The organism is Actinoplanes couchii, assembly GCF_016862075.1.
Taxonomy (GTDB): Bacteria; Actinomycetota; Actinomycetes; order Mycobacteriales; family Micromonosporaceae; genus Actinoplanes; species Actinoplanes couchii.
Map to the genome: position 1 here is coordinate 1 of NZ_BOMG01000115.1, position 53597 is coordinate 53597.

The 53597-nt window shown below is 69.2% G+C and carries 63 protein-coding genes; 37 read left to right on the forward strand and 26 right to left on the reverse strand.

The window, feature by feature from the left end; genetic code table 11:
• Positions 1–140: 140 nt before the first annotated feature.
• Positions 141–746, reverse strand: a complete 606-nt coding sequence (locus tag Aco03nite_RS45745) for a LysE family translocator (RefSeq protein WP_203808178.1) — start codon at positions 744–746, stop codon at positions 141–143.
• A 128-nt stretch (positions 747–874) separates the two neighbouring features.
• On the opposite strand from Aco03nite_RS45745, the gene Aco03nite_RS45750 reads away from it, so the two are divergent.
• Positions 875–1327 carry an Lrp/AsnC family transcriptional regulator gene (locus Aco03nite_RS45750; protein WP_203808180.1) on the forward strand — a complete coding sequence of 151 codons (453 nt, stop codon included), beginning with the start codon at positions 875–877 and terminating at the stop codon, positions 1325–1327.
• A 379-nt stretch (positions 1328–1706) separates the two neighbouring features.
• On the opposite strand, the gene Aco03nite_RS45755 is transcribed toward Aco03nite_RS45750, so the two are convergent.
• A complete protein-coding gene (locus Aco03nite_RS45755) occupies positions 1707–2918 on the reverse strand; it encodes an FAD-dependent monooxygenase (RefSeq protein ID WP_203808182.1) in 1212 nt (403 codons plus the stop codon).
• A gap of 61 nt (positions 2919–2979) precedes the next feature.
• On the opposite strand from Aco03nite_RS45755, the gene Aco03nite_RS45760 reads away from it, so the two are divergent.
• The 6 genes from Aco03nite_RS45760 to Aco03nite_RS45785 all read left to right on the forward strand — a co-directional run bounded on the left by Aco03nite_RS45760 (position 2980) and on the right by Aco03nite_RS45785 (position 8388).
• Positions 2980–3477, forward strand: a complete 498-nt coding sequence (locus Aco03nite_RS45760; protein ID WP_203808184.1) for a MarR family winged helix-turn-helix transcriptional regulator — start codon at positions 2980–2982, stop codon at positions 3475–3477.
• 373 nt (positions 3478–3850) lie between these two features.
• On the forward strand, positions 3851–4543 hold the full coding sequence (locus Aco03nite_RS45765) for a type 1 glutamine amidotransferase domain-containing protein (RefSeq protein WP_203808186.1): 693 nt from the start codon (positions 3851–3853) through the stop codon (positions 4541–4543).
• 158 nt (positions 4544–4701) lie between these two features.
• Positions 4702–5295 carry a TetR/AcrR family transcriptional regulator gene (locus tag Aco03nite_RS45770; protein ID WP_203808188.1) on the forward strand — a complete coding sequence of 198 codons (594 nt, stop codon included), beginning with the start codon at positions 4702–4704 and terminating at the stop codon, positions 5293–5295.
• Between the two features lie 331 nt (positions 5296–5626).
• A complete protein-coding gene (locus Aco03nite_RS45775) occupies positions 5627–6379 on the forward strand; it encodes an SDR family oxidoreductase (RefSeq protein ID WP_203808190.1) in 753 nt (250 codons plus the stop codon).
• Positions 6380–6438: 59 nt separating this feature from the next.
• The gene (locus Aco03nite_RS45780; RefSeq protein WP_203808192.1) at positions 6439–7257 is read left to right on the forward strand and encodes an aldo/keto reductase; all 819 of its coding nucleotides are present in this window, start codon (positions 6439–6441) and stop codon (positions 7255–7257) included.
• Between the two features lie 15 nt (positions 7258–7272).
• Positions 7273–8388: a PQQ-dependent sugar dehydrogenase gene (locus Aco03nite_RS45785; protein ID WP_203808194.1), complete on the forward strand. Its 1116-nt coding sequence runs from the start codon at positions 7273–7275 to the stop codon at positions 8386–8388.
• 41 nt (positions 8389–8429) lie between these two features.
• Here the strand turns inward: Aco03nite_RS45785 and Aco03nite_RS45790 are convergent, their stop codons facing one another.
• Complete coding sequence (locus Aco03nite_RS45790) at positions 8430–9383, reverse strand: hypothetical protein (protein ID WP_203808197.1); 954 nt, start codon at positions 9381–9383, stop codon at positions 8430–8432.
• 132 nt (positions 9384–9515) lie between these two features.
• Here Aco03nite_RS45790 and Aco03nite_RS45795 point away from each other — a divergent pair, with 132 nt between their 5' ends.
• Positions 9516–11975, forward strand: a complete 2460-nt coding sequence (locus tag Aco03nite_RS45795; protein ID WP_203808199.1) for a sensor domain-containing protein — start codon at positions 9516–9518, stop codon at positions 11973–11975.
• Between the two features lie 6 nt (positions 11976–11981).
• Here Aco03nite_RS45795 and Aco03nite_RS45800 read toward each other — a convergent pair whose 3' ends face one another.
• Positions 11982–12743, reverse strand: coding sequence for a Rossmann-fold NAD(P)-binding domain-containing protein (locus Aco03nite_RS45800; RefSeq protein ID WP_203808201.1), 762 nt, complete (start codon positions 12741–12743; stop codon positions 11982–11984).
• Here Aco03nite_RS45800 and Aco03nite_RS45810 point away from each other — a divergent pair.
• Positions 12724–14055, forward strand: coding sequence for an FAD-dependent oxidoreductase (locus Aco03nite_RS45810; RefSeq protein ID WP_239145977.1), 1332 nt, complete (start codon positions 12724–12726; stop codon positions 14053–14055). The two genes, Aco03nite_RS45800 and Aco03nite_RS45810, sit on opposite strands and share 20 nt — an antisense overlap.
• Positions 14056–14197: 142 nt before the next feature.
• Positions 14198–14623, forward strand: coding sequence for a nitroreductase/quinone reductase family protein (locus Aco03nite_RS45815; protein WP_203808203.1), 426 nt, complete (start codon positions 14198–14200; stop codon positions 14621–14623).
• Positions 14624–14629: 6 nt separating this feature from the next.
• Here the strand turns inward: Aco03nite_RS45815 and Aco03nite_RS45820 are convergent, their stop codons facing one another.
• Positions 14630–15832, reverse strand: a complete 1203-nt coding sequence (locus Aco03nite_RS45820; RefSeq protein ID WP_203808205.1) for an MFS transporter — start codon at positions 15830–15832, stop codon at positions 14630–14632.
• Positions 15833–15884: 52 nt separating this feature from the next.
• Between Aco03nite_RS45820 and Aco03nite_RS45825 the strand changes: the two genes are divergently transcribed.
• From Aco03nite_RS45825 to Aco03nite_RS45835, 3 genes are read left to right on the forward strand one after another with little or no spacing between them, the layout of a single operon-like run.
• A complete protein-coding gene (locus Aco03nite_RS45825) occupies positions 15885–16274 on the forward strand; it encodes a MerR family transcriptional regulator (protein WP_203808208.1) in 390 nt (129 codons plus the stop codon).
• A 9-nt stretch (positions 16275–16283) separates the two neighbouring features.
• Entirely contained in the window at positions 16284–16877 is a 594-nt protein-coding gene (locus Aco03nite_RS45830) for a TetR/AcrR family transcriptional regulator (RefSeq protein ID WP_203808210.1), read from the forward strand.
• A gap of 33 nt (positions 16878–16910) precedes the next feature.
• Complete coding sequence (locus Aco03nite_RS45835) at positions 16911–17672, forward strand: SDR family NAD(P)-dependent oxidoreductase (RefSeq protein ID WP_203808212.1); 762 nt, start codon at positions 16911–16913, stop codon at positions 17670–17672.
• Between the two features lie 20 nt (positions 17673–17692).
• On the opposite strand, the gene Aco03nite_RS45840 is transcribed toward Aco03nite_RS45835, so the two are convergent.
• The gene (locus Aco03nite_RS45840; RefSeq protein WP_203808214.1) at positions 17693–18316 is read right to left on the reverse strand and encodes an NAD(P)H-binding protein; all 624 of its coding nucleotides are present in this window, start codon (positions 18314–18316) and stop codon (positions 17693–17695) included.
• A 103-nt stretch (positions 18317–18419) separates the two neighbouring features.
• On the opposite strand from Aco03nite_RS45840, the gene Aco03nite_RS45845 reads away from it, so the two are divergent.
• The 3 genes from Aco03nite_RS45845 to Aco03nite_RS45855 all read left to right on the forward strand — a co-directional run bounded on the left by Aco03nite_RS45845 (position 18420) and on the right by Aco03nite_RS45855 (position 23772).
• Complete coding sequence (locus Aco03nite_RS45845) at positions 18420–19316, forward strand: LysR family transcriptional regulator (RefSeq protein WP_203808215.1); 897 nt, start codon at positions 18420–18422, stop codon at positions 19314–19316.
• An 84-nt stretch (positions 19317–19400) separates the two neighbouring features.
• Positions 19401–20144, forward strand: a complete 744-nt coding sequence (locus tag Aco03nite_RS45850; protein WP_203808217.1) for a hypothetical protein — start codon at positions 19401–19403, stop codon at positions 20142–20144.
• Positions 20145–20175: 31 nt separating this feature from the next.
• Entirely contained in the window at positions 20176–23772 is a 3597-nt protein-coding gene (locus Aco03nite_RS45855) for an AAA family ATPase (RefSeq protein ID WP_203808219.1), read from the forward strand.
• On the opposite strand, the gene Aco03nite_RS45860 is transcribed toward Aco03nite_RS45855, so the two are convergent.
• A complete protein-coding gene (locus Aco03nite_RS45860; RefSeq protein WP_203808221.1) occupies positions 23678–24331 on the reverse strand; it encodes a helix-turn-helix domain-containing protein in 654 nt (217 codons plus the stop codon). The two genes, Aco03nite_RS45855 and Aco03nite_RS45860, sit on opposite strands and share 95 nt — an antisense overlap.
• Before the next feature lie 189 nt (positions 24332–24520).
• Between Aco03nite_RS45860 and Aco03nite_RS45865 the strand changes: the two genes are divergently transcribed.
• A complete protein-coding gene (locus Aco03nite_RS45865) occupies positions 24521–24784 on the forward strand; it encodes a hypothetical protein (RefSeq protein ID WP_203808222.1) in 264 nt (87 codons plus the stop codon).
• Positions 24785–25538: 754 nt separating this feature from the next.
• Positions 25539–25736: a hypothetical protein gene (locus Aco03nite_RS45870; RefSeq protein ID WP_203808224.1), complete on the forward strand. Its 198-nt coding sequence runs from the start codon at positions 25539–25541 to the stop codon at positions 25734–25736.
• Positions 25737–25806: 70 nt separating this feature from the next.
• Here Aco03nite_RS45870 and Aco03nite_RS45875 read toward each other — a convergent pair whose 3' ends face one another.
• Both Aco03nite_RS45875 and Aco03nite_RS45880 read right to left on the reverse strand, forming a co-directional pair.
• Positions 25807–26826, reverse strand: a complete 1020-nt coding sequence (locus Aco03nite_RS45875) for a hypothetical protein (protein ID WP_203808226.1) — start codon at positions 26824–26826, stop codon at positions 25807–25809.
• 59 nt (positions 26827–26885) lie between these two features.
• Positions 26886–28598 carry an endo-1,4-beta-xylanase gene (locus tag Aco03nite_RS45880; RefSeq protein WP_239145978.1) on the reverse strand — a complete coding sequence of 571 codons (1713 nt, stop codon included), beginning with the start codon at positions 28596–28598 and terminating at the stop codon, positions 26886–26888.
• A 210-nt stretch (positions 28599–28808) separates the two neighbouring features.
• Between Aco03nite_RS45880 and Aco03nite_RS45885 the strand changes: the two genes are divergently transcribed.
• Complete coding sequence (locus Aco03nite_RS45885) at positions 28809–29879, forward strand: NAD(P)/FAD-dependent oxidoreductase (RefSeq protein ID WP_203808230.1); 1071 nt, start codon at positions 28809–28811, stop codon at positions 29877–29879.
• Positions 29880–29998: 119 nt separating this feature from the next.
• Here the strand turns inward: Aco03nite_RS45885 and Aco03nite_RS45890 are convergent, their stop codons facing one another.
• The gene (locus tag Aco03nite_RS45890; RefSeq protein WP_203808232.1) at positions 29999–30529 is read right to left on the reverse strand and encodes a MarR family winged helix-turn-helix transcriptional regulator; all 531 of its coding nucleotides are present in this window, start codon (positions 30527–30529) and stop codon (positions 29999–30001) included.
• Positions 30530–30725: 196 nt separating this feature from the next.
• Here Aco03nite_RS45890 and Aco03nite_RS45895 point away from each other — a divergent pair, with 196 nt between their 5' ends.
• The 3 genes from Aco03nite_RS45895 (at position 30726) to Aco03nite_RS45905 (ending at position 32452) form a co-directional block, all read left to right on the forward strand.
• Entirely contained in the window at positions 30726–31049 is a 324-nt protein-coding gene (locus Aco03nite_RS45895; RefSeq protein ID WP_203808234.1) for a nuclear transport factor 2 family protein, read from the forward strand.
• 161 nt (positions 31050–31210) lie between these two features.
• Positions 31211–32041: an SDR family NAD(P)-dependent oxidoreductase gene (locus Aco03nite_RS45900; RefSeq protein ID WP_203808236.1), complete on the forward strand. Its 831-nt coding sequence runs from the start codon at positions 31211–31213 to the stop codon at positions 32039–32041.
• A 66-nt stretch (positions 32042–32107) separates the two neighbouring features.
• Positions 32108–32452, forward strand: a complete 345-nt coding sequence (locus tag Aco03nite_RS45905; protein ID WP_203808238.1) for a hypothetical protein — start codon at positions 32108–32110, stop codon at positions 32450–32452.
• 187 nt (positions 32453–32639) lie between these two features.
• On the opposite strand, the gene Aco03nite_RS45910 is transcribed toward Aco03nite_RS45905, so the two are convergent.
• Genes Aco03nite_RS45910 through Aco03nite_RS45925 form a run of 4 tightly spaced genes read right to left on the reverse strand, consistent with a single transcriptional unit; the run spans position 32640 to position 36090 of the window.
• Positions 32640–33290, reverse strand: a complete 651-nt coding sequence (locus Aco03nite_RS45910; RefSeq protein WP_203808240.1) for a response regulator — start codon at positions 33288–33290, stop codon at positions 32640–32642.
• On the reverse strand, positions 33287–34471 hold the full coding sequence (locus Aco03nite_RS45915) for a sensor histidine kinase (protein ID WP_203808242.1): 1185 nt from the start codon (positions 34469–34471) through the stop codon (positions 33287–33289). The genes Aco03nite_RS45910 and Aco03nite_RS45915 overlap by 4 nt, the downstream gene beginning before the upstream one ends.
• Before the next feature lie 9 nt (positions 34472–34480).
• Positions 34481–35188: a hypothetical protein gene (locus tag Aco03nite_RS45920; protein WP_203808244.1), complete on the reverse strand. Its 708-nt coding sequence runs from the start codon at positions 35186–35188 to the stop codon at positions 34481–34483.
• On the reverse strand, positions 35185–36090 hold the full coding sequence (locus tag Aco03nite_RS45925) for an ATP-binding cassette domain-containing protein (protein WP_203808246.1): 906 nt from the start codon (positions 36088–36090) through the stop codon (positions 35185–35187). Before Aco03nite_RS45925 ends, Aco03nite_RS45920 begins: the two co-directional genes overlap by 4 nt.
• A gap of 316 nt (positions 36091–36406) precedes the next feature.
• Here Aco03nite_RS45925 and Aco03nite_RS45930 point away from each other — a divergent pair, with 316 nt between their 5' ends.
• From Aco03nite_RS45930 to Aco03nite_RS53735, 3 genes are all read left to right on the forward strand, one after another.
• Complete coding sequence (locus Aco03nite_RS45930) at positions 36407–36994, forward strand: DUF6461 domain-containing protein (protein ID WP_203808249.1); 588 nt, start codon at positions 36407–36409, stop codon at positions 36992–36994.
• 105 nt (positions 36995–37099) lie between these two features.
• Positions 37100–38602: a NucA/NucB deoxyribonuclease domain-containing protein gene (locus tag Aco03nite_RS45935; RefSeq protein ID WP_203808251.1), complete on the forward strand. Its 1503-nt coding sequence runs from the start codon at positions 37100–37102 to the stop codon at positions 38600–38602.
• Between the two features lie 235 nt (positions 38603–38837).
• Positions 38838–40184 carry a ricin-type beta-trefoil lectin domain protein gene (locus Aco03nite_RS53735; protein WP_239145979.1) on the forward strand — a complete coding sequence of 449 codons (1347 nt, stop codon included), beginning with the start codon at positions 38838–38840 and terminating at the stop codon, positions 40182–40184.
• A gap of 37 nt (positions 40185–40221) precedes the next feature.
• Here Aco03nite_RS53735 and Aco03nite_RS45945 read toward each other — a convergent pair whose 3' ends face one another.
• The gene (locus Aco03nite_RS45945) at positions 40222–40665 is read right to left on the reverse strand and encodes a DUF6346 domain-containing protein (RefSeq protein ID WP_203808253.1); all 444 of its coding nucleotides are present in this window, start codon (positions 40663–40665) and stop codon (positions 40222–40224) included.
• Positions 40662–41126, reverse strand: coding sequence for a hypothetical protein (locus Aco03nite_RS45950; protein WP_203808255.1), 465 nt, complete (start codon positions 41124–41126; stop codon positions 40662–40664). The genes Aco03nite_RS45945 and Aco03nite_RS45950 overlap by 4 nt, the downstream gene beginning before the upstream one ends.
• Here Aco03nite_RS45950 and Aco03nite_RS45955 point away from each other — a divergent pair.
• Complete coding sequence (locus tag Aco03nite_RS45955) at positions 41103–41240, forward strand: hypothetical protein (RefSeq protein WP_203808257.1); 138 nt, start codon at positions 41103–41105, stop codon at positions 41238–41240. The genes Aco03nite_RS45950 and Aco03nite_RS45955 overlap by 24 nt on opposite strands.
• A gap of 121 nt (positions 41241–41361) precedes the next feature.
• On the opposite strand, the gene Aco03nite_RS45960 is transcribed toward Aco03nite_RS45955, so the two are convergent.
• On the reverse strand, positions 41362–41964 hold the full coding sequence (locus Aco03nite_RS45960; protein WP_203808259.1) for a TetR/AcrR family transcriptional regulator: 603 nt from the start codon (positions 41962–41964) through the stop codon (positions 41362–41364).
• A gap of 95 nt (positions 41965–42059) precedes the next feature.
• On the opposite strand from Aco03nite_RS45960, the gene Aco03nite_RS45965 reads away from it, so the two are divergent.
• Positions 42060–42764, forward strand: coding sequence for an alpha/beta fold hydrolase (locus tag Aco03nite_RS45965; protein ID WP_203808261.1), 705 nt, complete (start codon positions 42060–42062; stop codon positions 42762–42764).
• Positions 42765–42816: 52 nt separating this feature from the next.
• Here Aco03nite_RS45965 and Aco03nite_RS45970 read toward each other — a convergent pair whose 3' ends face one another.
• From Aco03nite_RS45970 to Aco03nite_RS45985, 4 genes are all read right to left on the reverse strand, one after another.
• On the reverse strand, positions 42817–43146 hold the full coding sequence (locus tag Aco03nite_RS45970; RefSeq protein WP_203808263.1) for an acyl-CoA-like ligand-binding transcription factor: 330 nt from the start codon (positions 43144–43146) through the stop codon (positions 42817–42819).
• 13 nt (positions 43147–43159) lie between these two features.
• Positions 43160–43588, reverse strand: coding sequence for an RDD family protein (locus Aco03nite_RS45975; protein WP_203808265.1), 429 nt, complete (start codon positions 43586–43588; stop codon positions 43160–43162).
• A gap of 88 nt (positions 43589–43676) precedes the next feature.
• The gene (locus tag Aco03nite_RS45980) at positions 43677–44639 is read right to left on the reverse strand and encodes a TIGR03564 family F420-dependent LLM class oxidoreductase (protein ID WP_239145985.1); all 963 of its coding nucleotides are present in this window, start codon (positions 44637–44639) and stop codon (positions 43677–43679) included.
• 2 nt (positions 44640–44641) lie between these two features.
• On the reverse strand, positions 44642–45025 hold the full coding sequence (locus Aco03nite_RS45985; RefSeq protein ID WP_239145980.1) for a winged helix-turn-helix transcriptional regulator: 384 nt from the start codon (positions 45023–45025) through the stop codon (positions 44642–44644).
• A gap of 149 nt (positions 45026–45174) precedes the next feature.
• Between Aco03nite_RS45985 and Aco03nite_RS45990 the strand changes: the two genes are divergently transcribed.
• Positions 45175–45756, forward strand: coding sequence for an NADPH-dependent FMN reductase (locus tag Aco03nite_RS45990; protein WP_203808269.1), 582 nt, complete (start codon positions 45175–45177; stop codon positions 45754–45756).
• A gap of 113 nt (positions 45757–45869) precedes the next feature.
• Positions 45870–46178 carry a hypothetical protein gene (locus Aco03nite_RS45995; protein ID WP_203808271.1) on the forward strand — a complete coding sequence of 103 codons (309 nt, stop codon included), beginning with the start codon at positions 45870–45872 and terminating at the stop codon, positions 46176–46178.
• Positions 46179–46194: 16 nt separating this feature from the next.
• Here the strand turns inward: Aco03nite_RS45995 and Aco03nite_RS46000 are convergent, their stop codons facing one another.
• Positions 46195–46710, reverse strand: a complete 516-nt coding sequence (locus tag Aco03nite_RS46000) for a nuclear transport factor 2 family protein (protein ID WP_203808273.1) — start codon at positions 46708–46710, stop codon at positions 46195–46197.
• A gap of 144 nt (positions 46711–46854) precedes the next feature.
• Between Aco03nite_RS46000 and Aco03nite_RS46005 the strand changes: the two genes are divergently transcribed.
• Positions 46855–47643 (forward strand): helix-turn-helix domain-containing protein, encoded by a 789-nt coding sequence (locus tag Aco03nite_RS46005; protein WP_203808275.1) that lies wholly within the window; start codon positions 46855–46857, stop codon positions 47641–47643.
• 234 nt (positions 47644–47877) lie between these two features.
• Entirely contained in the window at positions 47878–48090 is a 213-nt protein-coding gene (locus Aco03nite_RS46010; RefSeq protein WP_307837682.1) for a DUF397 domain-containing protein, read from the forward strand.
• Here the strand turns inward: Aco03nite_RS46010 and Aco03nite_RS46015 are convergent.
• The 3 genes from Aco03nite_RS46015 to Aco03nite_RS46025 all read right to left on the reverse strand — a co-directional run bounded on the left by Aco03nite_RS46015 (position 48067) and on the right by Aco03nite_RS46025 (position 51160).
• Positions 48067–48795 carry a DUF6082 family protein gene (locus tag Aco03nite_RS46015; protein WP_203808277.1) on the reverse strand — a complete coding sequence of 243 codons (729 nt, stop codon included), beginning with the start codon at positions 48793–48795 and terminating at the stop codon, positions 48067–48069. The two genes, Aco03nite_RS46010 and Aco03nite_RS46015, sit on opposite strands and share 24 nt — an antisense overlap.
• 479 nt (positions 48796–49274) lie before the next feature.
• Positions 49275–49757 (reverse strand): Imm21 family immunity protein, encoded by a 483-nt coding sequence (locus tag Aco03nite_RS46020; RefSeq protein ID WP_239145981.1) that lies wholly within the window; start codon positions 49755–49757, stop codon positions 49275–49277.
• 2 nt (positions 49758–49759) lie between these two features.
• Entirely contained in the window at positions 49760–51160 is a 1401-nt protein-coding gene (locus Aco03nite_RS46025) for an AAA family ATPase (RefSeq protein WP_203808280.1), read from the reverse strand.
• 102 nt (positions 51161–51262) lie between these two features.
• Here Aco03nite_RS46025 and Aco03nite_RS54445 point away from each other — a divergent pair, with 102 nt between their 5' ends.
• Together Aco03nite_RS54445 and Aco03nite_RS46030 are read left to right on the forward strand one after the other, a co-directional pair.
• Entirely contained in the window at positions 51263–51385 is a 123-nt protein-coding gene (locus tag Aco03nite_RS54445) for a hypothetical protein (protein ID WP_275415978.1), read from the forward strand.
• The gene (locus Aco03nite_RS46030) at positions 51382–51600 is read left to right on the forward strand and encodes a hypothetical protein (RefSeq protein WP_203808282.1); all 219 of its coding nucleotides are present in this window, start codon (positions 51382–51384) and stop codon (positions 51598–51600) included. The genes Aco03nite_RS54445 and Aco03nite_RS46030 overlap by 4 nt, the downstream gene beginning before the upstream one ends.
• On the opposite strand, the gene Aco03nite_RS54450 is transcribed toward Aco03nite_RS46030, so the two are convergent.
• On the reverse strand, positions 51584–51715 hold the full coding sequence (locus tag Aco03nite_RS54450) for a hypothetical protein (RefSeq protein ID WP_275415979.1): 132 nt from the start codon (positions 51713–51715) through the stop codon (positions 51584–51586). The two genes, Aco03nite_RS46030 and Aco03nite_RS54450, sit on opposite strands and share 17 nt — an antisense overlap.
• Positions 51716–51819: 104 nt before the next feature.
• Between Aco03nite_RS54450 and Aco03nite_RS46035 the strand changes: the two genes are divergently transcribed.
• The 4 genes from Aco03nite_RS46035 (at position 51820) to Aco03nite_RS46050 (ending at position 53417) form a co-directional block, all read left to right on the forward strand.
• The gene (locus Aco03nite_RS46035) at positions 51820–51987 is read left to right on the forward strand and encodes a hypothetical protein (protein WP_203808284.1); all 168 of its coding nucleotides are present in this window, start codon (positions 51820–51822) and stop codon (positions 51985–51987) included.
• Positions 51988–52118: 131 nt separating this feature from the next.
• Positions 52119–52463, forward strand: a complete 345-nt coding sequence (locus tag Aco03nite_RS46040) for an ankyrin repeat domain-containing protein (protein ID WP_203808333.1) — start codon at positions 52119–52121, stop codon at positions 52461–52463.
• Positions 52464–52668: 205 nt separating this feature from the next.
• Entirely contained in the window at positions 52669–52896 is a 228-nt protein-coding gene (locus Aco03nite_RS46045; protein WP_203808286.1) for a GNAT family N-acetyltransferase, read from the forward strand.
• Positions 52851–53417: a DinB family protein gene (locus Aco03nite_RS46050; RefSeq protein ID WP_203808288.1), complete on the forward strand. Its 567-nt coding sequence runs from the start codon at positions 52851–52853 to the stop codon at positions 53415–53417. The genes Aco03nite_RS46045 and Aco03nite_RS46050 overlap by 46 nt, the downstream gene beginning before the upstream one ends.
• Positions 53418–53597 lie beyond the last annotated feature (180 nt).

Genomic DNA, 53597 nt, shown 5'->3' on the forward strand with positions numbered 1-53597 from the left:
AATCAGGCCCTGCCGGACGAAACTGGCCTCGACCCGTTCTCGGACCTGCGGGCTCGCCAGGTTCTGGTCTTGGTGCCGGTCCACTGATCTCCTGCTCACGTCGTGGTGCGGTGACGGCGGCTGTCGGCGCGGGCCGGACGCTATCCGATCAGCAGCACGACACCGATCACCATCATCGCCGCCCCGGAGAAACGGGTCACGGCCCGCGCGGCCGCCGGCCGGGCCCGCAGCACTTTGCGGGCGCCGGTGCCGACCGCGGTGTAGATCACCGCGCAGCTGGCCATGTGCACCAGGCCGAGCAGTCCGATCTGAGCGGCCAGCGGCCAGCCGGCCGTCGGGCGGGTGAACTGCGGCAACAACGCGAGGAACAGCAGCAGCGCCTTCGGGTTCAGGCCGCTGATCCCGAGCCCTTTGACCGCCTGACGCAGCCGGGACTCGGCGGCCTCGGCCGTGCCGCTCTGCGGCGTCGACGGCCGCATCAACGTGCTGATCCCGAGCCAGACCAGATAGGCGGCACCCGCCATTGTCAGCACCGTCAACACCAGCGGAGAACGGGCGACCAGCGCCGCCACGCCTGCTGCCACGACTGCCGTCACCAGCAGGTAGCCGGCCAGCATCCCGCCGACCGCGGGCAGCACCGTGCGGTAGCGCAGCCCGGCCGCGATCGCATAGGCCCAGTCGGCTCCAGGGGTGATCACGAGCAGGAACGACACCGCCCAGAACGCGGCGATGGTGCTGACGGCCATGAAAAGTTCCTTCCTCCGCAGCCCACCTCAAGAGGGGTGATGCTCTAGTAGAAAGGCTAGGCGCGGAGAGCCGGAAGGTGTTCTCAACGATCTCGCCGACTGGCAGTAGTTGAGGCAGAATCTTCTCCATGGACGCCGTTGACCGCAAAATCCTTGCCGAGCTGCAACAGGACGGCCGGTTGACCGTCACCGAGCTCGCCGAACGCGTCGGGCTGAGCGTCTCGCCCTGCCACCGGCGGCTGCGCGCGCTCGAACAAGCCGGCGCGATCGACAGCTACCGCGCTCACCTCAACGCCGCCGCGCTCGGGCTGACCTTCGAGGCCCTGGTCTTCGTCACCATGCACGGCGCCGACCGCGCCACCGTCGACGCCTTCGAGCGGGCCGTCGAGGCTGTCCCGCACATCCAGCAGGCCCAACGACTGTTCGGCGACCCCGACTACCTCCTGCGTGTAGTCACCCGCGACCTGCCGGCCTTCCAGGCGATCTACGACGACCAACTCGCCACCCTGCCCGGCGTCCAACGCCTGCGATCAACCCTGGTCATGAAGACCGTCGTCGAGAACCGGCCGCTGCACCTCTGACCAACCCGGCGCCCTGGTGTCGAAACTCGCGGACACGAGATCCGCCGATGATCACGCGGTGTCGAAAGAGGCGTTCAAACGGTGTCGAGATCCGCGGAGATAGCCAGACGGCCGCGCTGGCAGCCGGATCTCACCCGATACTTCCGCCTCCGCAGAGGCCACTCACGCCGCAAATCAGCAGATCAGAGCCTTGCCGCCGGACTACACAGTAGCCCTGGGTGCACGCCTTCGGTGCCGTTTCAAGACCGCGTACTCCGATGGGCTGCGCCGCGACGAGACCCGGATGCTGGACGCGACCGACCACGCCGGCAACCTGATCCTGCTGGTGGACGACGTGAGGACTGGCTCCGCCGTCCGGACGCCGTCCACCCGGGACCGATCAGTGCGGGTGCGGCAGTGGATAGTCGGGGAGGGTGAGCCCGGCCGCCGCCGAGGACGGCAGTGCGCGGTCCGCGAGGCCGCTCAGCGCGCGGGTCGCGGCGAGGCGGTGGGCGCCCTGCAGCACCGCCAGGCCCCAGCGGGACTTCGGCAGGGCCGCCGCGGGTACGCCCGGCGGAACCCTCTGCGTCTTCTCGATGTGCGGCCGCAGCCGTTGCTCGTAGGCGCGGAACGCGCGGGCCGGGTCGAACGCGCCGCCGCGGTCCCGCTCGACGGTGATCTCGCCCGCCAGCACGTACGCCCCGAGCAGCGCCAGCGAGGTGCCCATCCCGGTCGGGGCGCCCCACGCGGTGTCGCCGACGATCGCGACGCGGCCCTCGGACCAGTGGGGCGTGCGCACCTGCTCGACCCGTTCGAAGTAGAACTCGGCCGGCCGCGCGGCGAAGCCGTCCAGGATTCGCTCGGTCTCCCAGCCCACTCCGGCGAAGCGCGTGCGCAGCACCGCGATCTGCGCCTCGACGTCGAGCCGGTTCAGCCCCAGCGGCGGCGCCAGGAACGCCAGCGCCGCCCGCATCGTCCCGATGTTGTCCGGCCGGAGCGAGGCGACGCGGCTGCCGGTGGTGGTCAGCCAGCGCCACCACCGGTCGTCGGTGCCGGCCCGGTCGATCGTGCCGTACGCCACGTACTGACCGAGGTCCCGATAGTCGGCCTGCGAGGTGAAGGCCAGATCGCGGGTCCGGGACCGGCGGCCCTCGGCGATCACCAGCAGGTCGTAGCGCTCCCGGCGGCCGGCCGCGCTGACCACGTCGACCCCGTGCTCGTCCTGGTCCACCAGGACCAGGTGGTCGCCGTAGCGGTGCTCGGCCTCGGCGGCCGTGGCGCGCAGCAGCAGGTGGGAGAGCTGACCGCGCAGGATCTCCAGCTCCGCGGTAGGCCCGTCCCGTCCTGGCCGCACCGGTACCGAGGCGTAGACGGTGCCGTCCGGGCGCAGGAACCGGGTTCCGAGCTCTCCGGTGCTCGCACCGGCCACCGAGTCGCGTAGTCCCATACGTCGCAGGGCTTCGTGGCCGGCGCCACGGACGTCGACGTTCTGCCCGGCGCTGCGGGCTTGCGCGGCACGCTCCAGCAGGGTCACCGAGAAACCCGCCCGCTGCAGCCCGAGTGCTACCGCGGGTCCGGCGATGCTGCCGCCGGTGATCAACACCTTCATCATTTACCTTTTCTGAAAAGCTACTTTCGGGTGAAGCTACTACACGCCCGAGTAAAGTGCACACATGGCCGACTCGCTCTTCAGGCCCGGCCGACGGGCCAGGGTCCTGCTCCTGCTGCGCTCCTACACGGACGCCCACGTCGAGCTGACCCGGCACCTGGCACGGGAGCTGGGGGTGCACCACAACGACGCGGTAGCGCTCGCGGAGATCCTGTGGGCCGAGAGCACGCAGAGCCCGCTCTCGCCCGCCCGCCTGGCCGACCGCATCGGATTCACCTCCGGCGCCACGGCGAACCTGCTGAATCGGCTGGAGGTCGCCGGTCTCGTCGTCCGCAGCCGGGAGGACTCGGACCGGCGAGTGATCCGGCTGCGCCTCACGCCGCAGGCCCGCACGCGGACCGAGGAGTTCTTCGTCCCGACCGGCGAGCGTGTCGACCGGGTGCTGGACGGCTATGACGACGACACCCTGGGCCAGATCGAACAGCTGCTCACCGACGTGGTCGAAGCCACGGCGGCGCGAAACGCGGGACTGCGGTCGGCCCAGAGGCCCAGCGCCGACTGACTCGCGGTCTTTTCAGACCACCGCCGCGGTACGCCGGACGCGCCACAACCGTCGAACCCGGGACGCGGAGACGGCTGTCGAGCGACAGGTTGATGTCACCGCCCGGATGCCGGCGGTCCATCGGAAGTCCGGGGCGTTGCAGCCGCCGAGCGGCCACGGTCAGCAACGGTTTGAGAATCGCGAGCCGGGAAAATGCCTCGACCGTGCGGCGGGCAGGCCTCGCATACCGAACGGCTGTGCTTCCCGGGCGATCGTGGGTCTACCCGACATTCCGGCCCGTCGGGCGTGATGCGGGTCATCGTTGAAACTAGTAGACCAGTCGTCTAGGGTTCGGATGTGGCCGACACGGGTCGCCGTGACGAAAGGTTCCACCATGAACGTGCTGGTCGTTCTGACCTCCCACGAGGAATTGGGCACCACGGGCCGCAAGACCGGCTTCTGGCTGGAGGAGCTCGCGGCGCCGTACTACCGGCTCAAGCAGGCCGGTGCGACGATCACCCTGGCCTCGCCGAAGGGCGGCCGCCCGCCGCTGGATCCCAAGAGCAACGAGCCCGACTCCCAGACCGACGACACCCGCCGGTTCGAGGCGGACGCCGAGGCGTCGGCCGCACTGGACTCGACCGTGGTCCTGAGCACGGTCGACCCGGCCGACTACGACGCCGTGTTCTACCCGGGCGGGCACGGCCCCCTGTGGGACCTGGCCGAGGACGGCGACTCGCGGAACATCATCGAGACCACCCTGCGCTCGGGCAAGCCGGTCGCGCTCGTCTGCCACGCGCCGGGCGTGCTCCGGCACGTCACCGCCGAGGACGGCTCGCCGCTGGTGCAGGGCCGTCCGGTGACCGGCTTCACCAACAGCGAGGAGGAGGGTGTCGGCCTGACCGAGGTCGTGCCGTTCCTCGTCGAGGACATGCTCAAGGCCAACGGTGGCGTCTACTCCAAGGGTGCCGACTGGGGCTCCTATGTGGTGCGCGACGGTCTGCTGATCACCGGTCAGAACCCCGCCTCGTCAGCCGAGGCCGCCGACGTCCTGCTGGCGGTGCTCGACGAGCTCGCCACCGCCTGACCGCTGTTCGTCCGTCCTCGCCGCCCGGTTCAACCAGGCCCTGGACGACTGAATCACCACCTGACGAGGGCTGCCGGTAACGCCGGCGGCCCTCGTTACGTTCCCGGACTCCTCCGCCCTTCTAGACGACCGGTCTAATCGCTGGGTAGTCTTGCCCCATGGCGACCAGGAATCTCAACCGCGACACGCGCATGGAACTGCTGCTCGCCGCCGAGCGAGCCTTCGCGCACAAGGGTTATGCCGCGGTCGGGATCAACGAGGTGCTGTCCAGCGTGGGCGTGCCGAAAGGCTCCTTCTACCACTACTTCAGCTCCAAGGACGCCTTCGGCGAAGCGGTGATCGAACGGTACTTCGAGCAGTACCTGGCCGAGATGGACGAGATCCTCACCAACGCCGATCAGGACGGGGCCTCGAAGATCCTGGCCTACTTCGCGTCCTGGCAGGCCTCGCAGAGCTTCGGTGACTGCGAAGGCAAATGCCTGGCGGTAAAGCTCGGCGCCGAGGTCGCGGACATGTCCGAGCCCATGCGCCTGGCCCTGAGAACCGGCACCACGCAGATCACCGACCGTCTCGAGAACGCGATCCGCGGCGCCGCCGCCGACGGTTCCTCCCCGTTCACCGGCGACGCCCGGACGACCGCTGAGGCCCTGTACCAACTGTGGCTCGGCGCCAGCGTCATGGCCAAGATCCAGCGGAGCCTGGCCCCCTTGGACGCCGCGACCACGGTGACCCGCCAACTGCTCGGCATCTGACGGCGATTCGGGTGCCGACGCACCGGCAGATTCCGTCCAGGTGTTGCTGTCGATGGCGGGAATGATGGTAGCCAGGGTATGCGACACCTAGGCTAAACGTGGCCTTCATATCCCGGTTCTTCTCGGCGATGCTGGATTCACGCCAGGAAGAGGGGAGGTCGACATGGACAACGAAAGACTCGGTGAATATTTTCCGCACCGGCTCATTCCATTCCGGCTCCGGCCTGTACCCGGAAATCAGAAGTTCGCCTGATTCTCCCTGCTTTCATCAATCACCTGGGAAAACGCGGACATCTCCGCATGCCCGAAATCGGCAATCGTAAGGAACCCCGTGAACATCAGCGGAAACACTGTCTTCATCCCCGGCGCCACCTCCGGCATCGGCCTCGGCCTCGCGCTGCGCCTGCACGCCAAGGGCAACACCGTCATCGTCGGCGGCCGGCGCACCGCCCTGCTCGAGCAGATCGCCGCCGCGCACCCCGGCATCGGCACCGTCACCATCGACGTCACCGACCCGGCATCGATCACCGCGGCCCGCGACGAACTCGCCACCCGCTACCCGGCCCTGGACGCCCTGATCACCATGGCCGGCATCATGGAGCCGGAGGACCTGCGCGACCCGGCGTCCCTGGATGTCGCCGAGCGCACCGTCACCCTGAACCTGCTCGGCACGATACGCCTGGTCAACGCGTTCCTGCCCGGGCTGCTCGCTCAGCCCGCCGCAACGGTCATGACGGTCAGTTCGGGCCTGGCGTATGTGCCGCTGCCGGCGACGCCGACCTACAACGCCACCAAGGCGGCGGTCCACTCCTTCACCGAAAGCCTGCGCGTGCAGCTCACCCAGAGCGATGTCCAGGTGATCGAGCTGGTGCCGCCGGCCACCCGGACCACCCTGATGAACCAGCAGAACTCCGACGTGGCGATGCCTCTGGAGGAGTTCCTCGACGAGGTCATGAGCCTGCTCGAAACCGATCCCCAGGCCGAGCAGATCCTGGTCGAGCGGGTCAAGTGGCAGCGCAACGCCGAGGCCGAGGGCCGCTACGCCGACGTGCTGGGCGTGCTCAGCGGCCGCTACCGCTCCTGATCCCCGCGGCGGCCGGATCCCCACCCGGCCGCCGCACCCTCCGGCAACGAACGGCACCCATGGAAACCACCATCACGGTGCCCGGCGGGCACCGCATTCCCCGGCTCGGCTTCGGCACCTACCAGATCGCCCCGCACGACACCGAACAGCTCGTCAGCGTGGCACTACGGGCGGGCTACCGGCACATCGACACCGCCCGCTACTACCGCAACGAGGCCGGTGTCGGCGCCGCCGTACAGGCCAGCGGCCTCGCCCGGGACAGCATCTGGATCACCAGCAAGCTCCCGATCGGCGCGGACGACACCGACGACGTGAACCGGGCCATCGACGCGACCGTCGACGCGCTCGGCACCCACGTCGATCTCTACCTCATCCACTGGCCGATGCCCCGGCGCAACCGTTATCCGCGGACCTGGCAGGCCTTGCGGGCGGCTCAGGCCGACGGACGGCTGTCCGGTATCGGCGTCTCCAACTTCCACCAGGCTCAGCTCGATCGGATCCTCGCCGGCGGCGGCCCGCCCCCGATGGTCCACCAGATCGAGGCCCACCCGCACCTGGCCAACAACGACCTGCGGCAGTACGGCGCCCAGCACGGCATCGCCACCGCGGCCTGGTCGCCGCTCGGTGCCGGTTCCGTCCTGCGCGACCCGGCCATCCAGTCGGTCGCCCGGGAACTCGGCCGCACGCCGGCACAGATCATCATCCGCTGGCACCTGCAACGCGGCGACATCGTCCTGCCGAAAGCCAGTTCGCCGCAGCGCATCGCGGACAACGCCGCGGTGTTCGACTTCTCCCTCGACCCCCACCAGATGGCGCGCATCGACCGGCTCGACCGCGGCGAGGAGGGCCGCACCGGCCCGCACCCGGAACGTCTCTGACCCGAAGGACCACCTATGCGACATTCTCTGCTCGGCGCAAGCCTGGCTGCGGCACTGAGCCTGACCGCCTGCTCCCCGGAATCCTCGGACAACGAGCCGGCCGGTCAGCTCCTGCCCGGCGCCACCGCGACCCTCGACGAATCCCACGGCCCGGTCGCGACCCTCGGCGAACCCACCGAGATCACCACCGGCCTGACCGTGCCGTGGGGCCTGACCTTTCTGCCCGACGGCTCCGCGCTCGTCTCCGAGCGCAACTCCGCCCTGATCAAACGGGTGCCCGCCGCCGGCGGCCCCGCACAGACGGTCGGTGTCGTCCCGGGAGTCGCGGCGAAAGCCGAGGGCGGACTGATGGGCATCGTCGCCTCGCCCGGATTCGCGACCGACCGCACCGTCTACGCCTCGGTCACCGGCACGGACGAGAACTCGATCGTCGCCCTGCACATCGCCGAGGACTACCGGTCACTGCGCCAGGACCGGGTGCTGCTCGACGGCATCCAGACCGCCGAACGCCACCACGGCGGCCGGCTCGCGATCGGCCCCGACGGCATGCTGTGGATCGGCACCGGCGACGCCTTCGAACCGGAGAACGCCGCCGACGCCACCTCCCTCAACGGCAAGATCCTGCGCATCCGTACGGACGGCACCGCACCCGGCGACAGCCCGATCTACTCCTCCGGGCACCGTAACGTCCAAGGCATCGCCTTCGGCCCGGACGGCACCGCGTACGCCTCGGAACTCGGCCACCGCGCCTGGGACGAGGTCAACGTCCTGCGCGAGGGCGCCGATTACGGCTGGCCCGAGACCGAGGGGGTCGCGGGCAGCACCGGCACGGCACCGATCTGGACCGTGCACCCGGACGACGCCTCGCCCTCGGGTATGGCCTACGCCGCCGGTTCGCTCTGGATCGGCGCGCTCGGCGGGCAGCGTCTGTGGCAACTGCCCGTCGACAGCGGCCGGGCGACCGGTCAGGCGGTGGAGCACTACCGCGGCGAGTACGGCCGGATCCGTACCGTCGAGGTCGCCCCCGACGGCGCCCTCTGGCTGATCACGTCGAACACCGACGCTTCCACCTGGGGCGGCGTCGCCCCGAAACCCGGCGACGACCGCATCCTGCGCGTCGAAGTCCGCTAGGCCGGCCGGACCGGTCGAGACGCGGCCTCCAGGGCCGGGGCCTACTGCATGACGGTGTCGATCGGGTGGTCGAACGATGCGGGGCAGTGGAACAGGTACCAGTCGAAGCCGCGGTTGATGACCACCTCGGTCATCGGGTCGGTGTCGCCCGCCGGCTCCTCGATCGGACGCCACCACCCGGCCTCGTCCCATTCGCCGAACCCGACGGTGAACAGCAGCCGCATCTCGGTGCCGCAGGTCCGGCAGTGCATCGTGCCGGGGCCGGTCATCCGCCAGGACGGGTGGCCGCCCACCTTCCAGCCCGGCACCACCGACCAGGCCCGATAGCCGGGCCCACCGGTCTGCGCCTCCCAGGCCGCGATGCGCGCCCGGAGCGGTTCGGGCAGAATTTCCCGGTACGGATAATCAGAGACCCGCTCCGGGTGGACGGCACACGGGTTCGGCAGATGGTCCTCCTCGACGACCGGCGGCTCCGGGGCAGCCGTGAGTGGCTCGCCCACATCAGCGGTCCGGCGCCAGAGCACCCGGATCCGGGGAGTCATGTCCTCGGCGTGGAACAGCGGGCACCACAGCACCTGGAACAGGTCGGTGTCGTCCGGGCCGAGGAATCCGGGCACGTCACGGCGGTACAACTGCGCCACCGGGATCATCGGGATCGACTGACGGGCCAGTTCCTCCGGTTCGGAGAACCGGATACCAGGTAACTCGGCCAGTTCCGCCGCGGTGAACGACCGGCCCGCAGCCGCCGCCCGGATCTCCCGGCTCCGGCGCACGGTCGCCGGAGCCAGCAACGTATCCACCTCATGGTCGTCCCCGGCATCACACACCGGCCACGGCTCGTCCGCGGGCCACAGCAGCGGCCCGCCGATCGAACTGTCCGCGACACCCGGCGCCCCGGCCCGCGGGTGCAGCCGGGTGGCGCCGGCCCGGTACTCCCGCAACCCGGGAATCACGTCATCGACGTCGAACGGCCGCGGCGGCGTGGTACGAACCATGACTGTCGATCTTAATCGTCCCGGGCGGCCGCCCCGCGGGCCCGGCCGTACGCGGAACGTCTCAGGTCGCCGCCGTGGTGGCCGATCGTCTGCTTCAACGGACGGACTTCGGCGGCGCGTGGAGTGAATCTGGTGATCGACGACGAAGCACGGGTGCGGGCCTGGCAGGCCGTACCGGACGAGAGTCTGCGGATGGCCCTCGACCACGCGTCGAGCGGCATGACGCTCGTCGACGACTCGGGTCGCTACCTGTGGGTCAATGCGGCGTTCGCCGGGTTCCTCGGGTACACCGTCGCCGAGCTGCTCGGGCGGTACTTCGGTGACTTCACCCTGGAACAGGATCACGCCGCCGACGTCGCCGCCGTCGGTGACCTGATGTCCGGGGCACGGCGTGCGGTCCTGCGGGAGAAGCAGTACCGGCACCGCGACGGGGCGATCCTGCCGGCGCTGGTGTCCAGTTCGCTGATCCAGCCGGTGCCGGAGGGGCCGTGGCAGCTGCTGAGCACCATCGAGTCGCTGGCCGAGCGTCAGGCCGCGCGGGAACGGCTGGCCGAGGTGGCCTCCGCCGTCGACGGTATCGTCACCGTCGACGAGCGCGGGATCGTGGTGGCCTGGAACCACGGCGCGGAACGGCTGTTCGGGCGTATCGCCGCCGACATGCTCGGCTCGCCGCTGGCCGTGGTCATCCCGGCCCGGCGCCAGGTCGAACACGGCACCATCTTCGCCGAGCTGGTGGCCGGTGGCAGCCCGTTGATCGGCACCACCATCGAGGTGACGGCCGTGCACGCGGACGGCCACGAGCTGCTCACCGAGTTGTCGCTGTCGACGTGGACCCACGACGGGCTGCCCCGTTTCACCGCGATCGTGCGGGACGTGACCGTGCACCGGCGTGCCGAGCGTGCCGCGGCTCTGATCCGGTTCGCCGCCGTCACCGCGAACAGTGCCGACACGTTCGCCGCCGCCGCGTCCGCCGTGCTGCGGGAGGTGTGTGCCCGGTTGCAGTGGCATGCCGGGCACGCCTGGACCGGTGCCGGTGAACCGGTCGGGTGGCACGAGAGCGGCGAGGCCCACCCGGTGCCGTCGGTGGTGCCGTTCGAGGCGGTCACCCGGATCGTCACCGACGGTGGTGGCGCGGGCTCTGCCGTGTCGGTGCCGATGCTCACCGGGGGAGAGGTGGCCGGCATGCTCGTCTTCCGGCTGCCGGCCGGCGTACCGGCGCCTGATCATGATGTCCTTCAAGCTCTGGAGCAGATAGGGCTGGCGCTGGGCCGGGTGGTCGAGCGGCAGCGCACCAGTGACGCGCTGGCCTGGCAGGCGACCCACGACCCGGTCACCGACCTGGCCAACCGGCGGCTGCTGACGGAGCGGATCCGCGACGGCCGGCACCGGGCGCTGCTGCTGATCAACCTGGATCGCTTCCGGATCATCAACGACGCCCTCGGGTACGCCCTCGGCGACCAGATCCTCCGGCTGGCCGGCGAGCGGCTGCTGAGCGTGACCGGCGAGGACGACCTGGTGGCCCGGCTCAGCGCGGACGAGTTCGTGGTCCTGGCACAGGACCAGACGGACCTGGCCCAGCGGTTACTGGCCGTGTTGCGGGAGCCGATGACCATCGGTGGCCACGAGTTCCGGCTCGGGGCCAGCATCGGCATCCGCCCGCTCACCGGCTCGCACCGCCCGGCCGCCGTGCTGCGCGACGCCGACGCCGCGCTGCGGCAGGCCAAGAGCCGTGGCAAGGACCAGGTCGTGGTCTTCGACGACGCTCTGGCCGGGACCGCGGAGCAGCGTTTCGACGACGAGCTCGCGCTGGCGCGGGCCATCACCGGGGACGAGCTGGTACTGCACTACCAGCCGATCATCGACCTGCAGAGCGGACAGCCGTCCGGTGCCGAGGCCCTGGTCCGGTGGCACCGGCCCGGTCACGGCATGATCGCCCCGGACCGGTTCATCCCGCTCGCCGAGGAGACCGGCCTGATCGTCGACCTCGGGCGATGGGTGCTGCGGCAGGCGTGCCGGGACGCCGCGGTGTGGGCGGTCGAAGCACCCGCCCTGGCCGAGGCGTCGGTCAGCGTGAACGTCTCGGCCCGCCAGCTGACCCACCCGAACTTCATCGGTGACCTGGACGCGGCCCTGGCCGACAGCACCCTGCCCGCCGGCCGGCTGATCCTGGAGGTCACCGAGAGTGCCCTGATCAGCGAACCGGAGACGGCGATGGACACGCTGCGTGCGGTCCGGGCCCGCGGGGTGCAGGTGGCCCTCGACGACTTCGGCACCGGCTACAGCTCGCTGAGCTACGTGCAACGGCTGCCGGCCACCATCCTGAAGATCGACAAGAGCTTCGTCGACCCGATCACCGAGGACGCCGTCGGGACCGCGCTCACCGAGGTGGTGGTGAAACTCGCCGAGGCCACCGGGTTGCGCACGGTCGCCGAAGGCGTCGAGAACGCCGTTCAGGCTGCCGCGCTGCGGCGGTTGGGCTGCCATCGCGGTCAGGGCTTCGTGTGGTCGCGGCCGGTGCCGCAGAGCGACCTGCACCACGTGCTCACCCAGCTGTCGGGCGATCCGGCGCTGGTGCGGCCGCCGGGCCGGTGAACGGGGTCAGCGGTTCTGGCGTTCGATGCCGCGCCGCACCAGATCCCGGATCCCGGGCAGGGTGATCGCGCGGATGGTCAGGTCGTTCATCCAGACGTGGAAACGGCTCGGTGGCGCGTACTGGTGCATGCCGCGGTGGGCGAGTGCCTGCCGTTTGACCACCTCGGGGCGGAGTCCGGCCTCCCATCGGGGCAGGGCGGCCGGAATGTCGTCGCCGTGTTTGTGCAGGGCGTCACCGAGCCGGTCGGCTCCGTGTTTGTGCAGGGCGGCGCCGAGTTGGTCGGCTCCGGCCAGGGCCAGGGCCGCGCCGTGCCCGGCGAACAGGGTCACGCACCAGGCCGCGTCGCCGAGCAGCACGACCCGGCCGCTGCTCCAACGGGGCAATGCGACCTGGCTGACCCGATCGAAGTACACCTCGGCGGGCCCGGACCGCAGGTGAGCGATCGCCTCGGGAACCCCGGCGCCGAGGTCACCGAACGCGGCGCCGAGCGCGTCGGCCGCTCCGCGCTCCAACTCCCGGTCCGGGGCGCCGCATCGGTACGTGAAGAAGGCTGCCGAACGGTGCGGACCCAGATGGACCATCGCCGCCGTACGGCCGGGTCCGATGTAGGTCGTGGCCGACGACGGGGGCACGGCTGAGTCCGGGATCGTGAGCGGGAAGGCCGCCACCACGAACGGCAGGTCGACCCGATGATCAGGACCGAACACCGCGGTCCGGGTCAGGCGCAGGGCGGCCGCCAGCCCCGCGATGCCCCGCGGAATCGCCATCATCGAACCTCGCCAGCACCTGTTGACCGCGGCGGAACACGTGATCGTCACCGCCGGCCCCGGCCACCTCACCAGCCGGGCCGTCACCCAGCAGGCCGGCGTCGCCACCGGCCTGCTGTTCAAGCACTTCAGGAACTTCGACGACTTCCTGATCGGGTACGCGGTCGACCGGACCTTCCAGCTCACCACCACGCTGACCGGACTCCCCGCCCTGGTGGGCACCGGCACGGTCGCCACCAACCTCAGCGACATGATCCACACCACCCCGATGATCACGCTGCACACTCACCCGCCTGCTCGCCGGCAAACCGGCACTCACCGAGATCCGCGTGGCCTGACGTCCTCTTCTGGTGGGGATTGCCTACTGTCCACGGGTATGAGCGTGGTGGTGATCGGTGCGGGCGTGATCGGGTTGACCGTGGCACACGAACTGGCGGTGGCCGGACACCGGGTGCGGGTGGTCGCCGACCGGGACGCGGCACACAGTGTGTCGGCGGTGGCGGCGGCGATCTGGTTCCCGCACGCGGTGACCCTGGAATCCGACGTCCTGGAATCGGGCCGGGTCGGCTACGAGCGCCTGGCGAGGCTGGCCGAGACCGCGGGTACAGGTGTGGTGATGCGGCCGGGCCTGGTGCGGGTCCGGCGCGCCGGGGCCGACCTGTCGTGGACCGATGCGGTGCCCGGATACGAACGTGTCGCCGACGGGGTGCGCTGCCGGGTTCCGGTGGCCGACACCAGCCACTACCTGGCCTGGCTGACCGCCCGGGTGGCCGCACTGGGCGTCGAGTTCACCGTGGCCACCGTGCGCCCGGCTGAACCGGGGCCGGACGCTCTGGTGGAAGCGGTCGCGCGGATCGGGGGAGAGGAACCGGACACGGTCGTGGTGGCCGCCGGACTCGGGTCCGGTGCCCTGCTCGGCGATGGGGAGACGTACCCGATCCGGGGTCAGGTCGTCCGCCTGGCGAACCCGGGCCTGACCGAGTGGATCACCGACGAGGACAACCCGGGCGGTCTGACCTATGTGGTGCCGCGTTCCGGTGACGTGGTCTGTGGCGGCACCGGCCAGGCCGGCGACTGGAACGAGACGGTCGACCCGGGCGCCGAGGAAGCGATCCTGCGCCGGGTGTACGCGCTGGTGCCGGAGCTACGCGGCCAGCCGGTCCTGTCCCGCGCCGTCGGGCTGCGCCCGGCCCGTACCCGCAGAAGTCTGGAACGCACCGGCCGGGTGGTGACCTGTTACGGACACGGCGGGTCCGGATTCACCCTGTCCTGGGGCGACGCGGCCCGGGTGGCGGACCTGCTCGCGGCCTGAACCCGCCGATCCACCACGCTCTGATCCGGGGGATACAACCGGTATCTGCCTTGCCGGCCTTCCCCGTCGTAGCTTCGACACGTTCACGACGGCGCTTCAGCCTTTCGCTGAGGTCACGGGACAAATCGGAGAAAAGAGCGACATGGGCGGTACGGTCGACTGGATCGATCCGATGATCGGCGAATTCCAGCGCAGCGGTGGCAATCATCCCCGTTTCGGACGCGATCTGGTGTTGCTGCACGGGACCGGAGCACGGTCCGGTGAACCGCGTTCCCACCTGACACGGGGGATCGCGTTCCGTGCGGGCTGGGTCGTCGCGGCTACCTTCGGCGGCAACCCGCGGAACCCCGCGTGGGTCAACAACCTTCGCACCCACCCCGACATCGACGTCGAGGTGCCACTGCCCGGGGCCGGCATCGCGATCCACCGGGTGCGCGCGGTCGAACTGGACGGACCCGAACGCGAGGCGGCCCGGCAGCGGTTCCGGACCGTCTCGCCGGTCTTCGCCCAGTTCGAAGCCGGTGTCGATCGGCTCATCCCGATCTTCCATCTGGTCGTTCGCGGGTGATCCCGATCAGGTGACCGGCTCGGTGGCCGGGCGGCGGGACGGGAAGCCGTGGGTGCGGGCGCCGACGACGATCGTGAGCACCGGGAGCAGCAGCAATCCCACAGCGGCGGGGAAGGCGCCCGCGCCGCATGCCTCCAACAGGACGCCACCGGCCGCACCGCCCGCGGCCATCGCGACGTTCCACAGGGTCACCAGCATGGCCTGGGCGGCGTCGGCGGCCCGGCCACCGGCGTCAGCGACGGCGGTCTGCAACAGGGTCGGGACGCCACCCCAGCCCAGCCCCCACAGGACAGCGGCGATGTGGACCAGGAACACACTGGTGGCGAGCGCGCCGAGGATCGCGGCGGCGACACCGATGAGCAGGACACTCGTCACGGTAAGGGCACGCAGCTTGCGGTCGATCCAGGCAGCGGTGGCCACGATGCTGATCAGGGAGGCGACACCGAAGGTCAGCAGGACGGTGTCGGCGGACCGGTCCATCCCGAGGTGGGCGAGGAACGTGGTGATGTAGGCGTACAGGATGGTGTGGGCCAGGACGAGGACCAGCGTGACGGTCAGGACCGCGGTGACGCCGGGCACGGTGAGGGCACGCAGCATCGGCGGGCGTCGCCCGGCGGGGTGTCCGGGGAGGCCGGGCACCGCCACCGCGATCCATCCGAGCAGGGCGACCGTGAGCAGTGTCATCGCGGTGAAGGCGGTCCGCCAGCCGAGGGTCTGACCGAGGAAGGTGCCGGCGGGCACGCCCAGCGACAGGGCGAGCGGGATGCCGGCCATCGCGACGGACACCGCCCTGCCCTGCAGGCGCGGCGGGACGAGGCGGCGGGCGTACCCGGCGAGCAGGGCCCAGGCCAGGCCGGCGGCGACCCCGGCGGCGAAGCGGGCGATCATCGTCGTGAGGTAGTCGGGGGAGACGGCGGTGACGGTGTTGGCGACGGCGAAGACGGCCATCGCGGTCAGCAGCAGCCGTTTGCGGGGCTGGTTCGCGGTGGCGGCGGTCAGGGGGATCGCGGTGAGCGCGGTGCCGAGGGCGTAGATCGTGACGGTCTGGCCGGCCAGGGACTCGCTGACGCCGAGGCTGCCGCTCATGCCCGGCAGCACACCGGCGGGCAGGGTCTCGGTGAGGCTGGTGACGAAGACCGCGGTGGCCAGCGCGAGCAGCGCGGACATCGGCAGCCGGTCGGCGGTTCGGGTCGGTGCTCCGGTTGTCATGGCCAGTATGCTCAAACCCTCACATCAGTGTGAGGGTCAAGAGGTGGATCACATGCGCATCGGTGAGCTCGCGAACCGGACCGGCGCCTCGCGTCGCCTGCTGCGCTACTACGAGGAGCAAGGCCTCATCGTCTCGCAGCGATGCGCGAACGGTTACCGCTCATACGACGACCGGCTCGCCGACCGGGTGCTGCAGATCCGGGGCCTGCTGGAGGCGGGCCTGCCCATCCGGGTCATCAAGCAGGTTCTGCCCTGCCTCGACAAACCTCGCGCGATCGTCTTCTCGGACGCCACCCCGGAGATCCTCGAGACGTTGAGCGAGGAGGTGGACCGCATGCAACGGCGCATCGACGTGCTGACCCGCAACCGCGACGCGGTCACCGAGTACCTCGGCGAGGTCCGGTCTCGGGCTGCCGTCACCGATCTGGACCGTACGTTCTAGAATAAGCTCATGTCCCGGGTGAAAGAGTTCGACCCCGACCAGGCGCTGGGCGCGGCGATGCGGTTGTTCTGGCAGCGGGGGTACGAGGCGACCTCGATGGCCGATCTGGTGGACGCGACCGGGGTGGCGCGCGCCAGTCTGTATGCCACCTTCGGCAGTAAACACGACCTCTACGTCCGCGCCCTCGACCGCTATGTGGGGGAGCGTGACCCGCTGCTGGTCGAGCGCCTGGCCGGCCCGGGGCCCGTGCTGCCCGCGATCAAAGCGGTGCTCGACGACTTCGCCGCGGACACCGAGAGCGCCGGTGAACTGGGTTGTTTCGTGGTCAACGCGGCAGTGGAGCGGATGCCGGCGGACCTCGCGGTCGCGCTCAGTGTGGAGACCAGCTGGGAGACCCTCGAGGTGGCGCTGACCTCCGCGCTGGTCCGGGCCCGCGGCTCCGGCGAACTGGTCGAGGCGGCCGACCCGCGGCGGCTGGCCCGGTTCCTGCTGGTGATCCTGGAGGGTCTGCGGGTGGTGGGCAAGGGGCGCACCGGAGCGGTCCGGGCCCGTGACGCCGCCGACGAGGCGTTCGCGGCGCTGACCCGATGGCTAACTTACTAGACTGAGTGTTCTTGAATAGCTAGCCTCGTGGGCATGACACGACAACGGTTCACGGGCAGGGTCGCCCTCGTCACCGGTGGCGGCTCCGGCATCGGCCGCGCGGTCGCCCAGGCGCTGGCGGAGGAGGGCGCGTCGGTCGTCGTCGCCGGCCGGGACACCACCGCACTGGACACGACGGTGAAGCTGATCGAGGCGGACGGCGGCACCGCGGCGGCGATCCCAGCCGACGTGACCGTGCCCGCACAGGTCGAAGCCCTCGTCACGGCGACCGTCGACCGGTTCGGGACGCTCGACGTCGCGGTCAACAACGCCGGGCTGCTCGGCCGTCCGGGCCCGCTCGCCGACGTCGCCGAAGCCGACTGGCACGCGGTGATCGACACCAACCTGACCGGTGTCTACCTGTGCATGAAGTACGAGATCGCCCGGATGCGCGGCCGCGGCGGTGCCATCGTGAACATCGCCTCCAACATCGGCGCGCACGGCCGGATCCCCGGCCTCGGCGTCTACGGCGCGGCGAAGGCAGCGGTCAGCGCACTCACCCGCAGCACCGCCCTGGAGTACATCGGCGAGAACATCCGGATCAACGCGGTCAGCCCCGGACCGGCCGACACCACCATGTCCCTGCGCCCCGGCGAAACCCCACCGGACCGTGCGGCCCGCCTCGCCACAGCCCTGCCGATCGGCCGGGTCGGCACCCTGGCCGAGATCACCGACGCGGTGCTGTGGCTGGCGGCCGACGAGTCCGGCTTCACCGTCGGCCACGACCTGGTCGTCGACGGTGGCGCCACGGCGTGAGAGAACGGCTTGCGGACTGGTCAAGCCGGAGGGCGTACCAGCAAGACGCCTGATCCTGGGGTTTCGGCGGTGGCAGCGTCCAGCATCAGGCGGGCGACCGTGACCCTGGGGCCGCTGGTGGGCCAGAACGTGCGCGCGGCCCGGGACAGCAGGACGAGCGTCAGGTGCGGCTTGTCCTGCTTACCGAGCAGCGGCCCCACGTGGATCAGGGTGCCGCCGGCCTCGAGGATCGCGGTGTCGGCCAACTCCTTGGCGGTGTGTTCGGGGCCCAGGCCGGTCTTCAGGAAACGGCGGGTGAACGAGCTGGTGGTGGCCGCTGACGGGCCGGTTCCGGCGGCACCCAGCCACACGATGCGGTGCGGGGCCGCGGCGATCACGGCGTGGGCGCCCGCGGTCAGGGTGGACGCCTCGGCCCGGCTGGCGGGGCCGAGGCCGGAGACCAGGATGTCGTCGGGCCCGATCGCGGCGGCGATGCCGGCGGCGTCGTGGACGTCGGCGCGTACCACGCTCAGGCGGTCGTCGGTGGGGAGCTGGGCCGTCGCGGGGTTGCGAACGAGTGCCCGCACCTTCAGGCCCCGGCCCAGGGCCAGGGATACGAGGTGGCGGCCGGTCCCGCCGGTGGCGCCGAGCACTACGAGGGTCATGAGGTGGCCTTTCCGGGATGCCGTGCGGATGGCATCGACGGTAGGCGCGTCTGGATCATGACACCAATGCATCTTTGATAGGTGACACATTACTGTCGCTCATGTGGATCTCAACCTGTTGAAAGGGCTGGACGCTCTGCTCGAGCACCGCAGCGTCCAGGACGCGGCCGTCCGGCTCGGGCTCACCCAACCCGCGGTGAGCCGGATCCTCGGGCGGCTGCGGGCAGCCACCGGGGACGCCATCCTCGTCCGGAACGGGCGCGAAATGGTGCCGACCGCGCGTGCCCTGGAGATCCGCGCGGAGGTACGGGACCTGGTCACCCGAGCGGCGTCGGTGCTGGCGCCGGTCGGTGAGCTGAAACTGGCGCAGCTGTCCCGGATCTTCACCATCCGCTGCCACGACTCCATCCTCACGGCCGTCGCGCCACCACTGGTCCAGGCGGTTTCCGAGCAGGCGCCAGGAGTGCTGCTGCGCCTCGTGGCCGAGAATCCGCCGGACGGCGGAGACCTCAGCCGCGGGTCGGTCGACCTGACCGTCGGCTGTCCCTCGGATCCGCAACCGGCGTCGATCACGTCGCGTGTCGTGGGCGCCGACGAGATGGTCCTGGTGATGACGGAGGGCCACGACACCGACGTCGAGACCCCGAGCATCGGCCGGATCGCGGCGGCGGCGCACGTCGTGGTGTCCCGGCAACCTCTGATGACCGGCCCGATGGACGAAGCGCTCGAACGGTTCGGGCTGCGGCGCCGGGTCATCGCGGTGGTGCCGACAGTCTCCGCGGCCCTCGCGGTGGTCTCGACCGGCGCGGCGGTCACGGTCCTTCCCCGCCGGCTCCGCGATCCGCTTCCACCAGGATTGCGGAACCGTCCGTTGCCGTTCCCCCTGGCAACCGCCCCGGCGACCATCTCCTGGCATCAACGCCACACCGGCGACCCAGCCCACACCTGGCTCCGCAACCTCCTGGCCAGCACCCTGACCGCCATTCTCGGCGCCGAATGACAGCGACATCCGGCCACATTTGTCGCATGTGATCGAGCACGATGACTTGTGCGGTTGACGTCGGTGGAGCAGGTGGCTCCACTTATGCTCATCACTATCGATGACCTTAAGCGTTCCTTGAGCCGCCGCCTCACCTACGCGCTCGCGTCCGGGGCGTTGATCGCCGTGGCTGCCGCCGCGACATTGATCATCTGGCATGAGTCCACCACCAGAGCGCTCGGCATCGAGGGCTACAAGACCCTGCTTCAACTCTTGCTGGTGGTCGTGCTGGGCGGCGGCGTCTCCTTGCTGTACCAAGCCTTCAACCGTCAGGCCGAACTGCAGGCCGAACGCCTGAGGCTGGCCGAGGGACGCGCGACCGCCATTCGCGAAACTCGCCAGCGCTACCTGGCCGAGCTGGTGGTGCTGTACAACGCGGTCAAACGCTCGCGCCGTCTGCTGCGCGCCCGAGCCCAGATCCACACCACGGCCGGTGACGGACGTCTGCGGCTCGCCACGTACGACGAGCAACTCCAACTGCTGCTCGACGCACAGTTGGGCCTCGAGCTGATGATCCGGACCATGAACGCTGAGGGCGAGGTCTTCGACGGCGTACCTCAGCTCGTCCCGTCCTTGAAGTCCACCGAGAAATACCTGCGAGAGCTGATCACCGAGTACGAAGCCGTGATGCCGCGTGTCCAGCCCGGCGCCACCGAGATCACCACCCCGCCGAAGCTCGCCGACTTCATCGGCCCGTACGAGCATTCCGAGTTCCGCCCCGGTTTCATCCGCCCGGTCCAGGCAGCCATGGCTGCCGTCGAAAGCCTGATCACCGCACCACCGGCCTGATACCAGCCCTTTCGGCCGTCAGGAGGATGCGATGGCGCGCGACCACGGGCTCGACAAGATTCTCGACCAGCTCGGATCGGAACCAGCGAAAGCCGCACTCACGTCATGGGCGCAGGAGACCGGCGTCCGACTGAGTCCGGTCACATGGTCGGCCTCGGGTTTCACCTCGGCCCAGGTTTTCGGGGCGTACGCACAAGCGGATACGGGAGTCACCGAGGGAACCATCATCAAGGTGGACACTTCGGCAAGCCGGGCTCAGATTGAATTCGAGGCGAATCAGCTGGCGCATTGGCACGGCAAGCCGTTCGGAGTCAAGCATCTGGTGCCGTACAACTTTCCCGCTAAGTCGATGAAAGGAGGCGGCTGGATCACCTTCCAACGGGTCGCGGGGGGCGGCTTCAACCAGACCATCGGCTTCGAGAGGATCTCCGAGAAACACGATGAACCAGAGGTTACCTGCCGGTCCATCATCCGATCGCTGCTCTTCGAGTGGAACGCCAACATCGTGCAGCCGCTCGAACTCATGCCTGCCGGGCGGGTCCTGAACACGCTGCTGGGAGGCCGGATCGAGCCGGGTGGAACCCTGTACGCCTGGGCGGGAGAATATGCCGACCTGGTAACCACCCCGAAGACCTGGCTGCATTGCCCGAACGGGGACCTCGTCAATCCCTTCGCACTGGCCACCAACCGCGCGCTCGATGGCCTCGTCGATCTCCACAACGTCTGTGGACACTCGCACGGGGACCTGCATCCCGGAAACCTGCTGGTGGCATCGAACCAGAGTGATCCGGCCGACTACTGGCTGATCGACCTTTCGAGATACCGCCCGGACAGGCCGATCACCTGGGATCCGTGCTACCTGATGTGTACCACCATCGCCATGCGCCTCAAGGATGGAAAGGACCTGGACCGGGCCTCGCTGACGGCGGCACTGCTGGATCCGCAGACCGACTACCGAAAGCTCCCCTCAGAGCTCGACAAGGAGACGCGTCAGCTGATCTCTGGTATCTACGGTGCCGAAGAAGAATACGCGAACAAAAAGGGTCTGCTGGACGAATGGCCGAAGCAAAGGCTCGTCTGCCTCACCGCGATCGGGCTGATTCTCTCCGGCCGGTCCCAACTCGCACCTGCCGATCGCCAGTGGTTCTTCTGGCTGGCCGCACATGCCGCCACCAAGCTCGTCCCACGTGGCGCGATCAAGGACACCGGCCACGTCGACCTTCCCGCGGAGTTCATTCTGCCGGGATCCGTCGCCGGCACGCCCCGGGCACAGCGGCGACGATCATCGGCGGACACTGCGGTTCCGGCGTTTCACGACGCGGCACGGGAGGCGTTGCGCAAGCGGCTGGTCGCCGGCCCGTACGGTGTGGTCATCGTGGCCGGGCCTCGCGGAGTCGGAAAGTCGACGCTGGTCAACACGGTACTGAACGGCTTGGACAACACACAGGTTCAGGTGTTCCGCGCGCCTGCCGTCAACGGGGTACGCCTGGACACGAAGACCCTCATCGAGTGCATCGAGGGTGTAACCGCCCCGGGAGCCGAGTTACGGCCGGGCGAGTCTTCCTCAGCCCGGCTGGAGGCGGCGCTGGACGCGGTCGGCGACAAGACGGTCGTCATCGCCGTCGAGGATGCGCAACAGCTGCTCGGTCCGGGCGCCGTGCTCACCGACGGCGTTCTGGACCAGGCATTCGAATCGTTGAGCGCACGAGCAGATCACCGTGTCTCGGTCGTGCTGATCACCAGTGTCGTGCCCACCTCTCCTTCGGACGGCACGTGGGCCGCGACCGAACCTCCGATCGGCATCACCCGCCTGAACTACGACTATTTTGTGGGCCTGCTGCGTGACCGGCCCGGCGGCTCCTCGCGCCTGCGGCGCCTGGACGACGAAGGGCTTGGCCAGCTCTACCGCGCACTGCAGGGCAATCCGCGCCTAACCAATCTGTTCCACGCGGTCTGTGTGTTGTCCCTGCACCGCGTCCGGTTACGCGCGCTGGTCGACGAGCTGTCCGGCCTCGCCCCGAAGGAAGTGCCGGAAACCCTGCTGAATCTCTTGCTCAACAACCTCGAGCCACCAGTTCGCCGGGCACTGGAGGTGCTGGCGGCCTTCCGGATTCCGGTCGCTGAGGAGCACGTCCTGGCTCTGTCGGAAGATACGGACGACGAGGAGACTCTCCACGCACTGGAGAGGCTGACCGACAGCATGCTCCTACGGCGTGACGGCGATCGCTACGAGCTCACGGACGCCGACGCGGACGCGATTCTTCAGCGGATGGACCGAAGCCCCGCGCACCTGTCGTCTGATGTGGCGTCCCGTTTGAAGGAGATGCGCGACCGGAGCCCTCGATCCGAGGATGATGTCGCCATCCGATTCGCCGAACTGCGGGCGCTGGTCGAGGCGGGTGAGTTCGAGTCGGCGTACGAGATGGTGGAAAACCTCCACGACCGGCTTCGCGACGCGAACCTCACCTTCCTGCTGCTCGAAACCCGCGACAAGCTGCGCGGCCGTCTCGGCCATCCCTACCTGGAGATGGCCAACGAGAACGCGATCGCGGGCATCCACCGTTCGCGCGGACGCTTCACCGAGGCGCGGGATGCCTATCAGCGTGCGCTCACGCACGCCGAACAGGACCGGCGCGAGGTGGCGGCGCTCAGGATCGGGGTCAACCTGGCCGCGATGTCCTGGCTCGACAACGATGCCGAGGAGGCCTTCTCCCGCTACCGGATGGCGCTCGATGCCGCCGGGCCGACCGGCGATCCGGTTCTCCGGATGGGAGGCCTCGAGGGCCTGGCCGACTGTCACCGGCGCTGGGGGCGGTTCCCGGAGGCGATCCAGCATGCCGAAACGGCATACCACCTGCCCTCGGAGGAGGACTTCCCCGATTCGGCTGCAGCCCGGCGGGCCGCCACCCGCCGGGTCAACCTCGCCCTGAAGCTCTCCCGCTGGCATGCCGAACTCGCCCGACGGCCCGAGGCTCGCCGGTGGTTCGAGGAAGCGCAGCGGTGGGCGAACGACAGCGCAGGCCGTTGGCACCGTGCCGCGGTCTTGGACGGCGAGGCTGACCTGCTGTTCTGGGAAGGCGACAAGACAGGTGCACATGCTCGGGCGGCCGAGGCGGTCGAGTTGGCCCAGCAGTTGCACGACCCGGCGCTCCTGACCCGAGCCCGGACGACCATGTGCCTCGTGCACCTGGCGGCCGGCGAGCTCGACCTTGCTGCTCGCGAGATTCTCATGGTCAGACGCTACCGGCGCCCGGGCCACTCACTGGTGGTACTCGCGCTCGAGGCAGTCGTCGCCCGGCGCCAGCGTCGCCCCGCCATCGCCGGTATGCGGTTCCGGCAGCTGGCCACCGAGGCCGGAGACCGCTACCGGCACGATCCCCGCGACTTCGCGGCCGGTGACTTCCGCGCACTCGCGATGTGCGAAGGCGTTCTCGACCGCAACGCCTCCGTCGACGATGTCGTGCAGGCCTTCCGTGAGTCGCGGGCCAGGGCACCGGCCAGCGATGGTCTACGCGAACTCCTGCGGTTCCTGGTCAGCCGGATCGACCTCCGCGGCCACCCCCGGGGCCCGTTGCAGCCGGTGCTGGACCAACTCTCGGCAGCCAGCCCCGATCACGAGCCTGCATGATGGCCTCGAGGCGGGTCCGTACACCGATCTCCTGGTACAGAGCCTGCAACAGGCGAAACATCGCGCGCTCGGAGTAGCCGGCCCGCTGCGCGAGCTGCGCCACGGTGGCGCCTTCGGCGAGCTGGTGCAGCCACTCCAGCCGTTCAGCCGGAGGAACCGGGTGTTGCTCACCGGATGCCAGCGCCGCTGCCACCTTGGCGGGCAGGACCGCTTGACCGTCCAGCGTGGCCTCGATCGTGCGCCGCAACGTCTCGTCGGTGACGTGGCGCGGAATCACCGAGCGGGCGCCGGCCCGCACCGCCCGGACACCGAGAGCCACGACGTCGTCCTCGACGATAGCGATCACCGCATGAGGCGACCGTTCGAGCCGGAGCCGGGAAAGCAGCTCCCAGTCGCCGTGCACGATCAACGTCAGCAGCACGACCGCGCCAGGAGATCGGCGGACCCATGCCAGCGGATTCTCCGGCGTCTCGACGATATGACCGATCTCGGACAGGGCCGTGGCTACTCCCTGCTGATACATCGGCAGAGGGTCGAGGACCGCGACATGAACGGTCACCGGTGATGGCCATCCCTTCTCAGCCGCGCGGGCTACAGCGTAGGCATCGGTTCTTGCCGATTGGTTGATCGACGCGCCAGGAGGTCAGGTTTCTGCCAACTCCCGGCAGGACCGCGGCAGGCATCGGTCGTTAATCGGCACGCGGCAGCGTGCTTACGCTGAGTACGCCAACGACTTCGAGGAGTTGCCGTGGTTTATGACGACGACCCCAACGATCCACCTCAACAGGAGTTCACCACCGGCGATATGCCGATGCCGGCACCGATACCACCGCCATCACCCGAGCTGTACGACCTGATCGCCGAGGTCGTGAAGGACTACTGGGACGAGGGCTTGGCCCGCAAACTGGCAGAATCGCGGCGGAGACAGAGAGCCCGACAGGTCCAGCCGCTGTACGAACTCACCAAGGGAATGGTCCTCTGGGTGCAGAAGACATTGCACCCGGGCGGATGATCAGCAGGCAGCGTTCCGCTCGTCCGCTTCACAAGTTTGGGCATTTCAGGTCAGTGTGAATCGACGGTATCCGCGCTGACCCGTTCACGATGCCTCGCTGCACCGGAAACGGACGCCCCGGCTGCGACCAATTCGTCTCCCCGGACCGGCAGCTGAGCTCCGAGGCGATGAGCGACCACCGTCGCACGGACCGCAACCGGGCTCGCTGAGCGTGCACCGGCCCACGTGGCCGCAGCCAAGTTCGCCTGACGGTGACGTCATCTGCCATCGCGGCAATCCGGTCAACGACACGGACGGCACTGGAGTGACGTCCGTGTCGATATCCCTCGCGTGGTCAAAATTGCGCGTAGCCGCCGTCGACGAACAGTTCCGCGCCGTTGCCGAAGGTGCGCCCGCGGGCGCGAGAAAGAGTGCGGCGCCGGCCAGGTCAGCGGGTTCGCCGAGGCGGCCCGATGGGGTCCGGTCGGCGGCCCAGTCGCGGGCACCGGCGAACTCCGCGTCGGACAGCGGAGTTTTGTCCGGCCGGGGCAGGCCGAGCCGTTCCCGGGTGGGACCGGAGCGACCGGCTTGGTGACCGTGGCTTGCTCACCGCCATCAAGATCCCCGGCGAGGTCGGAGACGTCACCCGCTTCCGGCCACGTGCCCGGCGATGTCACCCCCGCGCCGCAGCGAAGCGTTAAGACGCAGGTGACGGGGGTATTCGCCGGACGGGCGGGCTTCCTACGCCCTCCGCCAGCGTTGTGAGGAGATCACCGTGTCGCAGAACCCGGAGCAGGACGCCGCCCATGAGGCGAAGGCCCAGGACGAGGGGGTACCGGACGAGAACGGCGACGGCCGCCGAGTCGGCGAGTCGGCGGCGCCGCAGGCCACCGGGGAGTGGGGCAGCGTTCTCGAGGAGGATCTCCCGCCGGTGGTGCCGGACGCGGAGGTCGAGGTGTCCGAGACGCGATGACCCACGCAGCCACCTGCGTGTTCCACGACACGGGAAGTGCCGGCAGGACAGGCGGGTGACCCCGGCCCTCTCAGAACAGTGCGGCGGTCCGGAAGATCTCCACCTGTTCCGGGGCCGGGGGCAGGAAGTGGTTGTAACGGCTCGGCACCGCCAGCAGGTCCTCGTTCGCGCAGTGCCACAGGTCGCCGCCGGTCAGGGCGGCCGGGGGCCGCTCGGGGAGGACCGTGTCGCCGTCGATGCGTACCATCGTGATCTCGCTCAGGTGCCGGCTGCCGGCCAGGACCACGCCGAGGCGGGGGAGGGCGGCCAGCCGCTGGGCTCCGGCCATCGCCTTGACGCCGGCGACCGCGGTCAGGTCGCCGGCCCGGTGCTGCCACAGGTGTACCTTCTCGCCGTCGAAGCTGACCAGCCGGTCCGGGCTGAGGAAGGCCACCTGGTGCAGCTCCCGGTCGACCGGGGCGCTGGCCAGGGTCCGGCCGTGCTCGTCGAGCAGGACCAGGCTGTCGCCGCCGGCGGCGAGGCGGCCGCTGTCCCGGTCGGCGGCGAGACACGCCACCGGTCCGGGCCGCCCGGCCACGTCGACACCGGCGATGCCACCGATCAGGAGATCACCCTCGTACGTCAGGGCCGCCACCCCGGTAGCCGTACCGACCATCGGGTTGATCCCGGCCTGTCCCACCAGCACCGCGCGCTGGGAGGCGGTGTAGTGCACCAGCGCGCCGGGTTCCAGCATGTCGCCGCGATGCTGCCAGTCGGCGACGAACACACCGTCGCCGGAATGCACCACCGACACGTGGTAGGCCTGCAGGTCGTACTCGTACCGCAGGGTGCCGTCCTCGGTGGAATAGACGCCGAGGTGCACGTCCGGGGTGCCGTTGACCCGCTCGCCGCCGGAGGCGACAGCCAGCTCGCGGCCGTCCGGGGAGAAGGAACCGTCCGAGCAGCGGCCCTCGACCTCGAACCAGACGGTGCCCGGCTTCGGCGCGAACGTGCGGGGGTAACGACCGTCCCGGCTGCGGCCGATCTCCGGCGCGAGCCCGAGTCCGAGATCGCCGTCGTCATGTTTCTTCTTGCGCCAGCCGAACACCATGGGTCCTACCATCTCCTGGGGCGGCGGGTGCGGTCCAGCATCCAGCAAGACCAAAGGCATCACCGGCGGGCGGCTCGTAGGGTGTCCCGCAGGGCGGCGACCGCGGGCTTCGGGCGTAATTGCTGGTCCCACGGCAGTTCGTCACCGGTTTCGAGGGGATAGCTGTCGTGTTCGGCGGTGGAGCCGTAGCGATCGGTGATACCCCAGATGCTGAACGAGGTGCAGGTCGGTTCGGACAGGCAGGCGCCGAGTACGCCGGCGAACTGGCCGGCCTGGACGCTCGGTGATTCGCCGTACACGTCGATCTCGGAGATGCGCGCGGACAGGCCGAGTTCGGCCAGGTCGGCGATGTGGGACCGGAGCACCGCGGGGTCGACGTGGTCACCGGCTTCATGGATGTGGCTCTGGAAGCCGACGCCGTCGATGGGCACGCCACGTTCCTGGAGGCGGACGACCAGGTCGTACAGGGCGTCCCAGCGGGGGCCGTCGGCCTCGGCACCGAACTCGTTGAGGTACAGCTTCGCCTCGGGGTCGGCGGCGCGGGCGGCGATGAAGGCCTTGTCGATGTACGACTCGCCCATCGCTTCCTGCCACAGGTGCTCGCGCAGACCGGGACGGCCGTCGGGTCCGTCATCGTCCGGCGACAACGGTTCGTTGACCACGTCCCATTCCGCGACCCGGCCACGGTAGTGACCGGCGACGGTCCGGATATGTTCGGTCATCACGCGTTCCCGGTCGGCGAGGGCGACCTGTTGCATCCAGCGCGGGTTGGCCTCCCCGAAGACCAGGGTGTGCGCGTGCACCCTCATGTCGTTGGCGGCTGCGAAGTCGGCCAGCAGGTCACCCTCGGTGAAGTCGTAGGTGTCCGGCCCCGGGTGCACGAACTGGGGCTTGAGGGCGTTCTCGGTGGTGAGCATCGAGAACTGGGTGGCGGCGAGGGTGCGGTAGCCGTCGTCGCTGATCAGTGGTTCGGCTGCCATCGCGGCCCCGATCGGTAGCCGGCGGCCGGTGGTATCGGCCAGGACACGCAGGGAGTCCGGGGACTGGCTCGACTGTCCCGCCAGTGGGGTGTCACGGACTGCGACGCCGTCGGCGTCAAGTGCTGCCAGGGTCCAATCCGGCGCGCCGGGTACGGCGTCGACGCCGAAGGTGACGGAGCCGGCGTCGAATACGCCCGGATCGGGGACGGACACGCGAGTGTCGCCGGTGGACAGCATCAGGACGCCGCCGTGACGTTCGAACGTGACGGTGATCGTGGCGGGTGACGTGATCGGCGCGGTTCGGTCCGCGACCGGTGCGGCGGAACGGCCGTCCCAGACGGTCAGTTTCAGGTCTCGGTCCGAGACGGTGACTCGCAGGCCCCGCCGGTTCTGTAACCATTCGTCGTAGACGATCGGGACCTCGCCGTACAGGTACAGCGACGCGATCTGGCCGGCCGGACGGTGCAACGTCGCGCTGACCTGGAAGTCACCGTGAACCGTGAGCTGCGGGCCGCGCAGGTTGACCGGGGGATGGGGTTGCCCGCCCGTGCCGTCCTGCTCCACGATCTGCCGTCCCAGGCCGTGGATGCGCACGCCGCCGGATCCGACGGTCCCTCCCGGCAGGTGACTCCAGTCCCCGGCGAGCAGGTCCACCCGGCCGGACGCGGGGGCGGTGCCGGATGCGGTCGGCCGGGTATCCCGGTCACCGGACGGATCGCAGGCGGCGCCGCCTGCGAGCAGACACAGCCCGGATACGAACAGGGCAAGGCGGGCGCGGAAGACGTTCGGCACGGGTCCTCGTGGAGTCGACGTTGAAGGAATGCCCGACAGTACCGAGTAGCGGCGTCCAGGGCGTGGGTTCCTGGCGTAGGCGCCGGCACCCCCGTAGAGGGCGAGGACTTCGTCGCAGACAGGTTGACTCATTCGCGGACTTGCCATTTCGGCAAACTAACTTGCCATACTTGCGGAGGTTGGGTGACAGTGGCGGCGGAGGTGGTCACCATGATCGAGAACGAATTCACCGAGGTGGACACGGATGTGCTGGTGATCGGCGGTGGGGCCGCCGGCCTGGCCGCGGCGACATCGCTGGCCCGGTTCCGGCACCGGGTCGCCGTGGTTGATGCCGGGCAGCCGCGCAACGCCTCCGCCGACGGGGTGCACAATTACCTGTCCCGCGACGGGCTGCCGCCGGCCGAACTGGTCGCCGCGGGACGGCGGGAGCTCCGCGGATACGGCGGGCAGATCATCGACGGTGCGGTGACCGCCGTCCGGCACGCCACACCGGGGGCGGTGTCCGCGCCGCGGTTCACTGTCGAACTCGCCGGCGGCGGCACATTGACGGCACGCCGGGTGTTGGTGGCCAGTGGCCTGGTTGACGAACTGCCGAACATCACGGGCCTGGCCGTACGGTGGGGCCGCGACGTGCTGCACTGCCCGTACTGCCACGGGTGGGAGGTCCGCGACCAGCGACTGGCCGTACTCGCCACCTCAGCGGTGGCGCTGCACGCGGTGCTGTTGTGGCGGCAGCTCAGCGAGCGGCTGACCGTCGTCCTCGACCCTGGGGTGGAGCCCAGCGAGCAGCAGTGGGAGCGGTTCGCCGCCCGCGGCGTCGAGGTGGTCATCGGCCCGGTCGAGGAGGTCGTCGTGGCCGGGGACCGGTTGACCGGGATGCGCCTGGCCGGTGGGCACGTCGTGAACTGCGACGCGCTGGCGATCAGCAACACCCTGCACGCCCGGGTGGGTTTCCTGGAGCCGCTCGGGCTGGTCCCGGTGCCGTTCATGATGGGCGAAACCGTCGTGGGCAGCCGACTGGAAGCGGGCCCGACGGGCGCGACCGCGGTGCCGGGGGTGTATGCGGCGGGTAACGCCACCGACCTGTTCGCGCAGGTAGCCGGCTCGGTCGCCGCAGCTCTGACGGTCGCGGCCGCCGTGAACAGCTCGCTGATCGAGGAGGACGCCGACCTGGCCGTCCGGTCCGCGACCGCACCCCTGGAGGAAGAATCGGTGTTCTCCGCGGCCGCCGAGCGCCAGGTCTGCGAGCAGGTTCTGGGTGACCGTCGGCACGGGCTGTGACCGAACAAACCGGCAAGGAGATGGAGCGTCTGGCTGGCCTCCCGGGGCTGGCGGGTGCCGGCCGTCGACGTGTCGGGACCGAGCCGGCACGCACCCGTGCCCGCGCGGAACGTCGCGATCTAGCCCTCCGGGGGAAGGAGGCCCCGTTCGAGCATGCGGTCGGCTGAGGTGATGGCGTCCTTCACGAATCTTTCGGTGAGCTCGGTGTAGGTGCGGACGTCGGCGGCCGACCAGCCCGCGATGACTTCGGAGATCATTCGGTCACCCAGTGCGTAAACGCTGCGGGCCGCGGCCTCACCGGCCTCGGTGAGCCTGATGAGGGTTGCCCGGCCGTCGGAGGGGTCCGTCGTTCGCTCGACCAGGCCGTCGCCTTCGAGCCGCCGAATGATCTTGCTGACGTGTGATGCCCCGGTCGCGAGGACCTCGGAAAGTGCGGTCGGCCGCATCGGGCCCCAGGCCAGAAGGTGCCTCAGGGTCTGGTGCGACTGCTGATCGATGGTCTCCCCGCTCTTGGCGAGGATCTCTCCCTGTAGGGCGGGCGAGTCCCACAGAAGGATGAGCGCGCTGAGGTTGGCGAGCAGTTCGGAGCGGTACGGGAAGTCGCTCGCGTGTAGAGATCGTGCCCGGCCGGCATCTGCAGTGTTACCCACGCCGGAACTCTACTGTCCGGCGCCGCAGAAGTCCCGAAAACTAGTGTCCCTGGGGACAGTAAATTCGTGATACTGTCCTTCAGGACAGCAAAACGGGTAGTTGCCGCAGGGGAAGTCGCCTCGCCTCTGACGTCTCCGGAAGTGCTGTCGAGCAGGTCTGGCCGCACTCGCGTCCAGGCAGTGAAAGGGGAGAACCGTGAGTGACATCAATCTGCCCGAGGCCGTCGGGAGCTTCGTCGCCGCCGCCAATGCCCACGACGCCGAAGCGCTGTTCGGGGTCTTCGCGGACGGCGCTGTCGTTCGCGACGACGGCAGCACCCTCACCGGCGAGGCGGAGATCCGCGGCTGGATCCAGTCGCACATGATCGGTCCGCGGGTCGTGCTCTCGCCGACCCCGTTCGAGGACGGTCGTCTCGTGGCCTCGTCCAACGCCGACCTGCCGGGCGGGCCGTGGCCCTTCGCGTTCGACTTCGTCACGAAGGACAACCGCGTCAGCGCCTTGACGATCACCCAGGCGTAACGGTCAGCAGGTCGGGGCCGTGCCGGTCGTGACCAGGCCGGCTTGCTTGCGGCTCCATGCCGCACGCCGCATCGGAGGGCCGGCAGATGTCGCCAGTTCCAGCAGGTCCGATCCAGAACGTATAGCTGAGCATCAGTATTTAAAGCGAAAAGAGGAAGTTCATGAAGACTTGGTTCATCACCGGTGGTACGCCCGGAGGTTTCGGCCTGGTCTACGCCGAGGCCGCACTCGCGCAGGGTGATCAGGTGGCCGTAACCGCGCGTCGGCCTGCTGAATTGCGGGAGTGGGCGGCGCCGTACGGCGATCGAGTTCTGGTCGTCCCGCTCGACGTCACCGATGCCGGGCAGGTGCGTGCGGCGGTCGCGTCGGCGGAGGAGCGGTTCGGCGGGATCGATGTGCTGGTCAACAATGCGGGTCGTGGCTGGTACGGCTCGATCGAGGGTGCCCCTGACGAGACGGTCCGTCGTACGTTCGATCTGAATCTGTTCGCTGTGGTCGACGTGATCCGGGCGGTTCTGCCGGGTATGCGGGCGCGCGGTAGCGGCTGGATCGTGAACATGTCGTCGGTGGCCGGTCTGGTCGGTTCACCGGGGTTCGGTTACTACACGGCGGCGAAGTTCGCGATCGAGGGACTCACCGAGACGCTGCGGCAGGAGGTCGAGCCGTTCGGGGTGCGGGTGCTCGCGGTGGAGCCGGGGGCGTTCCGTACCAGTGCCTTCTCCTATTTCCAGAACGAGCCTGTCGACGAGACCGTCGACGCCTATGTGGCGATGGTCGAAGGGGTCAAGGCGGCGTTCGTGGACCACAACGGCAAGCAGGCGGGTGACCCGCAACGCGGCGTGCAGGCCGTGATCAGCGCGATGAGCGCACCCGTCGCGCCGCACCGCATCGTGCTCGGCAACTCCGGCTACGACGTCGTCGTCGCCATGCACGAGAACGCCCTCACCGAACTGCGCGCGAACGAGAAGCTCTCCCGCAGTGCGGACTTCTGAATCTGTTTCCAGAACCTCAGGTGATAGGTCGGCAGTCTGGACAGCCGCTTCCTTGGTCGCCATGTCATGGACGACATGTCGGCCGAGGGGCGGTTCATCGGGCATGGAAGTCAGGCAACGGCACAGCTGGTCGACGATCTCCATCTGGATCTTCTGCCGGCTGCGCTGGACGAACGACGAATCGCGATCCTCGCTATCGGGCACTGTCGACCGGCCAGTTCCCGGCGCTCCATCCGCCGTGAGCTCGATGGAGAAGCGACAATTCACCCTCGCAGGATGGTCCCCAATGCCGATGATCCTGCCACCACTATACCGATCGATCGTCAACCCGACGGGCCGCCGAAATCAAGCCGGTTGCATATTCTCCGGGATTCGGCAAACCCGTATTTCTCCGGTATTCGCGGCGACTAATAGAATTGGACAAGTCAAATGCGGACAGCGGTTGTACAGCAGGCGGCGGCCACCATCGGGGCCGGTGATGCAAGTCGGTCAGACCATGTCGGACCGCTCACGCCCGGCAGCCGCGGCACGGCTCGCCTCGCCTTCCGTGCCCGCCGGATCGGCAGGCAGAGCACAGAACCGCTGTCCGACACCGGCCCTACTCGGCGAGGCCTGCCCGGTAGGCGTAAACAGCCGCTTGTACCCGGCTGGTGAGGCCGAGTTTGCCGAGCAGGGCACTCACGTGGATTTTCACGGTGCCCGCGGCCAGGTGCAGGCGGCTGCCGATCTCGGCGTTGGACAACCCGGCTCCGACCAGTGCGAGCACCTCGCGCTCCCGGGGTGTGAGGGCCTGCACCCCGCTGCGGGCGGCCAGCCGGTTGCGTAGTTCACCCCCGTGCAGCACGTGGACGATCCGGTGCGCGACTGCGGGGGCGAGCACCGTACCGCCGTTCATCGCGGCTTTGATCCCACCGATCAGCTCGTACGGGTCACCGGATTTGAGCAGGAAACCATGAACGCCGGCGTCCAGCGCACGGGCGATGTACCGGTCCTCGTCGAACGTCGTGATGATCATGACGCGGAGCGCGGGGTGCCCGGCACGCAGCGACTCGGCCGCGGTCAGGCCGTCCATGCCCGGCATCCGGATGTCGAGCAGCGCCACATCGGGCCGTGACCGCTCGACCGCCGCCAGCGCGGCCCGGCCGTCTGCCACCTCGGCCACCACCTGCAGTTCCGGATCGGAGGCCAGCACGGTGTTCAACCCGGCGCGTACCAGCGGCTGATCATCGGCCAGCAGAATCCTGATCACCGATTCCGCCCGGTACGATCTTCCAACCGGGACACCCGGTTCCCCGAGAAACAGACCAGATAGTTCCCGTACGCCAACGGATAGTTCCCATCGGTGAAGTAGCGGCATCCCGGCCTGCTCGGACCATCCAACCGGACCGGCGCCTGCCGCCCGGGCAGCACCCGGATCGCAGCCGTCTGCGGCATACCGACCCACAGCCCGGCGAACGCCCGCTCCTCCATCGACGCGTCACGGACCGCCCAGGTGTAGAAGCCGGTCGCCATCACGAGCAGCACCGCAAACGGGATCACGACCGTACCTGCCAGCATCCGCCGGGCCCGGCGCCGCCGGGACCGGTAGTCGTCGTCGAGCCGCCCACCGTCCTGATCCAGGTCGGCCGGCACCTCGGCGACCACCTGGAACACACCATCGGTGACACCAGCCGTCAGCGAACCGCCGGCCTGCTCGAGACGCGCCGACAACATGACCAGCCCGGTGCCCGGCCGACCCGTAGCCGCCGGTTCCGGCACCGGGTTGGTGATCCTCACCCGCCGACCGGTGAAGGTGACGGTCACCGGAGCGCCGGGCGCGTGCCGGACGGCGTTGGACAGCGCCTCGGTGACGAGCCGGGCCACCAACGCTCCTCCGGGCACGGTGCCCCTGACCTCGAGGGCCATCCCCGCCTCCCGGGCCCGGCCGAGCACTGTCGCAACGTCGGCATCCGCATCGACGTCCAGCAGATCCACGATGCGGCGTACGGTCTCGATCGCCGCCGCCGAACCCGCGCGAACCACCGCGGCCTTCGTCCGAGTCTCCGGATCCCGCGCCGTCACCTGGATCCCGGCCGCCTGCAACGACAGCAGAGCCAGGTCATGCCCCAGCGTGTCGTGCAGGTCGGCAGCGATCCGGGCCCGCTCGTGCAGCCGCGCGTCGCGGGCGTGCGCCCAGCCCTGCTCGACGAACTCGCGACGCAACCGGCGGTAGGCCCCGGCCAGCGCCGCGAACACGGCGAGCACCACCACGACCTGATCGACGAGCCAGGACGCCGTGTCCTGGGTACGCGCGACGCCGACCGCGGCGGCCACCTCCACCACACTGAGCAGCGCGATCACCGCCCAGACGCGACTACGTCCCCCGCACACCAGGCAGCCGCCGACCACGGCTGCCGCCGCGAGCACGTACCACTGGCCCCACCCGTGCATGCCCACACCCTAAGCATCCCGGCGGGCCAGCAAGAACCCGGCCGTCAGCTGGGCGGCGGCGGTCCAGGCCGCAAAAACCCACAGATGGTGTACGCCGTCGCCGGACGCGAACGCGGCGGCCGCACCGGCCGGAAGATACTGACCGATCCGGGGGTCGACCAGTTGCAGTCCGATGAGCAACACGAACATCGTCGTCAGGGTGCCGGCGGCGCTGCGCAACCCGAACCCGGCCGCGACGGTGAACATGCAGGCCAGCATCGCGATCACGGCCAGCCGCAGGCACGCCGCGACCGGCTCACCGGTTCCCGCATGATCGTCCAGCACCAGCGTGGCGGCAGCCCAGCCGGCCGCCGCCGATGCCAGACCGGCGGCGAACCCGGCGACGGCGGCGACCGCGGTCTTGGCGAGCAGCACGTCACGTCGCCGAGGACGGGCCAGCAAGGTGGACCGGATCATTCCGGTGCCGTACTCGGAGGTGACCACCAGCATCGCCAGCGCGACGAGAGCAAGCTGGCCGAGCTGCATCGCCTGCGTCAGCGGGTCCAGCACAGCCAGCGTCGCGGACCCGGGCAGACGTCCCTGTGCGACGTCGTACCGGAAATCGTTGGCCAGTGTCGTGGCCATGCCGACGGTGAGAAGCACCGCGGCGACCACACAGAACCAGGGGGAGCGCAGCGACCAGGTCTTGCCCCACTCGGCGGTGATCGCGTTCCTCATGCCGCCACCGCCACGTACTCGGCCTCGTTCTCGACCAGGCGGACGTACGCGTCCTCCAGGGTCGGCGCGTCGGTACGCAACTCGCGCAGCACCGCCCCGGCCTGCTGAGCCCGATGGCCCACCGTCGCCGCGGGCAGGCCGTGGACCCGCAGACGGTCCGCACCGACCTGCTCGCCGTGTTCACCCAGCGCCGCCGTCAGCAGCCGGAAGGAGCCGTCGTCCGCCGTCGCCACCTCGACGGTGGCGTGCTGCCCGCCGGTGAACTCGGCGATCGTCGCGTCTGCGAGCAGCCGGCCCCGGCCGAGCACCACGACGCGGTCGGCGATCAGCGCCACCTCGCTCATCAGATGGCTGGAGACCAGGACCGTGCGCCCGTCACCGGCCCACCGCCGTACCAGTTCGCGCACCCACCGCACGCCGTCGGCGTCGAGGCCGTTGACCGGCTCGTCGAGGATGATCGTGCTCGGGTCGCCGAGCATCGCGCCGGCGATCCCGAGCCGCTGTGCCATCCCCAGCGAATAGGTTCCGGCACGTCTGCCGGCGACGGTACCGATCCCCACCGCCTCCACCACGGCCTCGACCCGGGCCCGCGGAAACCCGTTGTAGCGGGCCAGCGCCAGCAGGCCGGCACGCCCGGTACGCCGCGGGTGGAAGGCCCGCGCGTCCAGATGGGCGCCGACCAGCCGCAGCGGGTTGCGCAGCTCGGCGTACCGCCGGCCGTCGATCAGGGCGGTTCCGGAGGTGGGCCGGTCCAGGCCGAGCACCATGCGCATGGCGGTGGACTTCCCGGCGCCGTTGGGCCCGAGCAGAGCGGTGACCTTGCCCGATGGCACGGTCACCGTGACCCGGTCCACCGCCGTCCGGTCCCCATACCGTTTCGTCAGTTCGTGAAGCTCGATCATGGAATCTAGCGTCGCGGGGATTCCGGGCGCGCACATCTCCCGCCGGTCAGCGGCCACCTATGCCGTTCGGCATACCTCGCCCGGCCGCGGAGCGGCGGCCTGCACATGCGGCTCAGGGGTACGGGCAGAGGCGCGCGGTCCCTACCTGCCTGTTCTCCGGGGGGTGCCAACGTCGATGTCGGTACCGTTCGGACGGTCTTTGCTGCCGGAGTCGGCTGGTGGGACTGTCGGCGATGTCGGGTGCGCCACCGGAACGGGGTGGACACGACATTCATCTAGCTGTATCAATTTCCTGCGAAAGACGGGGGAGTTGTCGATGGCGGATCCGATTGACCTGACAGGCATGTTCGGTGAGGGCTGGTGCGTGACGCTCACGCGCGGCGACGTGTTCGAGGCCTTGTCCGGTATGGAGGTCGATCCGGCGGACTGCCGGCCGGTGCCGACTCTGGCGGACGCTGCCGGGTTGACCTGGCCGGTTCCCGGGGTGTTGCTCGTCGCCCGCGAGATCGGTGCGGGCCTGACTCTCGTGCTGGAGTTCGACGGCTCCACGGGCTGGGTCGGCGCCGACCCCGACGTGCTGGCCGTCCTGTCCGCCACCGGTGGCATGGCGTGTTCCATCTACAAGAACCCCAACCGCGAGGAATTGTCGTACGCCGCCGACGCCGACCTGGTCACCGGCTTGGACCCGGCCACGTTCCGCCGCTGGGGCAGCGCGCCGGAGCGTTTCGACGACACCCTGCGCGCGGCCGGATTTCCCGGCCCGGACGGTGACGGCGGCAGCAGCGACATCCTCGGCCTGCCCCCGTCGCAGCGGGCCGTCGCCGCGATGACCGTGCTCACCGGGACCGCGCTGACGGCAGCGATGTTCGACGGCCCCTGGGCCGCGGGGCCCAGCGCCCACTGACGGCGACCTCAGACTCCGGGCCCGTACCGGCCCGGCAACCCATGTGCAGTTCGGCCAGAAGGTGAGGGGACCAGCTTGGCACCGTACCGCAGAACAGGGAAAACAATGATCGCCGCAGCGGCCGCCGCGATGATCGTGGCCAGCACGTTGGCCGCGACCGAACCGGCAGCCGCCGCCGACCCGGCAGCCACCCCGAAGGAGGCGGCGGAGCGCTTCGAAGCGAACGTGACGCTGACCGAAGCCCAGTACCAGCAGATGCTCGACGAGGGAAAGCTGCGGGAGGCAGGCAAGACGACGCCGCCAGCGGTGTCGAAGCAGCAGACCGCGCAGCGGTCCACGGCGGTGGACACGGCGACACCACACGAGCCGGCACTGCCACCGGCGACCGCCGAACGGCAGGCCCGGCAGGCCGCCGCGCAGGAGGCGGCGACCTCCACCGACGAGGTCACCGTGACGGCCGCGCCGGCGATCGGCGACACCCCGGATCAGGCACTGGTGGACCAGTGCATGACCGACGACGCCGAGGACGGCTTCGGCCGGATCATGAACCGCTTCGTGTACTGCAAACGGTTCGAAACCTCGGTGAGCTTCTGGCGCTACCCGCTCGGCATCCCGGTGCTGGTCGGCCGGAACGAGTTCACCCTCGAACTGTTCGCCCATGGCGACGACCACGACCGGCGGATCCGGACGTTCGCCCGCGTGCAGGAGGGATCGGTCGACTACGACGTCTGGAGCCCGTTCGAGCGGCTGTTCGTTGCCCCGTACGTCCCGCTGGAACTCATCGCCAACTGCGTGGAGGACTTCAACACGTGCGCCGCGACGCGGGGACCGGTGACGCTGCCGTTCGTGGTGTGGGACAACAGTGACGACTGGTACTACTGGGACATCCGCGGGCAGGAGTCCGCGGGTGTCGGCCGTGACAAGATCTCCTACGCACAGTGGTACGTGCAGTTCCGCGGCCTCGGCCCCGGCGTTCCGGATCCGGGACACAGCGCGTACCGCCAGATCCGGTGCGACTCGGCCGACTACTTCAGGCTGGGTGCCGGGGTCTACCCGATGGCCTGCATCCACAACGAGGTGACACCGCACCTGACGATGAGTCGTTCGGACCTGGCGATCGGCGAGGTCGCCCGGCACATCGACCTGGCACAGCTGGAACCCAACCGGACGTACCCGCTGCTGGTGCCCTTGGGTTTCCCCGTCCCCCGGGACAAGGTGATCCCCGGCAGATACATCGCCGACGACGCTGCCGCGCCTGGTCTGCACCGGATCCGTGAGGCGGTGGACCCCGAGTACCAGGCGAACCGGGACCATGTGCGCGGTGCCTGTTACAAGGAGGGCCCGAACGCCGCCGAGTACGCCGATACCGGGCTGCCGGAACGACCGGACACCACTGTCGACCAGTGCGACGAGTACCCGATGGCTTCGACCCTGGAGGGCGCGGCCCATCCGGACTGGGACTTCTCGGTACGAGCCGTCGCGAAGAAGGCCAACAGCGACGCGGGCAACCTGGTCCGTGACTACTACGTGAACGACCGCATCCTGTCGGTGGACTTCACTCTGCCTCTGACCGACAACGACCGCTACTACGTCAACATCGTCGACTGAGCCATCCGACCGGTGCCGTTCGGCGTCCCTGGAGAGGGGCGTCGAACGGCGCGCCGACGTGTTCCTGGTCTGCACCGCGTCGGCCGGGAGCGCTGAGCAGGACGCCTAGCGACCGCCCGTACCGGCAGCCTTGGCTCTGTAAATAAACCTTTGTGATTGGTGTTGACGTACACCACTGGACCGGGCGACCGTATCCAGACGGCTCGGCATCTCTCCTGCGAAGGAACCCACCCCCATGGGACTCACCCCCACCCGCAAGATCGCCTTTGGTACGGCCATGGCCGCGACTGTCGCCGCATTCTCCGCCGTCGCGGTCGCCACCGCCCCCGGTAGCAGCGCCGCCGTCGGCTGTGGTGTGCTCTTCGACGACTTCGACTACTCGTCCCGCACCGACGCGGCACTGGGCCAGCGAGGGTGGAGCATCCGCAGCAATACCGGCGGCCCGGGAGTGAGCGGCGCACGCTGGCTGGCCGACAACGTGTCGTTCCCGACCGTGGACGGGCAGAAGGTCGCCCAACTGAGAGCAGTCACCGACGGCACCGCGGGCGGCACCTCACACGCCGAGTTCTCCCAGAGCAACCGCCGCTTCTTCGAAGGCACCTACCTGGCCCGGATCAAGTTCGCCGACGCCCCGGTCAGCGGCCCGGACGGCGATCATGTGAATCAGACCTTCTACACGATCTCCCCGCTGACCGCCCCGCGTGACCCGATGTACTCCGAGATGGACTTCTCCGAATACCTGCCCAACGGGGGCTGGGGCGAGCCGGGCCCGATCAACTACCAGACCACCTGGCACACCTACGTCGCCGACCCCTGGTACGCCGACAACCAGAGCAGCAAACAGGCACGCAGCATCAACGGCTGGCACGACGTCATGGCCACCGTTTCCGACGGTCACGTGCGCTACTACATCGACGGCGCGCTCGTCGGCGACCACTCCGGCAAGGTCTACCCCCGGCAGAACATGTCGATCGACTTCAACCAGTGGTTCATCGACCTGGCCGGGCACAGCGGCGGCACCAGCACCTACCTCCAGTCGATCGACTACCTCTACCACGCCAAACGACAGGTACTGAGTCCGGCGCAGGCATCCGCCGCGATCGGCGCCTACCGTTCCGCCGGCACCACACACGCCGACAACGTCGTCACCACGAACGACTGCGACCCCGGCGCGCCGCCCACCACCCCGCCGACGCCCGGCGCGACGATGCTGCAATCCACCTTCAGCGGCCGCTGCATCGACATCCCGAACGGCCTGCCGAACGACGGCACCCGTCTACAGATGTGGGACTGCAACGGCACCGACGCGCAGAAGTGGACACTCCACTCCGACGGCACCGTGCGGGCGATGGGCAAATGCATGGACCCGGCCGGTGGCGCCCTGACGAACGGCACCCCCCTCCAACTGGCCGACTGCAACACCAACCCGGTGCAACGGTTCACCCTCACCGCCGCCCGGACCCTGCTGAACATCTCCTCCGGCCGGTGCGCCGACATCAAGGACTGGGTCGGCACCAACGGCGCCACACTGCAACTCTGGGACTGCGCCGGCACCACCAACCAACTGTGGGGCAGACTCTGACCGGATCACGGGCACCCCTTCGAGCGCGCCGCGCTTTTCAGCCCTGGCCAGAGCGGCGTCGGCTGCGGTAGAGGCCGATGAAGGCGCCGGCCAGCGAAGCGGCTGCCAGGCCGTACAGAAGCCAGGATGTTGCGGTGTAAAGGGGCTTGGGTCCGCGGTCGGGGCGAGCGTAAGTGCCGGGTGTGATCTCGCCGAGGGTGATGTCGTGACCGAGTTCGGTGGCGTCGGCGAAGCCGGGACGGTCGACCGCGACGGTCTCCTTGGTGCCGTCCGGCCAGGTCACCTCGAAGTCGCAGTGGCTGGCGTAGCCGAAGCCGTTGCGGGTGACCGGTCCCTGCTCGCTGCAGAACCCGACGTTCGCGATGCCGGAGCGTTTCGTGTCGGCGAAATCCGGTTGGCTCTGGCGGGCCGCGGTCAGGCCGGACAGCCAGAGGACGGGCGCGAGCAGGATCAGCAGCAGGGACAGCAGTGGGCGCCTCATCGGGATTCACCGAACGTCCGGGCCTTGAGTTGCAGCATCTTCAGGCTCTGGTCGTTGATCATGCGGGCTGCGGCGGCTCCGACGGCGGTACCGAACGCGTTCTCGTCCAGCGACCGCAGAGTACCGGCGGCGATGGAGACGTTCCAGGTCCGCATGCCCTGCACCGCGATGGTGATCCGGCCGTCCGGGGAGGTGCCGGTCGCGGTGAGCTGCTCGCGGCCTTCGTAGAAGTCGTGGTCCGCGTCGTTCTGCGGGGTGCCGTCACCCGACCAGTCGCCCTCGTCCTCGAGAGCCCGCTGGTAGAAACGGGTGCGTTCGGCCCACAGGAGCCGGGCGACCTGTTCGAGCCGGCCGGCGAGACCGCTCTCGGTGGCGCTGTCGTAGTAGCCGGAGGAGCCACCCAGAACACCGTCAAACCGGCCTTCGACATCCCGTCGGTGCCGCAGGACGGGTTCGCCCACATCGACACGGCGGCCGACGCGCTGGCCGACTGGAACGGCCGCGCCGCCCGCGAGTTCAAGACCAACTACCTGGACCCGGCGGGATCATGCGGGAGGAAGGGCTGGAACGGTTGACGATGCGGCGGCCGGCCGCGCAGCTCGACACCGGCCCGGCTTCCTTTACGAGCTCCTGTCCGGCACACACGACCAGCGGATGCGCGGGGCCTCGGAGAGGCGGAGCGGCTGACCGCGTACGTCAGCAAAGGAGCTCGCGGGGTAGGGCGACGTTGAGCCATGACTCGGATCGGTCGAGGGGCCAGCCGAGATCGTCGCTCCGGACGAAGTAGGCGGCGTTGCACAGGTAGAGCCAGAGGATGTCCGCGGCGTCGGCGGCGTCCAGGCCGTCGCGGAGCGCGCCCAGGGTGGCCAGTCGATCCGCTGTCAGCCGCAGGCCGTTGCGGAGACTGTCGTGGGCGATCTCCATCGCCTCCCGGACGGCGGGTTCCTGCGGCGCGGCGGCGACGACCTGGCGCATCAGGGTGGACCACTGACCGAATCGGGCGCTCGTCCCGGCGACCACCAGCCTGATCAGGTGGCCGGGATCGGTGGCGGCCTGGATCTCGGCGAGCAGCCGGCCGTTCTCGGTGGAGTTCACGCTGGTTTCGATCAGCGTACGCAGCAGGCCGCTCTTGCCGCCGCCGACGGCGTAGACGGTTGCCGGTGCCACCCGGGCCGCCTCGGCGATCTGCTCCACCTTGGTCGCGTAGTAGCCCTGCTCGGTGAAGAACGAGCGCGCCGCGTCGAGGATCGCCTCACGGGTCATCCGGGCGTATTCGCTGCGGCGGTTGGTGGGGGACATGACCCGATCTTAGATCAACCACATAGCGCTCTTATCATCAGAGTCGACTCTGATGATCATGCTACGGTCTGGCCATACCCGTACGAGGAGGTTCGATGCACTACGTCTTCATTCCCGGGGCCTGGCACGGCGGCTGGTCGTGGCATCCGGTGGGCCACCGCGTCCGCGCCGCCGGCCACGCAGCCACAGCGCTCACCATGCCCGGTCTGAGCCTGGGGGACGACCCGGCCGGGCTGCGGCTGACCGACGCCGTCGACCACATCGTGGCCGCGGTCGAACACCGTGACCTGCGCGACGTGGTCCTGGTCGGGCACAGCTGGGGCGGCATCCCGATCACCGGCGCAGCCCACCGGCTCGGCGGCCGGCTGGCCGGCGTCGCCTACTTCAGCGCGTTCATCCCGCGGCCCGGCGAGTCGATGGCCGCGGCGATGGGCCCGATGGAGGGATTCGTCCGGGACACGATCGCGGCCGCGCCGGACGGCACCATCGGCATCGACTTCGGCACGTTCGCGCAGGGCCTGATGCCCGGCCAGCCGGAGGCGCTGCAACGGGTCGTGTTCGACCAGTTGATGCCGCAGCCCGGCGGCTACATGCTGGATGCACAGGACCTACCCGGTGTGGACACCCTCGGTGTGCCGATCACCTACGTGCTGGCCGAGAACGACACCGCGCTGGCCGCCCCGGGCGCGGAGCTGGCCGCCCGCGTCGGCGTGCCGCCGATCCTGGTCCCCGGCGGCCACGAAGCCCTGCTGACCCACCCGGACGAGGTGTCCAAGGCACTACTCGGCGACCGTTCCTGACCGAAACAGATTACCGGCGGTACGGCAGCGCGAGCCGGTGTCGTACCGCCGGTCACGCTGTCGGTTCGATGGCGTCCAAGGCGCGGCCGAGCACCTCGGCGAACGCCTGCTCGCCGCCGGAGGCGAGCCATGAGTGCTGCACGGCGATGAGGCATCCGAAGGCGGCGGCGGTCAGAGCGCACGGTGTCGGATCGTCCTGCGCGTAGGGAACGCCGTGGCCTTTCGCACGGCTCAGCACCGCGGCGACGGTCACCTCCTGCGCCGGATGCAGTTTCTGTACGTAGGCGGCGAGCAGCGGCGGCGTGCTGAAGACCAGCTGGCTGACCCGCCGGGCGAAGTCCTGTGTCGGGCCGCGGACCCTTTCCTGGTGTATCAGCAGCAAAACCGGAGGGTCGTCAGGCCGCGCCGGGGCTGGGCACGGCGGCCGCCGATTCCTTGACCACCACGGTGCCGCACACCATGTCGGCGAGAGTCTGCTTCTTGCTGGTGACCAGCGGCAGCAGGTACCCGACGAAGAAGGTGGCGGAGTCGAGCAGATGTGCGAGATCGCGGACGAACGCCATACCGAAGCCGATGGGTCGGCCGGTGCGGTCGCTGACGAGCCGGCCGCCGAAGAACATGCGACCCCAGCTCCGGCCGGTCCGGCCCGCCAGATACCAGCGGTTGTACCCGAACACGACCAGCGCGACGAGCGTGAGCACGGCTCCGATGGTGGTGGGCTCGTCCGGGGTGCCGAGGAACGCGATGCCCGAGAAGAACGGCAGGACGACGATCGCGTCGATGCAGTTCGCCATCACCCGGGACAGCCAGGACTTGTAGTTCATGTGCGGTGTCTCCTCACGACGCGCGGCGACTTGCCGCTGATGCGAGGAACTCTCGCAGGGCCGAGCACCGGCCCGCGTCAGTGGAAAGTCAGGTTCCCGTCGCGGCGTCGTATGCCGAACGTATGACACGGCCGGACAACTCACCCAGCAGTCTCCACGTCCGCGACCGGTTCTCCTCGCCGTCCAGAGTGGTCTGCGTCAGCATCACCTCGGTGGCGCCCGCCTCGAAGTAGCGGGCTATGCCGGCCGCCACCGTCTCCTCGTCGCCGAACACGGCCAGGTCGGCCGCCCGTTCGGCGCCCTCGGCCGCGATCACCCGCTGATACGACGGAATCCGGTCGTAGAAGGCCATCTGCGCCGCGGCAGCCGCCCGCGCCCGCTCCACGTCATCGGTGACCGCGCCGGCCACCATGGCGACGACCTGGGGCGCCGGCCGTCCGGCCGCTGATGCGGCGGCGGTCAGCGCCGGGACGATCTGCTCGCCGAGCGTACGCGGGCCGGCCAGGAACGGCAGGATACCGTCGGCCACCTCGCCGGTGACGCGAAGCGCCTGCGGGCCCATCGCGGCGACCAGCACCGGGATCGGCGCGCCGGCTCCGGGCAGCCGGGTCGGCATCGGCGGCTTCGCCCGGTAGAACTCACCGTCGTGGCTGGCCTGGCCGGTTTCCAGCGATTCCCGGACGGCCAGGACGAACTCGCGCAGGCGGGCCGCCGGACGGTCGTACGCGACACCCAGAACCGGCTCGACCAGCGACGGCGCGCCGAGCGCGAGCCCGAGCCGGAACCGCCCGTGCGCGGCCGCCTGGGCCGTCTGCGCCTGGCCGGCCACCAGCAGCGGATGCCGGCCGAAGATCGGAATCGCCGACGTGCCGACCCCGAGGCCGGGCACGGCGTTGCCGGCGAGCGCGGCCAGGGCGGCGGCGTCGTAGTCGAAACGCTGACCGAACCAGACGCTGCCCACCCCTGCGGCATGCGCCTCGCGGGCCAGTTCGATGGTCCGGTCGACGTAGTTGTCGGACGTGGGCGGCGCGATGGCCACCCCGATGGGCATCGTCACGAGATCTCCTGATGCTGGCGGGTGGCGCGGTGTTCGAGTACGGCCGGGCCGTGGTGCTCGACCCAGCGGCTGAGACCCGCGAGCGGTTCCAGCAGGGTGAGCCCGAGCGGGGTCAGGGCGTACTCGACCCGGGGCGGGACCTCGGCGTGGAAGGTGCGCGAGACCAGGCCATCGTCCTCCAGCCCGCGTAGGGTCTTGGTCAGCATGCGGTGCGAGATGCCGTCGACGCTGTGCAGAATCGCGGTGAACCGCTGCTCGCCGACGGTCATGGTGGCGACCACGGCCAGGGTCCACTTGTCGCCGATCGTGGTCATCAATGCGCGCAACAGATCCCGCAACTCGCCCTCGCCGCAGGTCGGTGTGACGGCCGGTGAAGTCAACGCTGGTCACCTCCAATCGGCACCCGAAGGTGCCCGGCGCACCTTATAGTGCGCATCGCCGATAGGGAATCAATGGTATGCCGGGCGCTGCTCTTCCGGGTGAACACGGCGCGCCGAAGCGTCGTGACCAGCAGAACAGGAGTCACCACATGACCCGGATCGCCATCATCGTCGGCAGCGTCCGGCCGGGCCGGCAGGGCCGGGCCGTCGCCGACTGGGTGTTCGCCCAGGCCGGGCAGCGCACCGACGCCACCTTCGAGATCGTCGACCTCGCCGATCACCCGTTGCCGCACCTCGACGAACCGGTGCCCGCGGCCGGCGGCCACTACGCCCATCAGCACACCAGGGACTGGTCGCGGGTCGTCGACGGCTTCGACGGCTACGTCTTCGTCACCCCGGAGTACAACCACTCGACCACCGGCGTGCTCAAGAACGCGATCGATTTCCTGTACGCCGAATGGAACAACAAGGCCGCCGCGTTCGTCGGCTACGGCGTGGTCGGTGCCGCCCGCGCCGTCGAGCACCTGCGCCTGATCGCCGCCGAGCTGCAACTGGCCACGGTTCGCTCGCAGGTGGCGCTCTCCTTCCACCAGGACTTCGAGGAGTTCACCACCCTGCGCCCGGCCCCGTTCCAGGTCGAGGCGCTCGGGGCCACCCTGGACGAACTGGTCGCCTGGTCCGGCGCCCTGGCGGTGCTGCGCCGCGATCAGGTCGGTGCCTCGAACGGGTAGGGCGTTTTCTCAGTGGCCGCGCCGCTTCCACTCGGCGGCCGGCAACTGGTAGGAGCGCACCCGGTACGCAACGAGTCATCGACACCGGAATCCCATCAGAACAAGGTGCATCGATGCGCCGTCTGGTACTTCCCGTGTTGCTGGCGCTCGCCGTCGCCGGCTGCGAGTCCGAAGGATCCGAAACGGGGGAGGACGGGGACGAGGCCGAGGTGGCGCCGTGCTCCTCGGCGGTCGCCGCCGACGCGGCTGTCCTGGCCGGCAATGCGGTCCTCGCCGAGCACCCGGCCGCTGCCGAACTCGTCGACCAGGCCCCCACCTGCGATGACCTCGACGAGCCGGCCGGCAACGTGTACAGCCTGGATCTGTCCCGAACGCCCCGGGTACAGGAGTCCTGCTCGGACCCGGTGACACCTGGTCGCTGAGCGCGTCCGGTACCGATCAGCGGTGGACGGCGAGGTGCCGCAGAGCGCGGAGGAGGGCACGGAACTCGGCCGCGTTCGGTCGTACCCACAGTCCGGCATACAGGAACGCGTCGGCGTACTCGGACATGTTGGTGATCTTGCCGTTCTCGACCGTGAATCGCGTCAGGTAGGTGTTGCGGTAGGCCTTTCCCGAGCGGGCCACGACCATGTCACCCGTGCCATGGAAGAAGACGTCCGTGCCGGCCGGTGACACGGTCCACCGGTGGTCCCGCCAGACGAGTGGGTCGAACTTCGCGAAGAGGGCCTCGGTGTAGGCGAGGATCTGCTGTTTCCCGGCGACGTCGGCGACACACCATCCCTTGCTTCGTCCGGCGACGATGTCCGCCACGCCGTCCGCAGTGGTGGTCCCGCGATCGTGCAGGAACAGCTGCCGGGCGTCAGCTGCCAGGGTCCGGTCGACCGCGTCGAGATCTTTCGCCTCGACGGACCGGATGAACTCACGAGCCACGTCGAGCGTCTGGGTTTCAGCCATGAGGTGTTCTCCAAGGGAAGAGTGATGCCACGAAATGTGCGGGACGCGGCCGTGCGGAGGAAGACCGAGCCGATACTGGTACCGGCGTTACCCCCCCCTTGTCCGCCGATCCGGCGGATGATCGGGAGCGGCACAATGGCGGGCATGGCGAACGGTGACCGGCCGGAGTTCGCGGACTACCTGCGCTACCGGCGAGCTGCGATGACGGTTCCGGGCGGGGGCCGATCGTCACGGCGGCGTGTCCCAGGGCTACGCCGGCAGGAAATCGCCGAGAGCGCCGGCATTTCCGTGGAGTACTACACCCGCCTGGAGCAGGGCCGGGCGCCGAGCCCGTCGCGTGACGTCCTCACCGCGTTGGCGGGTGCGTTCGAACTGTCCGCCGCCGAGCGGAACCATCTGTTCCGGCTCGCCGGCGAGACGCCCCCGGAGCTCGAGTCACCGGATGCCGTCATCCGGCCCGGCCTGGCGCGACTGCTACGCGGCCTGGACGACACGATGCCGGTCACCGTGCACGACGGCCGACTGGACCTGCTGGCCGTAAATGCCGCCGCTGCCGAACTGCTCAAACCTTTGAAGACCGCCGGCCGGTACGAGCGGAACATCGTCTATCAGATCTTCACCGCCGAGGCACTGCCCGAGCTGATCGGCGACGACGGCGCGAAGCAGCTCACCCGGATCGCGGCCGCGGAGCTGCGCAGCGCGCTCAGCCGTTATCCCGGCGACGGCTATCTTCGCTCCCTGCGTGCCGAACTCATGGCGACCAGCGCGACCTTCCGCGACCGGTTCGAACGGGGCGAGGTCGGGGCCACGCGTTCCGCGGTGAAACGGATGCGTCATCCCACCCGAGGGTGGACGACGTTCGACATCGAGATGCTGCACGATCCCGAACGTGACCACTGGCTCATGCTGTACAGCTTCCGCGACGACATCTGAGCACCTAACGGCGGGTCAGCCGGCGCCGGCTGACCGCGGCGGCCACGGCCCGCCGGCTCGTCGATCAAGCAGGACCTCCGACCCCTGCCCCAGCCGTCACTTTGTTGACACTGGACATGGCGCCAGGCGGTTATCGCCTGATGGGTTGAATGATTCGTTGCCACCTGGCGAACTGGGTATGTTGGGAGCTGCTCACGCTTCGATGGTTCCATGAAACCAGTGATTGGATTGATGATGAGAACGACTTGGCAGAAAAGTTCGTATTCGGTGGCCAATGGTGCCTGCGTCGAAGTGGCTCGGGGCGGGAGCTACGGCGCAAGCCAGATTCTGGTTCGGGATTCCAAGAATCCTATGGGGGGAACCCTCACGTTCTCCCCATCGTTGTGGACGGCGTTCCTGGATGACCTCAAGTCGGGTCGATTCTCATCGCCGGGGCCGGCGAGCTGATCGAGCGAACGCGATGAGCAGGCCGCCTGCCAGCGCCACAATCGCGATCAGTTCCAGTTCATGACGGGATGATGTTGTCTTGGGTGGCGTGAACGGTGGCGAGAGTTGAGCCCGAGTGAACTCCCCGGAAACGATCGACACGAACCGGCGACGCTCCCGATTATTCCTCGTATCGATCCATATGCGCCCGACGCGGGCCCACCAGGATCGGGATATCTCGCTGCTGAATAGGTCGGCGACCATGGCTCGGAGTTCGGTTTCATCCACTACTCCCAGCTCCCATACCGCGAGCCAATACATCATCATCAAGTTGATAAATAATTCCTGTCGGGCATGTGGTGTCGATGCTGTCTTGGGATCGAGGACTTCAAGAAACTCCGGATTATCCAGTGCCAGTTTGATAAGTTCGAGATGCTGTTGGCGATCCATTTCGGCGAGTTCCTGGTGCACCTGCCGACGGTGGAAGAGCAGAGATGCCACCACACCACACAGGGCTGCTGCCGACAGCAGGGCCGAAGCCCCGCCGTAAGCCTGGCCCACATTGGCGAGCTGGACCCAGGGCAGGTCGCCGGAGGCGGCTCGGGCCATCAGTAGTGGCGACAGGAGCACGGCGGCGACCACGGCCAGCAGGGTGCCGGCCAATAGCCAGTTCTGTTGACGGGGGCGTCGGGACCTCGGCCTGTATCGGGGAACGTCGATCATCATTCGGGCACCCGGATTCCTCGGAGGGGTTCGGATCCGGTATCAGTGCGGGCGCGCCGAACAACCCGGTGGTGAGCGTCCTCTCGGACTCGGCCCCGCGAGACTGCGGTATCTCGCCGGGTGCCGCCCGGGTACCGGCGGCCGCTGACATGCCTCAGTGGATCGCATTCTGCAAGCTGTCGGCATGGGCCCCGGCAAGGCGGAGCGGGCGACGCGTGGATGGCCGAGGTGACGGCCGTCAGGTGGTGGAATGAGGACTACCTCGGCGCCGGCCTTGAGGCCTACGACCTGAACAGCTGCGACGGCATGGCGTGCGGCCCGCCGGAAACGCTGGTGATCATGCCGCCGAACGACTCACCGCCGGACCGTCACCATCGCCGCACTGACCGCCCAGAACCAACTGTGCCCCTACGCCCGGGCGCTTACGCACCTCGGCCAATGGTGCCTCAACCACCGGCCGTGACAGGCCCCGCCCGGCTCGTTCAGCAGTCCGGATCATCCGTCAGCTGAACGAGGACCATCATCGTGTCGCCGTCGGTGTATGACGTAGCCCGGACCCGGTAGGTGCCCGGCCCCGGATCGATCAGTAGATGGTTGTCGTCCTCCAGTTCCGTGCCGGGCCAGGCCGCATCGAACAACACGACCGGCCCGTCCACCACCCAGCGGACGTCCTCGTCGATGTCCCACGGCACGCCGTCATCGACGGCTCTGCGGGCGCCGTCGATCAGATCCTTTTCCGCGTACGCCGCCAACCATCGTACGAACAATCGCTCTTCCGGCAGGTAGGTGGTGTTCGCCGGCTCGTCACCCAGGACAAGCGCCGCCGGCGAGCCGACCGGGATCAGGCCGACGTAGCCGTCGACCGCACACGCCCGCTCGTAGTCGTCGGTGTCCCCACCACCCCACGCGGGCAGCGCCGATCGTGGAACCACGATCAGCGGCCCACCCAGCGACGTGACCGACACGCTCACTGCTCGTCGAAGGCGTCGGCGCCACCGAGCAACGACCGGGTGATGCCGTGCGCCTCGTCGAGCATCTCGTCCGTCGCGGTGGTCAGGTCACCGTCGGTGGTGTCCCGGTCGGCTTCCGCGGCGATCAGCACCGCCCGGCGCACCAGCTCCTTGATGAACGACGCCGTCATGCCCTCGATCCGGGTCGCCACCTCGTCGATGACCGTGGGTGACAGCGTGAGCTGCCGGGCGTACCGCAGCAGCAGTAACCGCCGGGCCCGCTGATCCGGCAGCGGCACCTCGACCGCGAGATCCACCCGCCCCGGGCGCTGTGCCAGGGCCGGCTCCAGGACCTCGACCCGGTTCGTGGTCAGCAGGAACGCCACGTCGGCGTCGTCACTGAGCCCGTCCAGCGCTTCGAGGACCTCGAACAGCAGCGGTTGCCCGCCCGACCCGAAATCTCGGTTCTCCGCGACCAGGTCACAGTCCTCCAGGACGACCAGCGCCGGTTGCAGCGCCCGTGCCATCCGCGCCGCGTCGGTGACGAACTGGATCGACGGCCCCGACAGCAGCACCACGGTCAGCTCCGGCAACGCCCCGAGCAGGTACCGCACGGTGTGGGTCTTCCCGGTGCCGGGTGGACCGTACAGCAGCAGCCCGCGTTTGAGGTGTTGCCCGGCGGCCCGCAGACGGTCCCGGTGCCGCGCCACCCCGGCGACGTGCCGGTGCAGCCGGTCGAGCAGGCCGTCGGGCAGCACGATGTCGTCCGGCGCCAGCTCCGGCCGCTGCTGGAAGGTGATGCCGCCGATCCCCGGCTCGAAATCCGAACCGCCGAGCGTCAGCACCTGACCGCGCAGCACCGACCGGCGCACCATCAGCTCCCGCACCTCGGCGATGAGCGCCGCCGCACCACCCGCCGCCGGGCACAGGATCTCCATCCGCCCGTTCGGCGCCCCGTACCGGGCGGCCGCGGCCCGCTGCAACACCACGACCGGCCCACCCGCGTACGTGAACAGCCGCAGCCCGAACGACACCGCCTCCCGGGTGGTCGCCGGCCCGGTCGCGACACTCGCGTAGTCCACCGCACCGATCGGGAACTGCCCGAACCGCCCGCCCATCTCCAGCAGCTCACCCAGCGAATGATGATTACGCTGCTCCCCACCACCGATCCCGAGCAGCTGCGCCGGCCCGCCCCGGTCCTGGATCTCGGCGAGCGCCACGTCCAGATCCACGAACCGGTACCCCGGCACCTCCTCACTGACCACCGCGACCTCCCGCGGATCGACCCCGAGATGCTCCTGCAACACCGGATTGAGGGCCCGATCATCGTCCTGCTGGGTGTTCTGCCGGTGAGCTGCCACCACTTCGTCGAGAAAGACCTGAAAGGCAGAGACGAATTCGCGCGTACGTTGATCCATGCTCGGCAAGCTAACCGAGAACGGGCCGTTCCGTGCCGGGTTCACCCACCCGTCCGCCATACCCATCGACGGGTCTTGTGGGGGTCGCCTACCGTCGTCGGCATGGGCGCGGTGGTGGTCGTCGGGGCCGGTGTGATCGGGCTGAGCGTGGCGCACGAGCCGGCGCGGGCCGGGCGTCGGGTGCCGGTGATCGCCGCCCGGGTCGCGCAAGTGGTCCCGGCATGAGCCGCGGCCCGAGCGTCACCGGCCGGGACCTTCTCCACACCACCGGTTTCTTTCTGGTAACCGTTTTCTATCTGCTGGAGGTGGTCGAGAAAGGCGGGTGGCGGCTGTGGATGGGCGCGATCGGCGCCGTGTTCTGGCTGCTGATCCTGGTTTCCGAAGTCCGCGACTACCTCCGTCGCGACCGCGACCATCGGCAGTTCAAAGATCATCCTTGAGTACGTCACCGGCCACCACGCTCAGGGACGTGCCCGTCTCGGCCGCGTGGCAGCACAGACCGGCGTAGACGTCCTCGATCGTGCAACGCGGCCACCCGTCGACCAGCGGCAGCATCCTCGTCGGTGAACTGTGCCGGGCTCGAATCGCTGCAGGCCGGGTCCGTTTGGCACCATCCGTGTCGGGTACACCGGCCGCTACACGATGAGAGGAGCGCCACGATGACGGACCCGCGGCAGCCCGAAACCCACCGGCCCGAAGAGCACCCGGACACCGAACAGCGAACCGAGGACGCCGACCCGGCCACCGCGGCGGGCGGCAGCCACGATCCCAGCGGCGACCGGCCCGTGACGGAGCCGTCCGGCCGGACCACCGCCGACGGATCCTGAAGTCCGGCAGGCGCCCACCTTCGCCGACCGCCGGCCCGGCCGCCTGAGTCCCCGGTTGCGGACTCCCGCCCCATGGATAGGCTGCTGGAGTGCCCGAGCTGGATGAAGAGACGATCGCGTTCGCCAACCGCATGTTCGACCTGGCGCGTTCCGGGGACACCGAGGAATTGGCGGGCCAGGTCGCGGCCGGGCTGCCGGTCAACCTCACCAACGCCAAAGGCGACACGCTGCTGATCCTGGCGGCCTACCACAACCATCCGGCCACGGTGACCGCGCTGCTGGAGCTGGGTGCGGACCCCGGCCGTGTCAACGACCGGGGTCAGACCGCCTTGGCCGCCGCGGTGTTCCGGCAGAACGCCGCGATGGTGACGGCGCTGCTCGGTGCGGGCGCCGACCCGGACGGCGGCGCACCCTCCGCGGTGGCCACGGCGGAATTCTTCAAGCTACCCGAGATGGCCGCCCTGCTTCAGGGGTGATCCGCTCAGCGGGCCATGTGCCGGGCCGCGCGCAACGTCCGCAACAGGCCGGGTTCGGTACCGAACCCGGCCGCGAGGTCGGCCAGGGTCGGGGCCGGAAGTCGTAGAGGTCACGGCCCAGTTCGGGACGGCTGATACCGAAAGTCTCGGTGACGCAGCCCAGGTCGAATGGGTTCGAACCGTCGTCGACCAGCGCCACCACCCCGTGCGAGGATTCTTGCGACATCCGCGATTCCTAGCACTTGACACCACGGTCGACCCGGACCGCCAACACCACGGCGTCGGCACCCGTCTCGTCCAAGCCGCAGCCGACGAGGCCCGCGCCGCTGGATGCGAACGGCTGCACGTCGACTTCGAAGCCCACCTGCAACCCTTCTACCTCAACAAATGCGGCTTCCGAACGACGCAAGCCGGGCTCTTACACCTGACATAGAAGCAAGCCACACCTGCGGCTTCACATCGGGAGAACGACGAATCTCTATCACAATAGTTCGCGCCAGAGCCCGCAAACTGACGACCAAAGCCACACTGGCGTTTCTTTCCTTCAGCCGGTTCTGCGTCCTGAAGAAGCTGGAAGGGCTGGATGAGGAGAAGTTGCGACGCCGCCTGGTGATGTCCGATACGACGCTGCTCGGGCTGGTCCAGCACCTGACCGGCGCCGAGCGGTACTGGTTCGGAGACACAGTGGCCGGCACCCCCCGGTATGCTGATGCCAGCATCGGCATGACGGTCGCTGAGGATCAGCCTGCCGAACGGGTCATTGCCGACTACCGCACCACCATCGGCGACAGTGACGTGTACGTCCGCGCGGCCGGTGACCTAGACTTCCGCACCGCCCAGTCCGTGAACGAGGAGCCCCGTACGCTTCGTTGGGCCCTGGCTCACATGACCTGCGAAACCACCCGGCACGCAGACATCCTTCGCGGACTCATCGACGGCGTCACGGGCCATTGAGGGTGTGGCGGCTACCCGCTGCCACAACCACTGGTCAGCCGGCTCGGATCGAGCGACACGAACAGAAAGAGCCCAACCTCCAGGAGCCCTCCGGCTGCGGCCACCAGCCTGCCGCACACGACTGTCCTCGTAACCCCGAAGTAACTTACAAACTGCAGCACTGAGGGCGGGCCGATTTCT

Bases quoted from the DNA above. Each gene is read 5' to 3' on its own strand.
- Aco03nite_RS45925 (WP_203808246.1), bottom strand. From the start codon at position 36,090: ATGATCGAGCTTCACGAACTGACGAAACGGTATGGGGACCGGACGGCG.
- Aco03nite_RS45885 (WP_203808230.1), top strand. From the start codon at position 28,809: ATGATCGAGAACGAATTCACCGAGGTGGACACGGATGTGCTGGTGATC.
- Aco03nite_RS45750 (WP_203808180.1), top strand. From the start codon at position 875: ATGGACGCCGTTGACCGCAAAATCCTTGCCGAGCTGCAACAGGACGGC.
- Aco03nite_RS45820 (WP_203808205.1), bottom strand. From the start codon at position 15,832: ATGACAACCGGAGCACCGACCCGAACCGCCGACCGGCTGCCGATGTCC.
- Aco03nite_RS46025 (WP_203808280.1), bottom strand. From the start codon at position 51,160: ATGGATCAACGTACGCGCGAATTCGTCTCTGCCTTTCAGGTCTTTCTC.
- Aco03nite_RS45825 (WP_203808208.1), top strand. From the start codon at position 15,885: ATGCGCATCGGTGAGCTCGCGAACCGGACCGGCGCCTCGCGTCGCCTG.
- Aco03nite_RS54445 (WP_275415978.1), top strand. From the start codon at position 51,263: ATGGGCGCGGTGGTGGTCGTCGGGGCCGGTGTGATCGGGCTGAGCGTG.
- Aco03nite_RS45975 (WP_203808265.1), bottom strand. From the start codon at position 43,588: ATGAACTACAAGTCCTGGCTGTCCCGGGTGATGGCGAACTGCATCGAC.
- Aco03nite_RS45785 (WP_203808194.1), top strand. From the start codon at position 7,273: ATGCGACATTCTCTGCTCGGCGCAAGCCTGGCTGCGGCACTGAGCCTG.
- Aco03nite_RS45960 (WP_203808259.1), bottom strand. From the start codon at position 41,964: ATGTCCCCCACCAACCGCCGCAGCGAATACGCCCGGATGACCCGTGAG.
- Aco03nite_RS45990 (WP_203808269.1), top strand. From the start codon at position 45,175: ATGACCCGGATCGCCATCATCGTCGGCAGCGTCCGGCCGGGCCGGCAG.
- Aco03nite_RS45855 (WP_203808219.1), top strand. From the start codon at position 20,176: ATGGCGCGCGACCACGGGCTCGACAAGATTCTCGACCAGCTCGGATCG.
- Aco03nite_RS45800 (WP_203808201.1), bottom strand. From the start codon at position 12,743: ATGGCGATTCCGCGGGGCATCGCGGGGCTGGCGGCCGCCCTGCGCCTG.
- Aco03nite_RS45965 (WP_203808261.1), top strand. From the start codon at position 42,060: ATGCACTACGTCTTCATTCCCGGGGCCTGGCACGGCGGCTGGTCGTGG.
- Aco03nite_RS46015 (WP_203808277.1), bottom strand. From the start codon at position 48,795: ATGATGATCGACGTTCCCCGATACAGGCCGAGGTCCCGACGCCCCCGT.
- Aco03nite_RS53735 (WP_239145979.1), top strand. From the start codon at position 38,838: ATGGGACTCACCCCCACCCGCAAGATCGCCTTTGGTACGGCCATGGCC.
- Aco03nite_RS46040 (WP_203808333.1), top strand. From the start codon at position 52,119: ATGTTCGACCTGGCGCGTTCCGGGGACACCGAGGAATTGGCGGGCCAG.
- Aco03nite_RS45840 (WP_203808214.1), bottom strand. From the start codon at position 18,316: ATGACCCTCGTAGTGCTCGGCGCCACCGGCGGGACCGGCCGCCACCTC.
- Aco03nite_RS45835 (WP_203808212.1), top strand. From the start codon at position 16,911: ATGACACGACAACGGTTCACGGGCAGGGTCGCCCTCGTCACCGGTGGC.
- Aco03nite_RS45765 (WP_203808186.1), top strand. From the start codon at position 3,851: ATGAACGTGCTGGTCGTTCTGACCTCCCACGAGGAATTGGGCACCACG.
- Aco03nite_RS45790 (WP_203808197.1), bottom strand. From the start codon at position 9,383: ATGGTTCGTACCACGCCGCCGCGGCCGTTCGACGTCGATGACGTGATT.
- Aco03nite_RS45920 (WP_203808244.1), bottom strand. From the start codon at position 35,188: ATGAGGAACGCGATCACCGCCGAGTGGGGCAAGACCTGGTCGCTGCGC.
- Aco03nite_RS45745 (WP_203808178.1), bottom strand. From the start codon at position 746: ATGGCCGTCAGCACCATCGCCGCGTTCTGGGCGGTGTCGTTCCTGCTC.
- Aco03nite_RS45815 (WP_203808203.1), top strand. From the start codon at position 14,198: ATGGGCGGTACGGTCGACTGGATCGATCCGATGATCGGCGAATTCCAG.
- Aco03nite_RS45780 (WP_203808192.1), top strand. From the start codon at position 6,439: ATGGAAACCACCATCACGGTGCCCGGCGGGCACCGCATTCCCCGGCTC.
- Aco03nite_RS45995 (WP_203808271.1), top strand. From the start codon at position 45,870: ATGCGCCGTCTGGTACTTCCCGTGTTGCTGGCGCTCGCCGTCGCCGGC.
- Aco03nite_RS45900 (WP_203808236.1), top strand. From the start codon at position 31,211: ATGAAGACTTGGTTCATCACCGGTGGTACGCCCGGAGGTTTCGGCCTG.
- Aco03nite_RS45760 (WP_203808184.1), top strand. From the start codon at position 2,980: ATGGCCGACTCGCTCTTCAGGCCCGGCCGACGGGCCAGGGTCCTGCTC.
- Aco03nite_RS46000 (WP_203808273.1), bottom strand. From the start codon at position 46,710: ATGGCTGAAACCCAGACGCTCGACGTGGCTCGTGAGTTCATCCGGTCC.
- Aco03nite_RS45935 (WP_203808251.1), top strand. From the start codon at position 37,100: ATGATCGCCGCAGCGGCCGCCGCGATGATCGTGGCCAGCACGTTGGCC.
- Aco03nite_RS45830 (WP_203808210.1), top strand. From the start codon at position 16,284: ATGTCCCGGGTGAAAGAGTTCGACCCCGACCAGGCGCTGGGCGCGGCG.
- Aco03nite_RS46030 (WP_203808282.1), top strand. From the start codon at position 51,382: ATGAGCCGCGGCCCGAGCGTCACCGGCCGGGACCTTCTCCACACCACC.
- Aco03nite_RS45810 (WP_239145977.1), top strand. From the start codon at position 12,724: ATGCCCCGCGGAATCGCCATCATCGAACCTCGCCAGCACCTGTTGACC.
- Aco03nite_RS45850 (WP_203808217.1), top strand. From the start codon at position 19,401: ATGCTCATCACTATCGATGACCTTAAGCGTTCCTTGAGCCGCCGCCTC.
- Aco03nite_RS46035 (WP_203808284.1), top strand. From the start codon at position 51,820: ATGACGGACCCGCGGCAGCCCGAAACCCACCGGCCCGAAGAGCACCCG.
- Aco03nite_RS45770 (WP_203808188.1), top strand. From the start codon at position 4,702: ATGGCGACCAGGAATCTCAACCGCGACACGCGCATGGAACTGCTGCTC.
- Aco03nite_RS45915 (WP_203808242.1), bottom strand. From the start codon at position 34,471: ATGCACGGGTGGGGCCAGTGGTACGTGCTCGCGGCGGCAGCCGTGGTC.
- Aco03nite_RS45905 (WP_203808238.1), top strand. From the start codon at position 32,108: ATGGACGACATGTCGGCCGAGGGGCGGTTCATCGGGCATGGAAGTCAG.
- Aco03nite_RS45875 (WP_203808226.1), bottom strand. From the start codon at position 26,826: ATGGTGTTCGGCTGGCGCAAGAAGAAACATGACGACGGCGATCTCGGA.
- Aco03nite_RS45980 (WP_239145985.1), bottom strand. From the start codon at position 44,639: ATGCCCATCGGGGTGGCCATCGCGCCGCCCACGTCCGACAACTACGTC.
- Aco03nite_RS45930 (WP_203808249.1), top strand. From the start codon at position 36,407: ATGGCGGATCCGATTGACCTGACAGGCATGTTCGGTGAGGGCTGGTGC.
- Aco03nite_RS46005 (WP_203808275.1), top strand. From the start codon at position 46,855: ATGGCGAACGGTGACCGGCCGGAGTTCGCGGACTACCTGCGCTACCGG.
- Aco03nite_RS45755 (WP_203808182.1), bottom strand. From the start codon at position 2,918: ATGATGAAGGTGTTGATCACCGGCGGCAGCATCGCCGGACCCGCGGTA.
- Aco03nite_RS54450 (WP_275415979.1), bottom strand. From the start codon at position 51,715: ATGCTGCCGCTGGTCGACGGGTGGCCGCGTTGCACGATCGAGGACGTC.
- Aco03nite_RS46010 (WP_307837682.1), top strand. From the start codon at position 47,878: ATGAGAACGACTTGGCAGAAAAGTTCGTATTCGGTGGCCAATGGTGCC.
- Aco03nite_RS45945 (WP_203808253.1), bottom strand. From the start codon at position 40,665: ATGAGGCGCCCACTGCTGTCCCTGCTGCTGATCCTGCTCGCGCCCGTC.
- Aco03nite_RS46050 (WP_203808288.1), top strand. From the start codon at position 52,851: ATGCGGCTTCCGAACGACGCAAGCCGGGCTCTTACACCTGACATAGAA.